The 44,817-nt window shown below is 68.1% G+C and carries 44 protein-coding genes; 23 read left to right on the forward strand and 21 right to left on the reverse strand.

The features are described from left to right. Positions 1–250: 250 nt before the first annotated feature. The 4 genes from rpsO to ASG72_RS08450 all read left to right on the forward strand — a co-directional run bounded on the left by rpsO (position 251) and on the right by ASG72_RS08450 (position 5,175). The gene (rpsO, locus tag ASG72_RS08435) at positions 251–520 is read left to right on the forward strand and encodes a 30S ribosomal protein S15 (RefSeq protein WP_056711102.1); all 270 of its coding nucleotides are present in this window, start codon (positions 251–253) and stop codon (positions 518–520) included. A gap of 259 nt (positions 521–779) precedes the next feature. Continuing rightward, complete coding sequence (gene pnp, locus ASG72_RS08440) at positions 780–2,948, forward strand: polyribonucleotide nucleotidyltransferase (RefSeq protein ID WP_056711104.1); 2,169 nt, start codon at positions 780–782, stop codon at positions 2,946–2,948. 203 nt (positions 2,949–3,151) lie between these two features. Beyond that, positions 3,152–3,892: a SprT family zinc-dependent metalloprotease gene (locus tag ASG72_RS08445; RefSeq protein WP_056711106.1), complete on the forward strand. Its 741-nt coding sequence runs from the start codon at positions 3,152–3,154 to the stop codon at positions 3,890–3,892. Positions 3,893–3,978: 86 nt separating this feature from the next. Further along, positions 3,979–5,175, forward strand: coding sequence for a multidrug effflux MFS transporter (locus ASG72_RS08450; RefSeq protein ID WP_056711107.1), 1,197 nt, complete (start codon positions 3,979–3,981; stop codon positions 5,173–5,175). Positions 5,176–5,181: 6 nt separating this feature from the next. Here the strand turns inward: ASG72_RS08450 and ASG72_RS08455 are convergent, their stop codons facing one another. Next, a complete protein-coding gene (locus ASG72_RS08455; protein ID WP_056711109.1) occupies positions 5,182–7,326 on the reverse strand; it encodes a transglycosylase domain-containing protein in 2,145 nt (714 codons plus the stop codon). 386 nt (positions 7,327–7,712) lie between these two features. On the opposite strand from ASG72_RS08455, the gene ASG72_RS08460 reads away from it, so the two are divergent. Beyond that, positions 7,713–8,306 carry a TetR family transcriptional regulator gene (locus tag ASG72_RS08460; RefSeq protein ID WP_244488747.1) on the forward strand — a complete coding sequence of 198 codons (594 nt, stop codon included), beginning with the start codon at positions 7,713–7,715 and terminating at the stop codon, positions 8,304–8,306. Between the two features lie 56 nt (positions 8,307–8,362). Continuing rightward, the gene (locus ASG72_RS08465) at positions 8,363–10,318 is read left to right on the forward strand and encodes an SDR family NAD(P)-dependent oxidoreductase (protein ID WP_056711113.1); all 1,956 of its coding nucleotides are present in this window, start codon (positions 8,363–8,365) and stop codon (positions 10,316–10,318) included. On the opposite strand, the gene ASG72_RS08470 is transcribed toward ASG72_RS08465, so the two are convergent. Both ASG72_RS08470 and ASG72_RS08475 read right to left on the reverse strand, forming a co-directional pair. Next, entirely contained in the window at positions 10,248–11,171 is a 924-nt protein-coding gene (locus ASG72_RS08470) for an NAD-dependent epimerase/dehydratase family protein (protein WP_056711116.1), read from the reverse strand. The two genes, ASG72_RS08465 and ASG72_RS08470, sit on opposite strands and share 71 nt — an antisense overlap. Then, the gene (locus tag ASG72_RS08475) at positions 11,164–12,174 is read right to left on the reverse strand and encodes a glycosyltransferase family 4 protein (protein WP_156395866.1); all 1,011 of its coding nucleotides are present in this window, start codon (positions 12,172–12,174) and stop codon (positions 11,164–11,166) included. Before ASG72_RS08475 ends, ASG72_RS08470 begins: the two co-directional genes overlap by 8 nt. A 129-nt stretch (positions 12,175–12,303) precedes the next feature. Between ASG72_RS08475 and mmcB the strand changes: the two genes are divergently transcribed. Continuing rightward, positions 12,304–12,771 (forward strand): DNA repair putative endonuclease MmcB, encoded by a 468-nt coding sequence (gene mmcB, locus ASG72_RS08480; protein ID WP_056711172.1) that lies wholly within the window; start codon positions 12,304–12,306, stop codon positions 12,769–12,771. A 21-nt stretch (positions 12,772–12,792) separates the two neighbouring features. On the opposite strand, the gene ASG72_RS08485 is transcribed toward mmcB, so the two are convergent. Further along, complete coding sequence (locus ASG72_RS08485) at positions 12,793–13,359, reverse strand: ActR/PrrA/RegA family redox response regulator transcription factor (protein ID WP_056711118.1); 567 nt, start codon at positions 13,357–13,359, stop codon at positions 12,793–12,795. A gap of 112 nt (positions 13,360–13,471) precedes the next feature. Beyond that, positions 13,472–14,776, reverse strand: a complete 1,305-nt coding sequence (locus ASG72_RS08490) for an ActS/PrrB/RegB family redox-sensitive histidine kinase (RefSeq protein ID WP_056711174.1) — start codon at positions 14,774–14,776, stop codon at positions 13,472–13,474. Between the two features lie 218 nt (positions 14,777–14,994). Between ASG72_RS08490 and phaZ the strand changes: the two genes are divergently transcribed. The 3 genes from phaZ to ASG72_RS08505 all read left to right on the forward strand — a co-directional run bounded on the left by phaZ (position 14,995) and on the right by ASG72_RS08505 (position 17,449). Further along, entirely contained in the window at positions 14,995–16,296 is a 1,302-nt protein-coding gene (phaZ, locus tag ASG72_RS08495) for a polyhydroxyalkanoate depolymerase (RefSeq protein WP_056711176.1), read from the forward strand. A 112-nt stretch (positions 16,297–16,408) separates the two neighbouring features. Further along, the gene (locus ASG72_RS08500; protein ID WP_056711119.1) at positions 16,409–17,041 is read left to right on the forward strand and encodes a pyridoxamine 5'-phosphate oxidase family protein; all 633 of its coding nucleotides are present in this window, start codon (positions 16,409–16,411) and stop codon (positions 17,039–17,041) included. Between the two features lie 75 nt (positions 17,042–17,116). After that, a complete protein-coding gene (locus ASG72_RS08505; RefSeq protein WP_056711121.1) occupies positions 17,117–17,449 on the forward strand; it encodes a hypothetical protein in 333 nt (110 codons plus the stop codon). A gap of 24 nt (positions 17,450–17,473) precedes the next feature. Here the strand turns inward: ASG72_RS08505 and ASG72_RS08510 are convergent, their stop codons facing one another. Genes ASG72_RS08510 through ASG72_RS08530 form a run of 5 tightly spaced genes read right to left on the reverse strand, consistent with a single transcriptional unit; the run spans position 17,474 to position 21,382 of the window. After that, positions 17,474–18,472: an adenosine kinase gene (locus tag ASG72_RS08510; protein WP_056711122.1), complete on the reverse strand. Its 999-nt coding sequence runs from the start codon at positions 18,470–18,472 to the stop codon at positions 17,474–17,476. A gap of 57 nt (positions 18,473–18,529) precedes the next feature. Next, entirely contained in the window at positions 18,530–18,913 is a 384-nt protein-coding gene (locus ASG72_RS08515) for a helix-turn-helix domain-containing protein (RefSeq protein ID WP_056711124.1), read from the reverse strand. Continuing rightward, a complete protein-coding gene (locus ASG72_RS08520) occupies positions 18,910–19,476 on the reverse strand; it encodes a Smr/MutS family protein (RefSeq protein ID WP_056711126.1) in 567 nt (188 codons plus the stop codon). Before ASG72_RS08520 ends, ASG72_RS08515 begins: the two co-directional genes overlap by 4 nt. After that, the gene (locus ASG72_RS08525) at positions 19,476–20,660 is read right to left on the reverse strand and encodes an MltA domain-containing protein (RefSeq protein WP_244488748.1); all 1,185 of its coding nucleotides are present in this window, start codon (positions 20,658–20,660) and stop codon (positions 19,476–19,478) included. The genes ASG72_RS08520 and ASG72_RS08525 overlap by 1 nt, the downstream gene beginning before the upstream one ends. Then, positions 20,657–21,382 (reverse strand): Tim44/TimA family putative adaptor protein, encoded by a 726-nt coding sequence (locus tag ASG72_RS08530; RefSeq protein WP_056711128.1) that lies wholly within the window; start codon positions 21,380–21,382, stop codon positions 20,657–20,659. Before ASG72_RS08530 ends, ASG72_RS08525 begins: the two co-directional genes overlap by 4 nt. 261 nt (positions 21,383–21,643) lie before the next feature. Here ASG72_RS08530 and secB point away from each other — a divergent pair, with 261 nt between their 5' ends. Together secB and ASG72_RS08540 are read left to right on the forward strand one after the other, a co-directional pair. After that, positions 21,644–22,138 (forward strand): protein-export chaperone SecB, encoded by a 495-nt coding sequence (gene secB / locus ASG72_RS08535; RefSeq protein ID WP_056711130.1) that lies wholly within the window; start codon positions 21,644–21,646, stop codon positions 22,136–22,138. A 141-nt stretch (positions 22,139–22,279) separates the two neighbouring features. Beyond that, positions 22,280–23,020 (forward strand): TerC family protein, encoded by a 741-nt coding sequence (locus ASG72_RS08540; RefSeq protein ID WP_056711132.1) that lies wholly within the window; start codon positions 22,280–22,282, stop codon positions 23,018–23,020. An 11-nt stretch (positions 23,021–23,031) separates the two neighbouring features. Here ASG72_RS08540 and dnaQ read toward each other — a convergent pair whose 3' ends face one another. The 5 genes from dnaQ to ASG72_RS08565 are packed head-to-tail and all read right to left on the reverse strand — an operon-like array spanning position 23,032 to position 26,657. Further along, entirely contained in the window at positions 23,032–23,742 is a 711-nt protein-coding gene (dnaQ, locus tag ASG72_RS08545; RefSeq protein WP_056711133.1) for a DNA polymerase III subunit epsilon, read from the reverse strand. Positions 23,743–23,753: 11 nt separating this feature from the next. Next, complete coding sequence (gene coaE / locus ASG72_RS08550) at positions 23,754–24,356, reverse strand: dephospho-CoA kinase (protein ID WP_056711134.1); 603 nt, start codon at positions 24,354–24,356, stop codon at positions 23,754–23,756. After that, positions 24,353–25,189 carry a shikimate dehydrogenase gene (locus ASG72_RS08555; protein WP_056711136.1) on the reverse strand — a complete coding sequence of 279 codons (837 nt, stop codon included), beginning with the start codon at positions 25,187–25,189 and terminating at the stop codon, positions 24,353–24,355. The genes coaE and ASG72_RS08555 overlap by 4 nt, the downstream gene beginning before the upstream one ends. An 11-nt stretch (positions 25,190–25,200) precedes the next feature. Next, a complete protein-coding gene (locus ASG72_RS08560) occupies positions 25,201–25,830 on the reverse strand; it encodes a Maf family protein (protein ID WP_056711138.1) in 630 nt (209 codons plus the stop codon). Then, positions 25,827–26,657 (reverse strand): pyruvate, water dikinase regulatory protein, encoded by an 831-nt coding sequence (locus tag ASG72_RS08565; RefSeq protein ID WP_056711139.1) that lies wholly within the window; start codon positions 26,655–26,657, stop codon positions 25,827–25,829. The genes ASG72_RS08560 and ASG72_RS08565 overlap by 4 nt, the downstream gene beginning before the upstream one ends. 452 nt (positions 26,658–27,109) lie before the next feature. On the opposite strand from ASG72_RS08565, the gene hemE reads away from it, so the two are divergent. From hemE to ASG72_RS08605, 8 genes are all read left to right on the forward strand, one after another. Then, positions 27,110–28,150 (forward strand): uroporphyrinogen decarboxylase, encoded by a 1,041-nt coding sequence (gene hemE, locus ASG72_RS08570; RefSeq protein ID WP_056711140.1) that lies wholly within the window; start codon positions 27,110–27,112, stop codon positions 28,148–28,150. A gap of 11 nt (positions 28,151–28,161) precedes the next feature. Beyond that, positions 28,162–28,584, forward strand: a complete 423-nt coding sequence (gene hemJ, locus ASG72_RS08575; protein WP_056711142.1) for a protoporphyrinogen oxidase HemJ — start codon at positions 28,162–28,164, stop codon at positions 28,582–28,584. A 250-nt stretch (positions 28,585–28,834) separates the two neighbouring features. Beyond that, complete coding sequence (rho, locus tag ASG72_RS08580; RefSeq protein ID WP_056711144.1) at positions 28,835–30,100, forward strand: transcription termination factor Rho; 1,266 nt, start codon at positions 28,835–28,837, stop codon at positions 30,098–30,100. A 198-nt stretch (positions 30,101–30,298) separates the two neighbouring features. Then, positions 30,299–31,621 carry a tRNA uridine-5-carboxymethylaminomethyl(34) synthesis GTPase MnmE gene (mnmE, locus tag ASG72_RS08585; protein WP_244488749.1) on the forward strand — a complete coding sequence of 441 codons (1,323 nt, stop codon included), beginning with the start codon at positions 30,299–30,301 and terminating at the stop codon, positions 31,619–31,621. Between the two features lie 44 nt (positions 31,622–31,665). Continuing rightward, positions 31,666–33,558 (forward strand): tRNA uridine-5-carboxymethylaminomethyl(34) synthesis enzyme MnmG, encoded by a 1,893-nt coding sequence (gene mnmG, locus ASG72_RS08590; RefSeq protein ID WP_056711146.1) that lies wholly within the window; start codon positions 31,666–31,668, stop codon positions 33,556–33,558. Further along, positions 33,548–34,195, forward strand: coding sequence for a 16S rRNA (guanine(527)-N(7))-methyltransferase RsmG (gene rsmG / locus ASG72_RS08595; protein ID WP_056711148.1), 648 nt, complete (start codon positions 33,548–33,550; stop codon positions 34,193–34,195). The genes mnmG and rsmG overlap by 11 nt, the downstream gene beginning before the upstream one ends. Next, positions 34,192–35,022 (forward strand): ParA family protein, encoded by an 831-nt coding sequence (locus tag ASG72_RS08600; protein ID WP_056711150.1) that lies wholly within the window; start codon positions 34,192–34,194, stop codon positions 35,020–35,022. Before rsmG ends, ASG72_RS08600 begins: the two co-directional genes overlap by 4 nt. Positions 35,023–35,051: 29 nt before the next feature. Further along, positions 35,052–35,930: a ParB/RepB/Spo0J family partition protein gene (locus tag ASG72_RS08605; protein WP_082540210.1), complete on the forward strand. Its 879-nt coding sequence runs from the start codon at positions 35,052–35,054 to the stop codon at positions 35,928–35,930. Between the two features lie 9 nt (positions 35,931–35,939). On the opposite strand, the gene holA is transcribed toward ASG72_RS08605, so the two are convergent. Genes holA through leuS form a run of 3 tightly spaced genes read right to left on the reverse strand, consistent with a single transcriptional unit; the run spans position 35,940 to position 40,147 of the window. Next, positions 35,940–36,965: a DNA polymerase III subunit delta gene (gene holA, locus ASG72_RS08610; protein ID WP_056711154.1), complete on the reverse strand. Its 1,026-nt coding sequence runs from the start codon at positions 36,963–36,965 to the stop codon at positions 35,940–35,942. Positions 36,966–36,972: 7 nt separating this feature from the next. After that, a complete protein-coding gene (gene lptE / locus ASG72_RS08615) occupies positions 36,973–37,536 on the reverse strand; it encodes an LPS assembly lipoprotein LptE (RefSeq protein ID WP_056711156.1) in 564 nt (187 codons plus the stop codon). After that, positions 37,523–40,147, reverse strand: coding sequence for a leucine--tRNA ligase (gene leuS, locus ASG72_RS08620; RefSeq protein WP_056711158.1), 2,625 nt, complete (start codon positions 40,145–40,147; stop codon positions 37,523–37,525). Before leuS ends, lptE begins: the two co-directional genes overlap by 14 nt. A gap of 114 nt (positions 40,148–40,261) precedes the next feature. Here leuS and ASG72_RS08625 point away from each other — a divergent pair, with 114 nt between their 5' ends. Further along, positions 40,262–40,927 (forward strand): YggS family pyridoxal phosphate-dependent enzyme, encoded by a 666-nt coding sequence (locus tag ASG72_RS08625; RefSeq protein ID WP_056711160.1) that lies wholly within the window; start codon positions 40,262–40,264, stop codon positions 40,925–40,927. On the opposite strand, the gene ASG72_RS08630 is transcribed toward ASG72_RS08625, so the two are convergent. After that, positions 40,928–41,509: a L,D-transpeptidase family protein gene (locus tag ASG72_RS08630; RefSeq protein WP_082540208.1), complete on the reverse strand. Its 582-nt coding sequence runs from the start codon at positions 41,507–41,509 to the stop codon at positions 40,928–40,930. 81 nt (positions 41,510–41,590) lie between these two features. Here ASG72_RS08630 and ASG72_RS08635 point away from each other — a divergent pair, with 81 nt between their 5' ends. Then, the gene (locus ASG72_RS08635; protein WP_056711162.1) at positions 41,591–42,277 is read left to right on the forward strand and encodes a response regulator transcription factor; all 687 of its coding nucleotides are present in this window, start codon (positions 41,591–41,593) and stop codon (positions 42,275–42,277) included. 6 nt (positions 42,278–42,283) lie between these two features. Then, the gene (locus ASG72_RS08640) at positions 42,284–42,748 is read left to right on the forward strand and encodes a cyclic nucleotide-binding domain-containing protein (protein WP_056711164.1); all 465 of its coding nucleotides are present in this window, start codon (positions 42,284–42,286) and stop codon (positions 42,746–42,748) included. A 2-nt stretch (positions 42,749–42,750) separates the two neighbouring features. On the opposite strand, the gene xth is transcribed toward ASG72_RS08640, so the two are convergent. Then, positions 42,751–43,566 (reverse strand): exodeoxyribonuclease III, encoded by an 816-nt coding sequence (gene xth / locus ASG72_RS08645; RefSeq protein ID WP_056711166.1) that lies wholly within the window; start codon positions 43,564–43,566, stop codon positions 42,751–42,753. Positions 43,567–43,717: 151 nt separating this feature from the next. Next, positions 43,718–44,548 (reverse strand): outer membrane lipoprotein carrier protein LolA, encoded by an 831-nt coding sequence (locus tag ASG72_RS08650; protein WP_082540209.1) that lies wholly within the window; start codon positions 44,546–44,548, stop codon positions 43,718–43,720. Positions 44,549–44,817 lie beyond the last annotated feature (269 nt).

The following is a 44,817-nucleotide window of genomic DNA, read 5'->3' on the forward strand; positions in this document are numbered from 1 at the left end:
AAGCCCGGCGGGGCGGGTGTTATCGCCCTCCCGCCGAACGGCGACAGGGTCCACAGGATCCCGCGGCCCGCCCGATCGCGCTGCGGGATCGCCGCGCTGGCTTTCCCTGGGATTTCGTGTATATCCCCCGCAACCGGCCTTCGTGCCGGCCGCGCATCCTCTCCATGATGAGGGGCCGGCGCCTCCCGGACCTTGCTGGACGACATCCCGGCCTGGCCTGCCAGATCAACCCCATCACGAGGATAACCCGATGTCGATCACTGCCGAGCGCAAGACCGCGCTCATGAGCGAATACGCCACCAAGCCGAACGATACCGGCTCGCCGGAAGTCCAGGTCGCGATCCTGACCGAGCGCATCAACAACCTGACCGGCCACTTCAAGTCCCATGTCAAGGACAACCATTCCCGCCGCGGCCTGCTCAAGATGGTGTCGCAGCGCCGTTCGCTGCTCGACTATCTCAAGAGCAAGAGCGAGCCGCGCTACCGCACGCTGATCGAGAAGCTCGGCATCCGCCGCTGATCGCCGCGCCAGTCCCCGTCCGCCCGGTGCGACCCTCGCTCCGGGCGGATGCCTTTCAGGTCCATGCCGCAATGGGGCGGCACGCCTGACACTCCGAAGGCGGGGGCCGCATGGGGCGGCTACCCGCAGGATCCACCGGCCGTCCCCGACGTCCATGGCAGGATCGCAAAGCGCTCGCCCGACCGGCCGGAGCGCTTCGCCGTCTTGCTCATGGGCCGGAGCCGACCGGTGGGTCGCATCCGATCCGAAAGACAGATCCATGTTCGATGTACAGACCGAAGAACTGATGTGGGGCGGGCGCAAGCTCGTGCTCGAAACCGGCAAGATCGCCCGCCAGGCCGACGGCGCCGTGCTCGCCACCTATGGCGAGACCGTCGTGCTCGCGACCATCGTCTCGGCCAAGGAGCCGAAGCCGGGCTTCGACTTCTTCCCGCTGACCGTGAACTACCAGGAGAAGACCTTCGCGGCCGGCCGGATCCCCGGCGGCTATTTCAAGCGCGAGGGACGCCCTTCCGAGAAGGAGACCCTGGTCTCCCGCCTGATCGACCGGCCGATCCGCCCGCTCTTCGCCGAAGGCTACAAGAACGACACGCAGGTCGTCGTCACCGTCCTGCAGCATGATCTCGAGAACGATCCCGACATCGTCGCCATGGTCGCCGCCTCCGCCGCGCTGACCCTGTCGGGCGTGCCCTTCATGGGCCCGGTCGGCGCCGCCCGCGTCGGCTATTTCGACGGCGCCTACAAGCTCAACCCGCTGGTCGACGAGATCAAGGAATCGCAGCTCGACCTCGTCGTCGCCGGCACCCAGGACGCGGTGCTGATGGTGGAGTCCGAGGCGAAGGAGCTGCCCGAGGACGTGATGCTCGGCGCGGTGATGTTCGGCCACAAGCATTTCCAGCCGGTGATCGACGCGATCATCCGCCTGGCCGAGAAGGCCGCCAAGGAGCCGCGCGACTATGTGCCGGCCGATCATGGCGTCGTGCTCGATGCGGTGCTGAAGCTGGTCGACGCCGATCTGCGCGCCGCCTACAAGATCACCACCAAGGCCGAGCGCTACAAGGCGATCGACGCCGCCAAGGCCAAGGTCCAGGCGCTGGTCTCCGACACGCCGGACGGCAAGACGACCTTCACCAAGGAGCAGGTCTCCGGCCAGTTCAAGGAGGCGCAGGCCAAGGTCGTGCGCTGGACCATCCTGGACGACGGCACCCGCATCGACGGCCGCGACCTGAAGACCGTCCGCAAGATCGTCGCCGAGGCCGGGATCCTGCCCCGCACCCATGGTTCGGCGCTGTTCACCCGCGGCGAGACGCAGGCGCTGGTGGTCACCACGCTCGGCACCGGCGATGACGAGCAGTTCATCGATTCGCTGGAAGGCACCTACAAGGAAACCTTCCTGCTGCACTACAACTTCCCTCCCTATTCCGTCGGCGAGACCGGCCGGATGGGCTCGCCCGGCCGCCGCGAAATCGGCCATGGCAAGCTCGCCTGGCGCGCCATCCGGCCGATGCTGCCGGCCAAGTCGGAATTCCCCTACACGATCCGCGTCGTCTCGGAGATCACCGAGTCGAACGGCTCCTCCTCGATGGCCACCGTCTGCGGCACCTCGCTGGCGCTGATGGATGCCGGCGTGCCGCTGAAGGCGCCGGTCGCGGGCATCGCGATGGGTCTGATCCTGGAGGGCAAGCGCTTCGCCGTGCTGTCCGACATCCTCGGTGACGAGGACCATCTCGGCGACATGGACTTCAAGGTGGCCGGCACCGCGACCGGCATCACCTCGCTGCAGATGGACATCAAGATCGCCGGCATCACCGAGGAGATCATGAAGGTCGCCCTCGACCAGGCCAAGGGCGGGCGCGACCACATCCTCGGCGAGATGAGCAAGGCGCTCGCCACCTCGCGCGGCCAGCTCGGCGAATACGCCCCGCGCATCGAGACGATGAAGATCCCGGTCGACAAGATCCGCGAAGTCATCGGCTCCGGCGGCAAGGTCATCCGCGAAATCGTCGAGAAGACCGGCGCCAAGGTCAATATCGAGGATGACGGCACCATCAAGATCGCCTCCGCCGACGGCAAGTCGATCGAAGCCGCGATCAAGTGGATCAAGTCGATCGTCTCGGAAGCCGAGCCGGGCATGATCTATGACGGCACCGTGGTGAAGATCATGGAGTTCGGCGCCTTCGTGAACTTCTTCGGCGCCAAGGACGGGCTGGTCCATATCTCCGAGCTCGCCGCCAACCGCGTCCAGAAGGTCTCGGACGTCGTCAAGGAAGGCGACAAGGTCAAGGTCAAGTTCCTCGGCCAGGACGAGCGCGGCAAGATCCGCCTCTCGATGAAGGTCGTCGACCAGGAGACCGGCGAGGACCTCACCGAGAAGCTCAAGGCGCAGCGCGAGGCTGAGAAGTCCCGCGAGAAGAGCCAGGCCGAGTGAGGCGTCCGCGCCTCGTTTCGCGCTTCACGTGAAACATCACGCCCCGCAGCGATGCGGGGCGTTTTGCGTTTCCAGGCCGCGGGCCGCCGCCTCTGCGCCCAGATCCCGAGCGGCCGCCCGGCGCGGGCTTCCGATGCCGGAGCGCCGCCCGCGCCGCCCGAAACCCCTTCCGTCGGCGGTGCGAATCCGGCAGACTCCGCGCGATGCGGTTCTCCCTGTTCAAGCGCCAGCCGGATCCCGACCGGATCGACGTGCCCCATGCCGGCCAGAGCTTCGCCGTCAGCGTCAAACGTCGCGGCAGCGCCAAGCGGATGACCTTGCGCGTCTCGCAGGCCACGGGCGAGATCACCCTCACTCTGCCCGAGCGGGCGGATTTCGCCGCGGCGCGGCACTTCGCGGAGACGCATGGCGGCTGGATCGCGGCGCGCATGGCGAAGCGGCCGCAGAGCGTGCGCTTCGAGGCCGGCGCCAGCATCCCCTTGCGCGGCGTGCCGCATCGCATCGTGCATTGGTCGCGCGTGCGCGGGGTCACCCAGGCGACCACCGACGGCAATGGCGAGCCGATCCTGGCGGTGTCCGGCGACGCCGCGCATGTGCCGCGACGCGTGCTAGATTTCCTGCGCAAGGCGGCGCTGCGCGACATCGAGGCGGCGGTGGCGACGCATACGGCGGCGCTCGGCATTCCCGCGCGCAAGATCACCATCCGCGACACCACCAGCCGCTGGGGCTCATGCTCGGCCAAGGGCCATCTGAGCTTTTCCTGGCGGCTGATCCTGGCGCCGCCGCTGGTGCTGGATTATCTCGCGGCGCATGAGGTGGCGCATCTCAAGGAGATGAACCATTCGCACCGCTTCTGGGCGCTGACGCATCGGCTCTGCCCGCGCACCGAGGAGGCCGAAGCCTGGCTGAAGCGCCATGGCGCCGGGCTGCACGGCTATGGCTGACGCCACGGGCTTTCCAAGCCGGTAAGCCTCTGTCACCAAGGCGGCGAGGCTCTCCCGCCGCTCGCTTCGCTCACAGGGTCACGCTCATGAGACTTCGCCCGGATACGCTGGCGATGACCGCCGTGCTGGCGATGCTGACCGCGCTCGGCCCGCTCTCGACCGATTTCTACCTGCCCTCCCTGCCCGATATCGCGCGGGTGATGGGCAGCGACGTCGCCGGGGCGCAGGCGACGCTCTCGGCCTTCCTGTTCGGTTTCGCCGGAGGGCAGATCCTGTGGGGACCGCTCTCCGACCGGCTGGGGCGGCGGCCGATCCTGCTGTTCGGCCTCGTGCTGTTCATCGCCGCCACGCTGGCCTGCGCCTTCGCGCCCTCGATCGGCTGGCTGACCGCCGCGCGCGCTGTGCAGGCGCTCGGCGCCTCGGGCCCGATCGTGCTCGGCCGGGCGATGGTCCGCGATCTCTATGAGGGGCCGCGGGCGGGGCGCGAACTGGCGCGGATGGGCATGATCATGGGGCTGGTGCCGGCGGTGGCGCCGGTGCTGGGCGGGGTGCTGCAGGATCTGTTCGGCTGGCGCTCGACCTTCTTCGCCACGCTGGTCTTCGCGGCGGCGCTGCTGCTGGTGATCCTGCTCGCCATGCCCGAAACCCTGAAGACCCGCGCGAGCCAGCCGCTCTCGCTGCTCTCGATCGTCAGGGGTTATGGTCAGCTGCTGCAGAACCGGGCCTTCCGGGTCTATGTCGCGCTGACCGCCCTGGCCTATGCCGGGCTGTTCGCCTTCATCTCCGGCTCCTCCTTCGTGCTGATCGGGCTCTACGGGCTCACGCCGCTGCGCTACGGCCTGTCCTTCGGCTTCGGCGTGCTGGGCTTCATCCTGGGCACGATCATCGCCCAGAGGCTGGTCGGACGGCGCGGCATGGATGGGGTGATCGGCATCGGCGTCGCCTGCCTGGCGGCGGGCGGGCTCCTGATGCTGCTATGCGTCGCCACCGGCCTCGGCGGCGCGCTGGGCGTGGTGCTGCCGATGGCGCTCTATGCCTGCGGGGTCGGGCTGACCATGCCGCAGGCCCAGGCCTCGGCGATGATGCCCTTCCCCCGCAGCGCGGGGGCGGCCTCGTCTTTCAACGGCCTCTGCCAGATGCTGCTGGCGGCCTGCGTCGGCCTGCTGGTCGGGCAGTCGCTGCGCGGCGCGGCGCTGCCGCTGCCGCTGGTGATGTCGGCGCTGGGCCTCGGCGCCTTCGCCCTCTTCCACGCCAGCGCCGGGTTGCGCGCCGGCCGCAGCTGAGGCGGCTCAGCCGCCGAACAGCTTCTGCAGCAGGTTCTTCTCCTGCGGCGCGGCCGGAGGAACCCAGGCCCGGTCGCTGTCGGCGGTCTGGGTTCGCGCCTGCGGCGCGACGCCGGCGACCGGCGCGCCGTCGTCGAAGATCGATTTCGGCCCGCTGCGCCAGAGCCCGCCGGGCAGCGGCGAGGGCTGCAGCCCATTATGCGCGGTCTGCATGAATTTGCCCCAGATCTGCGCCGGCAGGCCGCTGCCATAGACCCGCTTCATCGGGCTGTTGTCGTCATTGCCGAGCCAGACCGAGGTCACAAGCTTGCCGGTGAAGCCGACGAACCAGGCGTCGCGGAAATCCTGGGTGGTGCCGGATTTGCCGCCGGCCTCCCAGCCCTTGAGATTGACCTTGCTGCCGGTGCCGCTGGCCATCACCTCGTGGAACATCGCGTTCATCATCGCCAGCGTCTGCGGCTGCACCACCGCGCCGAAGCCATTGCCCTTGCGGGCGTAGACGACCTTGCCGGCCGAGGATTTCACCTCGCGGATGACGTAGGGCAGCACCGCCTGGCCACCATTGGCGAAGGTGGCATAGGCGGTGGTCAGCTCGACCGGCGTGACCTCCGAGGTGCCCAGCGCCAAAGAGGGATTGGCCTGGAGCGCGGAGGTGATGCCGAGGCGCTGGGCGGTGCGTACCACCTCGCGCGGGGTGACCTCCTGGTTCAGCCTCACCGCGATGGTGTTGAGCGAATGGGCGAAGGCGGTCTGCAGCGTCACCGGCCCGCGATAGGTGCGGGTGTTGTTCTCGGGCTGCCAGCCCTTGATCGAGACCGGGGCGTCGTCGCGGATCGTATCCGGGGTCAGCCCCTGCTCCAGCGCCGTGAGATAGACGAAGGGCTTGAAGGAGGAGCCGGGCTGGCGCTTGGCGGCGGTGGCGCGGTTGAACTGGCTCTTGGTGTAGTCACGCCCGCCGATCAGCGCCCTGAGCGCGCCATCCGGCGCCATCGCCACCACGGCGCCCTGGCTGACGCCCTGCTTGGCGCCCTGGGCGGCCAGCGCCTCGACCAGCGTCACCTCCGCGGCGGCCTGGAGCTTGGGGTCGATCGTGGTCAGGACCGTGACGTCGCCCTCGATCGCGCCGATGAAATCATCGAGCACATCCATGACGTAATCGGCGGCGTAATTCACCGAGCCCGCGCCGATTCTTTCGGCCGCCTCGGCCGGCGCGACCAGCGCCGTCTTGGCCGCGGTGGCCGAGATCAGCCCCTGATCCGCCATGGCGGCGATGACGAGCTGGGCCCGCTTTTCCGCGGCCTCCGGATTGCGGTTGGGCGCCAGACGCGACGGCGCCTGCACCAGCCCGGCGAGCATCGCCGCTTCGGCGATGGTGACCGAGCGCGCGGATTTGTTGAAATAGCGCTGCGCGGCGGCTTCCACGCCATAGGCGCCCGAGCCGAAATAGACGCGGTTGAGATAGAGCTCGAGGATCTGGTCCTTGGAATAGGTCCGCTCCAGCCAGAGGGCCAGGATCGCCTCCTGGATCTTGCGTGCGGCGGTGCGCTCCTGCGTCAAAAACAGGTTCTTGGCGAGCTGCTGGGTCAGGGTCGAGCCGCCCTGAAGGCCGCCCCGGCCGCGCAGATTGGTGGCGACGGCGCGGGTCAGGCCGATCGGATCGATGCCGAAATGCTCGTAGAAGCGCTTGTCCTCGATCGCGACGAAGGCTTTCGGCAAATAGGGCGGCACTTCGCCGATGGTGATGGTGCGCCCGCCGGTTTCGCCGCGATTGGCCAGCAAGGTGCCGTCCGCCGCCAGGATCGCGATGTTGGGCGGGCGTTTCGGGACAGTCAGCTGGTTGATCGGCGGCAGCTGCGCGGCATGATAGGCGACGAGCCCGCCGAGGCCGATGGCGCACCACAGGCCCAGCACCAGCGTCCAGTAGAACAGCCGGCCGACGATCGAGCCGCCACGCCGGCGGCCACGGGACTTCGCGCGCCTGTCGCGCCGCGGCGGCTCCCGCTCCTGCGTAATGCGCCCGGAGCGGCCGGACGCGCCGCGCGTCGGGCGATCATCGGCGGAGAGGCGGAAATCGCCATCGTCGCCGCGGTCGCCACGACCGTGCCCGAAAGACGGCTCGCGCCGCTCCCCGCGTCTCGTCCGATCGTTCATCCTGTCCCGTTCGGCCTGGCCGGCCCGGCCTCGCGCAGGCTGCGCGACGCTTCCAGCGCCGACCCTCACACAGGAGCTAAACATGGCGGTTTTAAGGGGCGGTTAAGCTTGGCGGCGTCGCCGGACCCTTATCGCGCGGCGCGGAGTGGGTCGCGGGCCGGGGGCGGGACGGCCTCTGCGGGAGGGGCTCCCGGAAGGGTGATTTCGGCAGCCGCAAAAGTCTGCGCTTCAGCCCTGAAGCGATCGTTGACATGCAACAATGCGCCCCGCCGCGCGTTGGCTCCAAAATGGGAAAAGCCAAAGGCTTCATTGAGTTGACGAATGATAAAATCCGTCATACGCCCTGATGCCGCCCGCATTGCCCGATCATCAGCAAGGGTATCCTGTTGAGCCAGCCTGAGCGCGATACGCGACAAAGCATCATCGATACGGCCGAGCGGTTCTTTCGCGATATCGGCTATCAGAAGACGACCGTCGCCGATATCGCGCGGTCGCTGCGGATGAGTCCCGCCAATGTGTATCGCTTCTTCGACTCCAAGAAATCGATCAACGAGGCGGTTCTGGAGCGGTACAAGGGCGAGCAGGAAGAGGCGCTGGCGCAGATCACGGCAGGGCCCGGCACCGCCGGCGAGCGCCTGCGCAAGATGCTGCTGGCGATCCATCGCCTGAACGAGTCGCGCTTCGCCGACCAGCAGCGGATGCAGGAGATGGTCTGCGCCGCGATGGAGGAGAGCTGGGACGCCATTCTCGAGCACATCGCCAGGCTGGACGCGCTGGTGGCGGCGGTGGTGGCGGAAGGGGTCGCGAGCGGCGAATTCCGGCAGGTCGATCCGAAGGCCGCGACACGCTGCATCCAGACCGCGATGGTGCGCTTCCAGCACCCGCTGCTGATCAATCAATGCGCCAGGATCCCCGGGCCCACGGCCGAGGAGCTGATCGAATTCGTGCTCTCCGGCCTGCGCGCGCCGCAACAGGTCTGACGCCGGTCGACGGGCTTCGTTGACAAGCCGTCATGGGAGCGGGATACCGCCCGGGCATGATCCATCCCGCGAAACAGAACGTCAAACGGCTCGCCGTCATCGTCCATGACCTGATCGTCACGGCGCTGGCGATCCTCCTGGTCTTCGTCATCCGTTTCGAGGGCGAGGCGCTGCAGGAGCATCTGCGCCACCTGCCGGCGACGCTGCCCTTCTTCGTCGCCTATGCCGGCGTGGTCTACTGGTTCTTCTCGCTCTACCGGTCGAAATGGCGCTTCGCCTCGCTGCCGGACCTGTCGAACATCGTGCGCGCGGTCACGGTGCTGACCCTGAGCCTGCTGATCGTCGACTACATCCTGGTCTCGCCGACGCTCTACGGCTCCTTCTTCTTCGGCAAGATCACGATCGGCCTGTATTGGCTGGTCCAGAACGCGCTGCTCGGCGGCCCCCGGCTCGCCTATCGTTATTTCAAATATTCCCGCTCACGGCAGCAGGCCGCGCGCGGCGACGCGCTGCCGGCGCTGCTGCTGGGGCGCGGCGTCGAAGTCGAGATGGCGATCCGCTCTATGGAAGCCGGAACGATGCGCAATCTGCGGCCGACGGGGATCCTGACCCCGCGCAGCGACGATCTCGGCCAATCGATCCGCGGCGTGCCCGTGCTCGGCATGCTGAGCCAGATCGAAAGCGTCGCGATGGATGCGGCCGAGCGTGGCGAAGCCTTCCGCCGCATCGTCGTCACCGGCAGCGCGCTGGTTCCCGAAGCCGAGCCCGATCAATGGCTGGCACGGACGCGCAAGCTCGCCTTGCCGATCTCGCGGATCGATACCGGCGACGGGGTCAAGGAGACCGAGCTGGCGCCGCTCGAGATCGAGGATCTGCTGGTGCGGCCGACGGTGGCCATCGACAAGGAGCGGCTCGGCAGCTTCCTGAAGGGCAAGAAGGTGCTGGTGACGGGCGGGGGCGGGTCGATCGGCTCGGAAATCTGCCTGCGCTGCGCGGCCTTCGGCGCCGCCGAGCTGATGATCGTCGAGAGCTCCGAGCCGGCCCTGTTCGGCATCACCGAGCAGCTGGCCGCGATCAGGCACGACACCGCCGTCTCTGGCGCCATCGCCGATGTCCGCGACCGTGGCCGGATCACGCCTCTGTTCAGCGAATTCGCACCGGATATCGTGGTCCACGCCGCCGCCCTGAAACATGTGCCCTATCTCGAGGCGGATTGGAGCGAGGGCATCAAGACCAATATCTTCGGCTCGGTGAACGTCACCGACGCCGCGATCAGCGCCGGCGCCAAGATTCTCGTGCTGATCTCGACCGACAAGGCGATCGAGCCGGTGTCGATGCTGGGCGCGACCAAGCGCTTCGCGGAAATGTATGTGCAGTCGCGCGATGCCGAATTCGTGGCGGCGGCGGCCGGCATGCGGCTGGTCGCCGTGCGCTTCGGCAATGTGCTGGGCTCGGTCGGTTCGGTGGTCCCGAAATTCAAGGCGCAGATCGACCGCGGCGGGCCGGTGACGGTGACCAGCCCGGAGATGATCCGCTATTTCATGACGATCCGCGAAGCCTGCGACCTCGTCCTCACCGCCGCCTCCCATGCCAGGACGGAGGTTCCGGAGGCGGAACGCGCCGCCGTCTACATTCTGAAGATGGGCCAGCCGGTGAAGATCATGGATCTCGCCGAGCGGATGATCCGCCTCGCCGGTTTCGAGCCGAATGTCGATATCGAGATCAGGGTGACGGGGGTGCGGCCGGGCGAGCGGCTGAACGAGATCCTGTTCGCGCAGGACGAGCCGAAGGCCGAGACCGGGCTGGACGGGGTCATGGCCGCCAAGCCCAGCTTCGCCGGGCGCACCAAGATGCAGGGCTGGCTGGCGCGGCTGGAGGCGGGGGTCAAGGCAGGCGACCGGGCGGCCGCGGAAGCGGTGCTGGAAGAGGCGATCCCGGATTTCAGCCGGCGGCCGCACCGAGCCGGCGCAGCGCCTCTCGCGCCGCCAGCGGCGGCCGCCAACCTGTCCTGAGCAGCGCCGCCGGCGGCGCCACCAGCCCGCCGCTCAGTTTTGCGAAACGATCCTGCCGCCCCACCAGCCCTGCCAGGCCCGCGAGCCAGGATGGGGGGATACTCAGCAGCCCCGGGCCGCGGCCGCGACCCTCCCGCAGGGCGGCGATGATCTCGCGGACGCTGACCGGCTCTTCATCCGAGACGATGTAGCAGCGCCGCGCCGGGCAGGCCGGCGACAGGGCGAAGCCGATGGCGTCGCAGAGGTTTTCGACTGCGAGCATCGAGCGCGGCTCCGTCAACCCGCCCAAGGGCAGGGGCAGCGGCAGCCGGGCGAGCCGCATCAGCGCCGCCATATTGGCCTTGACCCCGGTGCCATAGACCAGCACCGGACGCAGGGCGATCCAATCGAGATCGCGCTGCGCGAGGCCCTGCTCGGCCGCGCGTTTCGAGCGGCCATAGGCATCCGTCGGCCGCGGCTCGTCGTCATCCGCGACAGGACCATCGGAGGCGCCGGTGACGGCCTTGATCGAGGAGAGGTAGACGAAGCGCCGGATTCCGGCCCGGATGGCGGCATCCGCCAAGGCCAGCGTCGCGCGGGTGTTGACGCGCTCATAGAGCTGCTCGTCGAGGCCGGGGCCGGCATGGGCGAGGCCGGCGAGATGCACGACATGATCGACCCCCGCCAGCGCCTCGCCCCACTCGGTCGCCGCGTCGAGTTCGCCCGTGACCACCGCCTCGACCCCGTCCGGAACCGGCTGCGGACGGCGCAGAGCGAGGCGCAGATCATGGCCCGAGCGGATCAGCGCCGGCACGAGATGGCGCCCCACGAAGCCGCTGGCGCCGGTGACGAGGATGCGGGGCCGGTCAGACATGGCGCCGTCTCGGGCGCGAGAAGCGGCGCAGCAGCAGCGCGGTGAGGATCATCGCGACGGCCAGGCAGGCCAGCGCCGCATCGAGCCGGGGCGTCAGCGTCGACAGCCAGGCGAGGCCGATCAGGATCAGGTTCAGAGCCGCGATCGCGCCGACGATCTCGATCACCTTATGGCCGTTCACGGTCGCCTGCTGATAGAGATGCGAGCGATGCGCCTCCCAGACGCGCTCGCCCCGCGACAGCCGCCGCAGGAGCGTCAGCGTTGCATCGGTGACGTGGTAGAGCGGCAGGATCAGCGCCGCCGCGAATTCGCCCGTGCCGGCCAGGCGATAGAGCAGATAGGCGGTCAGCAACCCGATCGGCAGCGAGCCGACATCGCCGAGGAAGAGCCTGGCGACCGGCCGGTTGAAAGGCGCGAAGCCTATCAGCCCGCCGCATAGGCCGGCGGCGAGACAGACGCTCCCGGGATCGAGCAGGCCGAAGCCCCCACTGAACGCCAGCGCGCCGAGCAGGGGCACCAGCCCCGCGACCGTGATCCAGTCCAGCCCATCCATGAAATTGACGAGGTTGACGAACCAGACGCCCGCGAGCAGCGCCAGAGCGCGCTCCAGCGCAAGCGGCATCAGCTCCGGGAAGAGCCGCAGATCCGGCGCCGCGACGAGGAGCACCAGCCCCACGCAGACAGCCTGCAACCCGAGCCTGATGCCGGCCGGAAGCGGCCTGATGTCGTCCCAGGCCCCGACCAGAGCGAGGAGGCTGGCGGCGGCCATGACGATCGTAAGCTCCCGCCCGGGCGTGGAGGTGGCGGCGATCGCGGCCCCGACGGCGAGGAAGCAGCCGGCGAGCACGGCGATGCCGCCGCCCTGCGGTGTCGGGACGCTGTGGCTGGAGCGGGCATTGGGCCGCGCCAGCGCATAGCGCAGCAACAGCGGCCGCAACAGAATGCAGAGCAGGGCCGAGAGGAGGGCGGCGGCGGCGGCGATCAGAAGCGGCATCATGTCCATGTCCGGGGCGGCGGCACCATAAGCCAGCGCGCGCGCTTGACCAGAGCCGCGCGGCCGGCCCGGACGGCTCAGCCGGAGTTTTGCGCTTTTTCCTTGCAGGAATCAGCACAAACGCAGAACATGGCCGACATGGCTCCCACTCAGACCCTCCTCGTCGCTGCTCTGGCGCCCGCACGACCCGACATCACCCGCGCCGTCTGCCGGGGCGCCGGCCGGCATCTGCGCGCGCGCGGCTATGCGATCGTCAAGGAGATGACTTTCGCCAATGGCCGGCGCGGCGACATTGTCGCGCTGTCTCCGGCGGGCGAGCTTCTGGTGGTGGAGGTGAAATCGGGGCTGGAGGATTATCGCGTCGACGGGAAATGGCCGGATTACCGCGATTATTGCGACGGCTTTCTCTTTGCCGTCGCGCCGGATTTCCCGCTGGAGCGGCTGCCGGAGGATGTCGGGCTGATCGTCGCCGACGCCTATGGCGGGGAATGGCTGCGCGACCCGCCGCGCCATCCGCTGGCGCCCGCCCGGCGCAAGGCCCTGACCATCGCCTTTGCCAAGCTCGCCGCGGCGCGGCTCGCTCTGGTCGAGGATCCCGGCGTCTAGGGCGCCTTTGCGGGCGGCGCCTCAGCGCGGCGCGCGTTTCGCCAGGATGCGCTGCAGCGTGCGGCGGTGCATGCCGAGGCGACGGGCGGTTTCCGAGACGTTGCGATTGCAGAGCTCATAGACGCGCTGGATATGCTCCCAGCGCACGCGGTCCGCCGACATCGGATTTTCCGGCGGCATCGGCCGGGAATCGCGCGCCGCGGCGAGTGCGGAGTGGATCTCGTCGGCATCGGCCGGCTTGGCCAGGAAATCGAAGGCGCCGAGCTTCACGGCGCTGACGGCGGTGGCGATGTTGCCATAGCCGGTGAGCACGATGCCGCGCGCCTCGGGCCGGCGTTCCTTCAGCCGGGCGATGACGTCGAGCCCATTGCCGTCGCCGAGGCGTAGATCGATCACGGCGAAGGCCGGGGCGTCTTCCTCGACGGCGGCCAGGCCGGCCGAGACGGAATCGGCGGTGCGGACCTGGTAGCCGCGCCCCTCCATCGCCCTGGCGAGCCGAGTGAGAAAGGGCCGGTCGTCATCGACCAGCAGCAGCGACATATCGGCCGGCACGCTCGCCGGGGCAGCCTGAGTCAGAACCTCTTGCATCGCACCCTCCTTCCGGCGGAACCCTTCCGCCGGAATACACAGCCGCTCGCGGCGTTGTACCGAATACGCAGGAGCGTACCCCGCTGGATCAGCCATAACCCTATGTAGTGCTTCAACTTAGCGCTTGGTAGGCCCCCGCCTCCCTGGAATCGGCTTCGAAGACGGCGCGCAGCCAGGAAATCCGGATCACCGCGCCGGTCGCGGGCGAAGGCCGGTTGGAGAACTCCAGCATCGCGCCGCTGCGCTCGAGCAGCGTCTTGGCGATGAACAGGCCGAGCCCGAGCCCGCCGCCGGCGCGGCCTTCGCCGGGACTGTGCGAAAGATAGGGCTCGCCCGCCCGCATCAGCACCTCCGCCGGGAAGCCGGGCCCGTCATCGGCGATGCTGAGGGTGACATGGGCCTCGTCCCAGCTCGCCGCGATGGTGACGGAGGTCCCAGCGAAATCGACGGCGTTGTCGACGATATTGCCGAGGCCATAGATCATGCCCGGGTTGCGGCGGCAGATCGGTTCGGGCTTCTCGCCCTGCATCACGATTTCGAAAGGCACGCCGAAGGGGCGCTGCGGGCCGGCCGCCTCCTCGATCAGCAGGCGCAGCGAGAGCTGGTCGAGCGGGCTGCCATCATCGTCCTGCAGCGAATTGAGCTTGCCCAGAATGCCGCGGCAGCGCTCGACCTGTTCGCGCAGCAAAGCGATGTCTTCCGCCATTTCGCCTTCCGCCGGGGCGAGCCGCGACAATTCCCGGGCGACCAGCGCGATGGTGGCGAGCGGCGTGCCGAGCTCATGGGCCGCCGCCGCGGCGAGCCCGTCCAGCTGCGAGAGATGCTGTTCGCGGGCCAGCACCAGCTCCGTCGCCGTGAGCGCGTCGGAGAGGTCGCGCGCCTCCTTGGCGACGCGCCTGGCATAGGCGCCGGTGAAGGCGAGGCCGAGGACCAGCGCCGTCCAGTTCCCCAGCTGATAGGCCGGTGGCAGCACCGGCCGCGGCTCTCCGGCCCAGGGCAGCGGCAGGTGCAGCGTCGTCAAAGCGGTGGCGAAGCCGACGACCAGCATGCCGAGCAGCAGGGTGCGCTGCGGCGGCAGCGCCGTCGCCGAGATCATCACCGGCGCGAGAAACAGGATGGAAAACGGGTTCTGCAGCCCGCCCGTCAGATAGAGCAGAGCGGCGAGCTGGACGATGTCGAAGGCCAGGAGCGCGGTCGCGGCGCCTTCGCGCAGGCGGTGACTCAACGGGAACCGGATGCGCAGCGCGATGTTGAGCCAGGCAGAGACTGCGATGACCGCGAAGCACCAGCCGAAGGGCAACGTGAAGCCCAGCCCGAAATGCACCCCCGCCACGGCCAGGCTCTGGCCGGAAATGGCGAGCCAGCGCAGGCGGATGAGTGTGTCGAGGCGCAGATGCCGGCTGGCCACGGCGGGCATGCGTGCGACGGGGTCGAGGGCGGTCACGGGGCGCGAGGTCCCGGCCATGGGCGAGGATTGGTTTGGAATAAAGTGTGGCGAACGGGCATCTGAAGAGAATCTTAGCCCTTTGCCTGATTGAATGAAATTGAATTCGACTTAACGTGGGGATTCTGCTGCGCTGCACCCATTGCGCCGCAGCGACAGCAAGGACCGAATTTCAGATGTACAAGGCCACCATGTCCTTCGCCTATCATGCCTATGAGGCGGTCCACATGATGGTGAGCCCGGCCCGGACGATGTCCGACGCGCTGCATCTCACTTTCAAGAACCCGGCCAACCCCTTCACCTATACGCCGCTGGGGCGCACCGTGGCCGCGTCCTGCGAGCTGTTCGAGCGGACGACGCGGCGCTACGGCAAGCCCGGCTTCGACCTGCCGCAGACGACGATCAACGGCGTCAAGGTCGATGTCGAGGAGCGGGTGGTCTGGGAGCGCCCCTTTTGCCGGCTGATCAATTTCGACCGCAAGATCGAAGGGCGGCGCAAGCCGCAGCCGAAGGTGCTGATGGTCGCGCCGATGTCGGGTCATTACGCCACGCTGCTGCGCGGCACGGTCGAGGCCTTCCTGCCCGGCCATGACGTCTACATCACGGATTGGGTCGATGCGCGACTGGTGCCGCTCGCCGCCGGCCGTTTCGATCTCGACGATTACATCGATTACGTCATCGCCATGCTGCAGAAGCTCGGGCCCGAGACGCATGTCATGGCCGTCTGCCAGCCCTCGGTGCCGGTCCTGGCGGCGATCGCCCGGATGGAGGCCGAGAACGACCCGGCCGCGCCGCGGTCGATGACGCTTATGGGCGGCCCGATCGATACGCGCCGCTCCCCGACCCAGGTCAACCAGGTGGCGATGGAGCGCGGCACGGAGTGGTTCCGGCGCAACTGCATCACCAAGGTCCCCTTCCCGCATGCCGGGATGATGCGGGACGTCTATCCCGGCTTCCTGCAGCTCTCGGGCTTCATGGCGATGAATCTCGACCGCCATGTCAACGCGCATTACGACATGTTCAAGCACCTGATCAAAGGCGACGGCGATTCCGCGGAAAAACACCGCGAATTCTACGATGAATACATGGCGGTGATGGATCTGACCGCCGAATATTATCTGCAGACGGTCGAGACGGTGTTCGTTGAACACGCTCTGCCCAAGGGCCAAATGATGCATCGCGACAAGCCGGTGGATCTCACGGCGATCCGCCGGGTCGCGCTGATGACCGTCGAAGGCGAGAAGGACGATATCTCCGGCGTCGGCCAGACGCAGGCCGCCCATGATCTCTGCACCGGCATCCCGCAGGACAAGCGCGTGCATTACCTGCAGATGGGCGTCGGCCATTACGGCGTCTTCAACGGCTCGCGCTTCCGCTCGGAGATCGCGCCGCGGATTTCGGACTTCATGGTCAGCCTCGACATGGAGGCCGCCAAGACCCGTCGCGACGCCAGCGCGACGGAAGCCCGCAAGGGGCTGCGCATCGCCAGCTGAGCCGAAAGCGGCGCAAGGCCGCTCCTCCGACGCGAGAGGGAAGACGCGGCCGCCTCGCCCTCTGGCGCGGCGCGCGCGATCGTCTATAGTCTAGACTTTCGCGGGAGCCGAGATGAATCCTCAGATCGACACGCCGGAGGCCTTGGCGCGCCTCTACCCCAACGCGCCGGCGCCGGCTTCCATCGCCAAGGCGATCGACCATGTCGACGCGAATTACGCCGCGCTGATCGCGGCATCGCCCTTCATGGTGCTCGCCACCTCGGGTCCGGACGGGCTGGATTGCTCGCCGCGCGGGGATAGACCGGGCTTCGTCACGGTCCGGGACGCGAAAACGCTCCTGATTCCCGACCGAAAAGGCAATAACCGGTTGGATTCGCTGAGAAATATCCTGTCCGACCCGCGAATCGGAATGCTCTTCCTGGTGCCGGGCCATGGCGAGACCCTGCGCGTCAACGGAACAGCCACCCTATCTTGCGACCCGGAGTTGTGCGAGCCGCTCGCCATGGCCGGAAAGGCCCCGGCCTGCGTCATCGTCGTCCATGTCGAGCAGGTCTATTTCCAATGCTCGCGAGCCGTGGTGCGCGCCGATCTCTGGAACCCGGCGGCGCAGCCGCCAAGCAGTAGCTTGCCCAGCGCCGGCACGATCCTGCACGACATCACCGCCCGCAACGCCGCGGTGGAGACCTTCGACGGCGCCGCCTATGACGCCGCCCTGCCCGCGCGTGTGAAGGCGACGCTCTACTGAGGGCGTTGCAAAGCGACAGGCGGCCGGCTAGGAGGCTTCCGTTTGGTCACGTTCGGACCAATCGGGGGAAAGCCAATGCGATACCGTCTTCTCGTCTCGCTCGCCGCGCTGCTGACCGCATCCGCGGCAGCGGCCAGCGACTATGCCTTCACGCTGCACAACCGCTCGTCCGGCTGGGTGATCAGCGGCTTCCAGACCTTCCAGGACGGGCGCTGGAGCCGGAACTGGTTGGACAGCCGAATCCGCGCCGGCGAGTCCGTCGCCATGGACTGGCACAGCAACGAAGGCAGCTGCGTCGTGCCGTTCCGGGTGCAATGGGTCGATTACGGCTCGGAGGAGTTCCGGATCGACTGGTGCAAGGGTGTGAGCAACATCTACATGCGCGACAAGGGCTTCAGCTGGGATTGAGCGCCGCCCGCGGCCGGGCTGCTCTCAGAGCAGCCCTTCATTCCCGGCCAGCACTTTCAGGCTGACATCGGGCCGGGCGCCGACATGGCTGATGATCTCGGCCGCGGCCAGCGCGCCGAGCCGCAGGGAATCGCGCACCTCCCGGCCGGATGTCAGGCCGAACAGGAAGCCCGCGGCGAAGAGATCGCCGGCGCCGGTGGTGTCGACGATGCGCTCGACCGGGAAGACCGGCTCGGCCACGATACCGTCGGGCGTGATCGCCAAAGCGCCCTTTTCGGAGCGCGTCACCGCCGCCAGCACCTTTTCCGCCGTCAGCGCGGCCAGCGCCGTCTCGAAATCGGCGGTCTGGTAGAGGCTCTTCAGCTCATGCTCGTTGGCAAAGACGATGTCGACGGTGCGGTTGCGGATCAGGCCCAGAAACTCGTCGCGATAGCGATCGACGCAGAAGGAATCCGAAAGGGTGATGGCGACCCGGCCGCCGGAGCGATGCGCGATTTCCGAGGCCTTGCGGAAGGCTTCCTTGGCCGCCGGCGGATCCCAGAGATAGCCCTCGAGATAGACGATGTCGGCGCTGGCGACGGTGGCTTCGTCGACATCGGCCACGGACAGGCCCTGGCAGGCGCCGAGATAGGTGTTCATCGTGCGCTCGCCATCGGGTGTGACGATGATGAAGGAGCGGGCGGTGGCCGGGCCTTCCTGCGCCGCGGCCGTGCCGAAACCGACGCCGAGCGAGGTCAGGTCATGCCGGTAGATCGCGCCGAGCTCGTCGGCCTTGACCTTGCCGATGAAGCCGCCCTTGCCGCCGAAGGAGGCGAGGCCGGCGATGGTGTTCGCGGCCGAGCCGCCCGAAATGACCTTGCCCGGGCCCATCGCCGCATAGAGCAGCTCGGCCCGCGCCTCGTCGATCAGCGCCATGGAGCCCTTGGCGAGGTCGTGACGGGCCAGGAAATCCTCCTCCGCCGTCGCGATCACATCGACGATGGCGTTGCCGAGGGCGAGAACGTCGAGGCGCGATGCGGTCATGAGGGGGTGTCCGGCTGTCTGAGGGTCGCGCGGCTTTGGCATCCGCGCCCCCTGCGGTCAAGCCTGCGGCGCCGCGGCCCGGCGCTGCTGCGCCTCGTCCAGCAGTGTCGCGAGCCGCTGCAGCTCGGCGCGGTCGAGCAGGGCGATCTCCCTCGCCAGCCGGTTGGCGAAGAGCGTCGCTTCCGGTTCCAGCCCGGCGGTGTCGACGGTCACGCGGGGATGGGAGAGATCGGCGAGGCGGACGAGCTCATCCGCCTCGTCCCAGATCACGCCGAGCACATGGATCACGCCCTGGATCAGCGTGAAGGTGGGGCGGCCGCGCTTGCCATGTTCGAGGGCGGAGAGATAGGCGGGGGTGACGCCGAGCACCTCCGCCATCTCGGCCAAAGTGACGCCCCGGGCGGCCCGGAGTTCGCGCACCCTGCGGCCGAACGGCGTCACGGGCCGGCCTCGCGGCTGCGGCGCAGGCGGATATAGAGCGCGCCGGCGCCGCCATGGCGCTGTTCCGCCTCCTCGAAGCCCAGCACCAGAGGGCGCAGATCGGGCAGGCGCAGCCAATGCGGCACCATGCGGCGCAGCACGCCGCGCTCCTCGCCGAACAGGCTGTCGCCCGCGGCACCCTTGCCGGTGACGACCAGAGCCAGCCTGGTGCCGCGGCCCTGCTCGCGCCGCAGGAAGGAGCGCAAGGCGAGATGCGCCTCGTCCTGGCGCATCCCGTGGAGATCGATCACCGCCTCGACCGATTGCTGGCCGCGGCGCAGCTGCGTCCGCAAACGCCGCTCCAGCGGCGCCAGAGGCGGGGGAGCGGGCCTGGACAGAGCGGGCTGAGGCATCGCCGCCGGCGCCGGCGCAGCCTTGTCCGGCACGGCCTCAGGGCTCGCCGCGGGCTCGGGTTCCGGCTGCAGCGGCGGGCGGCCGGGCAGCGGCTTGACCGACCGCGCCACCTCGCGCCAGAGCGCGATATCGGCCGCGGTCAGGATCTTGCCGCGACGCTGCCGGACCATCACCGCCCCGCCTCGCGCGGCCAGAGCACGGTGAAGGAGACGGGGTGGCGGATCAGCCCGGCCCGGTGGCCGGCCTCCGCTCCCGACCCGACGAAGAGGTCGAGCCGGGCCGGGCCGAGAATGGCCGAGCCGGTATCCTGGGCGATCATCAGCCGCGCCAGCCGCTCCTCGCCGCCAGACCCGTCCGGGATCGTCGCGTCGATCCAGACCGGCAGCCCATAGGGCCAGGCCGAGCGGTCGATGGCGATGCTGCGCAGCGGGGTCAGCGGCAGGCCGGCGCCGCCGATCGGCCCCTGATCCGCCGGGAGATCGTCGCGGCGGGCGAAGAAGACGAAGGAGCGGTTGAGGCGGATGAGATCGCGGGCCCAATCCGCATCGGCCTTGAGCCTGGCGATCAGCCGGTCCATCGTCATCTGCGCCGGCGGGATCGCCTCGCGCTCGCTCAGCACGCGGCCGAGCGAGGTATAGGGATGGCCGTTGCGGCCGGCATAGACCAGCCTGGTCACGCCGCCCTGCGCCAGGCGGATCCGGCCGGAGCCCTGGACCTGCAGCACGAAGCGATCGACGGGATCGCGCATCCACAGGATCTCGAGGCCCTGCTTTGCGAGAGCCCCGGTCTCGATCGCCGTGCGGTCGGGATAGGCTTCCAGCCCCGTGGCGGTGCGTCTGCCCGCGCTCAGGGCGGGGTCGAGCCCGTGCCGTTCGTCACCGGGGTGCAGCGTGACGAGATCGGCCGGGCGGCCATAGAGCGGCGTCGGGAATTCGGCGGACGGGGTCAGCGACCCCTCGAATTCCGGTTCGAAATAGCCGGTCATGAAGCCCTGCGCCGCACCCGCCGGGGTGATGCGCCAGAAGGCGAAGTGCCGCTCGAAGAAGCCCCTCGCCGCCGCCGCGTCCCCGGACGGGACCTGCCTCGCCGCGGCGCAGGCGGCGGCGAGATGGCGCGGCACTGGCACCGCCTGGCGCAAGGGCGGATCGGCCTGGCAGCCGCGGGCGAAGATGGCGAGCGCCTCCTGCTGCCGGTCCCGCGACCAGCCGTCCAGCGCCTGGGGCGAGAGGCGCTCGGCGCGGGCTCCGGGCGGGAGGGGCGGCGCTTGCGCCAGAACATCGCTCGACATGGCTGCGCCCGCCAGAATTCCGATCAGCCAGGCCAGCGCCGGAACGGGGCCGGCGCGGCGCGTCACGCCGCCGCTTCGGTCGCGACCAGCAGCCAGTTGGGATCGCGGCTGCCGAGCTGGCGCGAGAAGGTCCAGATGTCGCTGACCTCCGAGACCGCCTCGGCGCTGCCGTCGACGACCTGGCCCTGGGCGTCGCGCACCACGCTGATCAGCTGGGAGACGAAGTTGAGCGTGACCTGGCCGGTCTTGCCCTTGACCTCGACCCCGACGATCTCGGCCTTGTCGATCGAGACGAAGGAGGTCTCGGCCTTCTGGCCGAGCTTTTCGCGCTCGGTGATGGCCTGTTCGAAGCCCTCATAGACTTCCTTGGCCAGCAGCCCCTTCAGCATCTTGCGGTCGCCGCGGGCGAAGGCGGTGACGATCGTCTCATAGGCCGCCTTGGCGCCGCCAATGAACTCGCGCGGATCGAAGCCGGGCTCCTGGCGGATGATGCCCTCGATGCCGGCGATCACGGGCGAATCCGCAGGCGCGATGCCCTTCCAGCGTTCGGCCGCCGGCACGGTCTCCTGCGCCCCGGAATCATTGGCGGCACCCGGCAGGCGAATGACGTTGTCGCGCTTGCGCTCGGCCTGGTCGGGACGGGCGGGCGGAGCCTCGCGGCGGGTGAAGGGATCGGCCGGGGGCTGCTCGGAGCCGGTCTTCTGGCCGAGGACGGAGCGGAGCTTCCAGGCGACGAAAACGGCCAGAGCGAGGAAGACCAGTGTCGTCATATCGAAGGAGTTTTGCATCGAAGCCTGATCCGGAGCCCCAGTTGTCAGTCGCGTCAGTCCGGAAGCGGCGGCGTCCTGACGGAATTCCGCACGTCCATCGCGATGATATGGTGTCCATGGGTCGTAACATCCACCCCCCTGCTTGTGAAGGCGGCTTCTTGTGCGGGGCGGGCGTCCATGATAGCCGACGCCGGCGCCGCACCCGACCGGTGCGCCCAGTCCCGGACGTCCTTATCCGGCGCGGGATTCCCGACACAGCCTGCAAAAAAGATGGGACCGATGGCCAACGACACTCCCAACGGCAATGGCGCGGCCGCCGCGGAAGCGGCGCCGACGATGAATGCGCTGGTTCAGTACATCAAGGACTTCTCCTTCGAGAACCCGAAGGCGCCGCGGGCGCTCGGCCAGCAGGCCCAGCAGGGTCCGCAGATGTCGCTTCAGGTCAACGTCTCCAGCACCGGGCTCGGCGGCGATGATTACGAGACCGTGCTGCAACTCGAGGGCAAGGCCGAGCTCGCCGGCGAGACGCTGTTCGCCTTCGATCTGAGCTATGGCGGCGTCTTCCGCCTGCTCAACATCCCGGAGGAGCATATCCACCCGGTGCTGGTGATCGACTGCGCCCGTCTGCTCTTCCCCTTCGCCCGCCAGATCATCGCCGAGGCCGTGCAGAATGGCGGTTTCCCGCCCTTCTACGTGCCCTCGATCGATTTCGCCCAGCTGTTCCAGCAGCGCATGGCCGAGCTCCAGGCGCAGGGCGGCGCCGCCAATTCCTGAGAGGCCTCGTTGCCTCGCGCTTGATCAAGGGCCCGTTCGCGGGCCCTTTTTCGTATAAGCCTGCGACAGCATGACCACAGGCCCGGCAGGGAACCATGTCCGGCCCGCCCGGTTCTCGGGCGCAACCCTTTCGGAGCCCCCATGGATTACCTCCTGACCCTCGCCGCCGATCCCGTCGTCTGGGCCGCTCTCGGCGCGCTTATCGCCATGGAAGTCGTCCTCGGGATCGACAACCTGATCTTCATCTCGATCCTCACCAACAAGCTGCCGCCGGACCAGCGCTCGCGCGGGCGCCGGATCGGTATCGCCCTGGCGCTGATCCTGCGCCTCGGCCTGCTCTCGACGGTCGCCTTCATCGTCCAGCTGACGACGCCGGTGGTGACGCTGCTCGGCCAGCCCTTCTCCTGGCGCGACATCATCCTGATCGCCGGCGGGCTGTTCCTGGTGTGGAAGGCGACGAAGGAGATCCACCACAAGGTCGATCCCGACCACGGGCCGGACCTGTTCGACGGGACGCAGGCCGCGACGGTGACCTTCGCCGGGGTGATCTTCCAGATCCTGCTGCTCGACCTGGTCTTCTCGATCGACAGCATCATCACCGCCGTCGGCATGACCGACCATATCCCGGTGATGGTGATCGCCGTCGTGGTGGCGGTGCTGGTGATGCTGCTGGCGGCCGATCCGCTGGCCGCCTTCATCGACCGCAACCCGACAATCGTCATGCTGGCGCTGGGCTTCCTGCTGATGATCGGCGGAACGCTGATCGGCGAGGGCTTCGGCGTGCATGTCAACAAGGGCTATATCTACGCCGCCATGGCCTTCTCCGCCCTGATCGAGGCGCTGAACATGCTGTCACGGCGCGCCGGCCGGAAACGGCGCTGAGCCGTCCCTGATCAGGCCTCGTCGGCGATGCCGAGATAGGTCTTCCAGAGCGGCGCCTTGCCGAGCGTCAGGATGAAGCTCTCATGCGCGGCGATGGCGTCGGGGCCGAGCCTCGGCGCCAGCGGGCGCTGCCGCTGCGGGCGGGCGATGACGATCCCGCCGAGCGCGCCGATCCCAGTGGCGCTGACCGTGCCGAGCCCGAGCGAGGTCTGCTTGCCGCCGATCAGCTCGATATAGACCTCGGCCAGGATCTCGGCGTCGAGCAGCGCGCCGTGCTTGGTGCGGCGGCTATTGTCGATGCCGTAGCGCTGGCAGAGCGCATCGAGGCTGTTGGAGGCGCCGGGATGCTTGCGCCGCGCCATGGAGAGCGTGTCGACCACCCGGATCGGCGCGATCGGCCCGCGGCCGAGGCGCTTCAGCTCCATGTTGAGAAAGCCGATATCGAAGGCGGCGTTGTGGATCACCAGCCTGGCATCGCCGATGAACTCCTCGAACGCGTCTGCGACGCCGGAAAACACCGGCTTATCCGCCAGGAATGCGTCGGACAGGCCGTGGACGGCGAAGGCGCCCTCCGACATCGGCCGCTCCGGATTGATGTAGCAATGGAAGCTGCGCCCGCTCGGGCAATGATTGACCAGCTCGACGCAGCCGATCTCGACGATGCGGTCGCCATTATTGGCTTCGACGCCGGTGGTCTCGGTATCGAGGACGATTTCGCGCATCCGGGCTTCCTCTAGCGGGCTCGGCCCGGGCGGCCGGCCAGCGCCCTCAGGATAGAGCCCAGCTGGCGCTGCGCTTCCACAAGGCCGCGGCTGGTGTCCACAAGGAAGTGGGCGCGGCGGCGCTTCTCCGCATCCGGCATCTGTCGCGCCAGGATCGCCGCGAGCTTCTCCGGCGTCATCTCCGGGCGGCGCAGCACCCGCTCGGCCTGGATCGCGGCGGGAGCGGTCACCACCAGCACGGCGTCGCAGCGCGCCTGCCCGCCGGTCTCGAACAGGAGCGGGATGTCGAGCACGGCGAGGCCCAGCCCGGCGCTGCGGCAGCGCGCGACGAAGGCCTCCTCCGCCTCGCGGACGAGCGGGTGGATGATGGCTTCGAGCCGCTTCAACGCGTCCGGCCGGCCCAGCACCGCGGCGGAGAGGCGCGTGCGGTCGACCGCTCCCGCGGCGACTGTCCCCGGGAATTCCGCCTCGATCAAGGGCACCGCGCGGCCGCGATAGAGCTGGTGGACGCAATGATCGGCATCGTGCACCGGTACGCCGGAGCGGCGGAACATGTCGGCGGTGGTCGACTTCCCCATGCCGATCGAGCCGGTGAGACCGAGGATGAAGCTCATCTTGCGCTGCCGATATCGGCTTCGAGCACGGCGCGCAGGGCCGGCGTGACGATCGGCGTCACCCCGAACCAGCGGGCGAAGCCGGGAACCGCCTGGTGCAGCAACATGCCGAGCCCGTCGACCGTGCGGGCCCCGCGCCGCTCGGCCGCCTCCAGCAGCGCGGTCTTCAGCGGCACATAGACGATGTCGTCGACGATGGTACCGGGCTTCATCGCGGCGAGATCGAGTTCGAGCGGCGGCTGGCCCTTCATCCCGAGCGAGGTGGTGTTGACGATCAGATCGGCCTCGGCGGCCAGCTGATCGCGCTCCTGCCAGGCCGCAGCGGTGACGGGCGGGCCGAGCAGCCGGGCCAAGTCCTGCGCCCGCTCCAGATTGCGGTTGGCCAGGATGATGCGGCCGAGGCCCCGCTGCTTCAGCCCATGGGCGATGGCCCTCGCCGCGCCACCGGCGCCGAGCAGCAGCGCCGTCTGCGCCTGGCGGTCCCAGCCCGGCAGGCTGGCGTCGAGATGGCCGAGAAATCCGGCGGCGTCGGTGTTGTCGCCATGGAGCCGCCCGCCCTCGCGCCAGATGGTGTTGACCGCGCCCATGGCACGGGCGGTCTCGCTGAGCCGATCGAGAAGCGGCAGCACCGCTTCCTTATGCGGCACGGTGACGTTGCCGCCGGCGAAGGCGCCATCGCGCAGCGCGGCGATGAAGCGCTCCAGCGCGTCCGGGGCGACGTCGATCCGCTCATAGCTGCCATCCAGCCCGTGCTCGGCGATCCATGTGCCGTGGATCAGCGGCGAGCGGGAATGGGCGATGGGATGGCCGATGACGAAGCAGCGTGTGGTCAAGACGGCCCCTCTCAGGACAGGAGCAGGCCCTGCTCGCGCAGCGCGGCGAGCAGAGCGAGCAAAGGCAGGCCGAGCACCGTGAAATGATCGCCATCGACCCGCTCGAAGAGCTGGCCGCCCAGCCCCTCGAGCTGGTAGCCGCCGACACTCGACAGGATCGCATCGCCCGCCGTCGCGACATAGGCGGCGATGAAGGCCTCGCTCAGCGGGCGCATGGCGAGGGTGGCGCTCTGCAGCCCCTCGGCGACGATCTCGCCGTCGCGGGCGAGGACGAAGGCCGAGTGCAGCCGATGCTCGCGGCCCGACAGCGCCGCGATCTGCCGGGCGGCGGCGGCGGCATCCGTCGGCTTGTGGTGGGCGACGCCGTCGCATGCCAGCGTCTGGTCGGCGCCGAGCACATAGCGGCCGGGATGGGCGAGCGAGACGGCGAGCGCCTTGGCGCAGCCCAGAGCGGCGGCGATCGCGTCCTCGCTCGCGCCCTCGTCGCGCAAGGGCTGCTCGACCTCGCGCTCGTCGATGCCGGGCCTGGCGGTCTCGACCGGGATGCCGGCGGCCCACAGCATGTCGCGCCGCGTGGTGCTGCCGGAGGCGAGCAGCAACGGCATTTCGGCCAGCCAGAGCGAAGGGGTGCGGTGGCTCATGTCGCGATGAACTTCATGCGGTGGTCGCGCAGCAGATCGAGGATCGCGGCGGCGGTTTCCTCGATCGAGCGCCTTGTCACGTCGATCACCGGCCAGCCGCGGCGCGCGCAGAGCCGCCGCGACTGCAGGATCTCGTCGGCGACGGCCTGGGGATCGACATAGGGCGTCTCCTCATCGGCCTTGAGCGAGAGCAGGCGGTTCTGCCGGATCTGCACGATGCGGTCGGCGCTGGCGACGAGGCCGATGATCAGCGGCTTCTTCACCCGGTCGAGTTCGGCCGGCAGCGGCACCGATGGCACCAGCGGGATATTGGCGGTCTTGATGCCGCGATTGGCGAGATAGATGCTCGTCGGCGTCTTGGATGTGCGGCTGATGCCGACCAGGATCACGTCGGCGCTGTCGAGATCGCCGCCGAGCTGCCCGTCATCATGGAGCAGCGTGTAGTTCATCGCATCGATGCGGCGGAAATAATCGGCATTGAGCACGTGCTGCGCCCCCGGCTTCGGCGCCGACGCCTGGCCGAGATAGGATTGGAACAGCGACAGCACGGGTTGCAGCACCGACAGGCAGGGGCAGCCGAGCTCGCCGCAGAAGGCCTCCAGCCTCGCCTGCCATTCCGGTTCGACCAGCGTGTAGAGCACCACCCCCGGCGAGGCCTCGATCTCCGCGAGCACGCGCGCGAGCTGCGCCTCCGAGCGGACCAGCGGGTAGACATGCTCGATCGCCGAGACGGTCTCGTATTGCGCCGCGGCCGCCCGGCTGACGGCGATCAGGGTTTCGCCGGTCGCGTCGGAGACGAGATGCAGATGGAAATAATTGCGGGGCACGGGGTCTCCGGCGTTGAGGGCTGCTCTGCTTTACGGCAATTCGCGCGGCGCTGGGAATCCCGTTTTGAGCTGCTCTCTCGCGGCCTGGAGCAGTCCCGGCGCGACAGCGGCAACTGGGGAGCGCTGTGGATAAGATCGGCCCCGGACAGGGGCGATATCGCGGCCTGTATAACCCCGGCCGCCCATCAACAGCCTCGCTGCCGCGCCACCCGATCGGAGTGTTTCACGTGAATCATTTTTCGGGCTGTGGAACCGAGGCGGATTCGGATTGGTTAAGAAACTCTTAACCTCCATCCGCCGGATGCGCTCCGGCTGGGCCGGCGGACTCCACCCCTGTGGATTGGTTGTGGACGAGCTTGCGCCGCGCTATCTGCCCCCCTCCAAGAGTCAAAAAAGAAGATTCTCTCTCAAGAATCATATTTAAGAAGATCTGGGACGGGGGAATGGCTGGGATGAGCATGGCGACGCATGATGAACCGATCTTCCTGCGTGTGCTCGCCGGCGAGACGATAACCCCCCCACCGATCTGGATGATGCGGCAGGCCGGGCGCTATCTGCCGGAATATCGCGCCGTCCGCGCCAAGGCCGGCAGCTTCCTCGAACTCTGCTACAACCCTGAACTCGCCGCCGAAGTCACACTCCAGCCGATCCGGCGCTTCGGCTTCGACGCGGCGATCCTGTTCTCCGATATTCTGGTGATTCCGCAGGCGCTGGGCCAGAAACTCTGGTTCGTGGAAGGCGAGGGCCCGCGGCTCGAACCGGTGGCGGATCACGGCCGGCTGGCGGAGATCTCGCGCCAGGCTGATGATGCGACGCTCAGCCCGGTGATCGAGACGGTGCAGCGGGTGAGGCAGGGGCTCGGCCGCGAGACCGCCTTCATCGGCTTCTGCGGCGCGCCCTGGACGGTCGCGACCTATATGGTCGCCGGCCGCGGGACGCCGGGCCAGGAGCCGGCCAAGGAGCTGTTCAACCGCGACCCGGCCTTCTTCCAGCAGCTGATCGATCTGATCGTCGAGGCCTCGGCGCGCTATCTCTGCCGGCAGATCGAGGCCGGGGTCGATGTCGTGCAGATCTTCGACAGCTGGGCAGGCTCGCTCGGGCCGGAGGATTTTCAGCGCTGGTGCATCGCGCCGACGCAGCGCCTCGTCACCCTGGTGCGCGCCCGGCATCCGAAGGCGAGGATCATCGGCTTCGCCCGCGGCGCCGGCCGGCTGATCCCGGCCTATGTCAAGGCGACGGGGGTCGATGCGGCGGGGCTCGAGACGGAGATCGACCGCGGCTTCGCCCGGGACGAGATCCAGTCTCTGGTGCCGATCCAGGGCCATCTCGACCCGCTGGTGCTGCGGGCCGGCGGGCCGGAGCTCGAGGCGGAGGTGGCGGCGATCCGCGAGGCTTTCGGCGGCGGTCCGTTCATCTTCAATCTCGGCCATGGCATTCTGCCGGACACGCCGATCCCCCATGTCGAGCGCCTGCTCGCCGCCGTCCGGCGCTGAGGCGAAGACCGATGTATGAATGGCTGAAGGCCCTGCACGTGCTGGCGGTCATCTCCTGGATGGCCGCCCTGCTCTATCTGCCGCGGCTGATGGTCTATCATGTCGATGCGCCGGCGGGTTCGCAGCAATCCGAGACCTTCAAGGTCATGGAGCGCAAGCTGCTGAACGGCATCATGACGCCGGCGATGATCGTCAGCTGGGTCGTCGGCCTCTACCTCGCCTGGGCCGGCTTCGGCTTCAAGGGCGGCTGGCTCCACGCCAAGATCGCCCTGGTGCTGGGCATGTCCGGGATGCACGGGTTTCTGGTGGGGCGCGTGCGGGATTTCGCGCAGGATCGCAACAGCCGCAGCGGGCGCTTCTACCGGATCATCAACGAGGTGCCGGCCGTGCTGATGGTCGGGATCGTCATCCTGGTGATCGTCAAGCCGTTCTGAACCTGCGAAGCACTTCGCGGAGACCGGCGGCCGCGACGATTCCAGTTGAGCGCGAGGCCGAATCCGGCTATCACCGCTCTGCGCTTCTCCAGCGTCCTTCCTGTTGTCGATGGTTGTTGAGCCCGCTGCGCCCTGCAGAGGCAGCTCATGGTGCGAGCCTCTCGCGCCGCTCCGTATCCCGGTCCGTCGTCTCTTCCCTTTGCGTCCGTCTCTGCGTCCAGCGCCGGGACAATCACGATCCAGGTGCCCCATGCGGGAAATCAAGCTTCAAGACCTCAAGGTCAAAACCCCGACCGAATTGCTGACCTTCGCCGAGGGCGTCGAGGTCGAGAACGCCAGCACGATGCGGAAGCAGGAGCTGATGTTCGCGATCCTCAAGCAGCTCGCCGCCAAGGACACGGAAATCCTGGGCGAGGGCGTCGTCGAGGTGCTGCAGGACGGGTTCGGCTTCCTGCGCTCCTCCGATTCCAATTACCTGCCGGGACCCGACGACATCTATGTCTCCCCCTCGCAGATCCGGAAATTCGGCCTGCGCACCGGCGACACGGTCGAGGGGCCAATCCGCAGCCCCAAGGATGGCGAGCGCTATTTCGCGCTGCTCAAGGTCAATACGATCAACTTCGAGGATCCGGAGAAGATCAAGCACAAGATCCATTTCGACAATCTGACGCCGCTCTACCCCGATGAGCGGCTGCGGATGGAGGTCCAGGATCCGACCCGGAAGGATTTTTCTGCGCGGGTCATCGATATCGTCGCCCCGGTCGGCAAGGGCCAGCGCGCGCTGATCGTGGCGCCGCCGCGCACCGGCAAGACGGTCCTGCTGCAGAACATCGCGCAGTCGATCACCACCAATCATCCGGAATGCTATCTGATCGTCCTGCTGATCGACGAGCGTCCGGAAGAGGTCACCGACATGCAGCGCTCCGTGAAGGGCGAGGTCGTGTCCTCGACCTTCGACGAGCCGGCCTCGCGCCACGTCCAGGTCGCGGAGATGGTGATCGAGAAGGCGAAGCGGCTGGTCGAGCATGGCCGCGACGTGGTGATCCTGCTGGATTCGATCACCCGCCTCGGCCGCGCCTACAACACCGTCGTGCCCTCCTCGGGCAAGGTGCTGACCGGCGGTGTCGACGCCAATGCGCTGCAGCGGCCGAAGCGCTTCTTCGGTGCGGCGCGCAATATCGAGGAAGGCGGCTCGCTGACGATCGTCGCGACGGCGCTGATCGATACCGGCAGCCGCATGGACGAGGTGATCTTCGAAGAGTTCAAGGGCACCGGCAATTGCGAGATCATTCTCGACCGCAAGGTCGCGGATAAGCGCATCTTCCCGGCGATCGACATCCTCAAATCCGGCACCCGCAAGGAAGAGCTCATCACGCCGAAGGACGTGCTGCAGAAGACCTATGTTCTGCGCCGGATCCTTAACCCGATGGGCCCGCAGGACGCGATCGAGTTCCTGATGGACAAGCTCCGGCAGACCAAACAGAACTCGGAATTCTTCGACTCGATGAACACCTGATCCGATTCGGATCCGAGACGTTTGCGTCGGTCGGCGGAGCTTGCCGACCGGTCATCTTCCGAGAGCCCGCGCCGCGCATGTCCGGGCCGACCCGCGGCCCGTTGGCTACGGCGGTAGCACCAGGCGCCTAAAAAGCGGGTCGTTCTACGGGTAGGGCCGCCGATAACCGGCCCTACCCCTCGTAAAATCGGTACTACCTTGGCCATACCCGTCGACAACGGCCTGCACGCCACGATCGTCGCTTTGTCCTCGGCGCCCGGACGGGCGGGGGTGGCGCTGATCCGTGTCTCCGGGCCGCACGTCCGATTCGTCCTCGAAACGATGGCGGGCGGTGTGCCGGTGCCGCGTCAGGCGACGCTGCGCCGCCTGAGCGATGCCGCGGGCGAGACGATCGACCGCGCGCTCATCCTGTACTTTCCCACGCCCCACAGCTTCACCGGCGAGGATGTCGCCGAATTCCATGTCCATGGCGCGCGGGCTGTGGTGGCACGGCTGCTGGAGGCGCTGACCGGCTCCCCGGGCCTGCGGCTGGCGGAGCCGGGCGAATTCACGCGACGCGCTTTCGAGGCCGGCAAGCTCGATCTGGCGGCTGTCGAAGGCCTCGCCGATCTCATCGATTCGGAGACGGAATGGCAGCGGCGCCAGGCCCTGCGCCAGATGGAGGGCGCGCTCGGCCAGGTCACCGAAGGCTGGCGCGGCCGGTTGATCGAGGCGATGGCGCTGCTCGCCGCCGAACTCGATTTTTCCGACGAGGGCGATGTCGACGGCCCGCTGGTCGAGCGGGCGCGGGCGATCGCCCTGGAGGTGCTGGCGGAGCTGCGCCAGGCGCTCGGCAGCTTCGCCCGGGGCGAGCGGATCCGCGACGGGTTCGTGGTGGTGCTGGCCGGCCCGCCCAATGCCGGCAAATCCAGCCTGCTGAACGCTCTGGCGAGGCGGGACGTCGCCATCGTCTCGCCGATCGCCGGGACCACGCGCGACGCGATCGAGGTGCGGCTCGATCTCGACGGCATGCCTGTGACGCTGATCGATACGGCCGGGCTGCGCGAGAGCGAGGATATGATCGAGGCCGAGGGGGTGCGGCGGGCCCTGGCGTTGGCGGCTCGCGCCGATCTGGTCCTGAGGATCCGGAGCGTCGATGCGGCGCAGGACCCGTTTCTCGGCACCGACAATACCCTCGCCGTGGCGAGCAAATCCGATCTCCCCGTTCCGTCCCTGCCCGGCGAGATCGCGGTCTCGGCCGAGACGGGGGCTGGGCTCGCCGAGCTGCTCAGCGCGATCACCACCAGGCTCGCCGACGGGCCGCAGGGGGAACCAGCCTTGCTGACGCGCCAGCGGCATCGCGTCGCCGTTGCCGAGGCGATCGAGGCTCTGGCGCGGGCGGCGCGGCCCGGTCTCCTCGAGGCCGAGTTGATGGCCGAGGATCTGCGCCAGGCCGTGGTGGCGCTGGAGCGCCTGATCGGCCGCATCGGAGTCGAGGACGTGCTCGACCAGCTCTTCGCCGGCTTCTGCATCGGCAAATGATGCCCGGCATTGACCGGCAGGGCCGGCTTCGCTAGCCACACGAGATGTCTGACTTCGCAGCCCAATTCGATGTCATCGTCGTCGGTGGCGGCCATGCCGGTGTCGAAGCCGCCGCCGCCGCGGCGCGGGTCGGTGCGCGCACCGCCCTGCTCACCCAGAACCCCGCGACGGTCGGCGTGATGTCGTGCAACCCCGCGATCGGCGGGCTCGGCAAGGGCCATCTGGTGAGGGAGATCGACGCGCTGGATGGGCTGATGGCCAGGGCCGCGGACCATGCCGGGATCCAGTTCCGCATGCTGAACAGGCGCAAGGGCCCGGCCGTGCGCGGCCCCCGCGCCCAGGCCGACCGCAAACTCTATCGCCAGGCGATCCAGTCCCTGCTCGCCGAACAGGAGGGGCTGACGGTCGTCGCGGGCGAGGCCTTCGATCTGATCGAATCCGCGGGGCAGGTCGCGGGTGTCATGCTCGCCGATGGCCGTCGATTCGGCGCCGGAACGGTCGTGCTCACCACCGGCACCTTCCTGCGCGGGCTGATCCATATCGGCGAGCAGCGGATCCCCGCCGGGCGGGTCGGCGAAGCGCCTTCCCTCGGCCTCTCCGCCACGCTGGAACGCCATGGCTTTCCGCTCGGCCGGCTGAAGACCGGGACGCCGCCGCGCCTGGACGGGCGTAGCATCGCCTGGGACCGGCTCGAGATGCAGCCGGGCGACGAGAGGCCGGAACCTTTTTCCGCGATGACCACGGCGATCAGCACCCCGCAGATCGCCTGCGGCATCACCCGCACGACCCTGGCGACGCATGAGCTGATCCGGGCCAATCTCCACCGCGCTCCGATGTTCTCCGGCCAGATCGAGGGAAGGGGGCCGCGCTATTGCCCCTCGATCGAGGATAAGGTCGGCCGCTTCGGCGATCGCGACGGACATCAGATCTTCCTCGAGCCGGAGGGGCTCGACGACGACACCGTCTATCCCAACGGGATCTCGACCTCGTTGCCGGAGGACGTGCAGCTTGGCCTGCTCGCGACCATCCCGGGACTGGAGCGGGCGCGGATGCTGAAGCCGGGCTATGCGATCGAATATGATTTCGTCGATCCGCGCGCTCTCAACAATACGCTGGAGACGCGGGCGCTGCGGGGGCTGTTCCTCGCCGGGCAGATCAACGGCACCACCGGGTATGAGGAGGCGGCGGCGCAGGGGCTGCTCGCCGGGCTCAATGCCGCGCGTCGCGCCGGCGGGTCGGAGCCGGTCGCCATGGCGCGCACCACCTCCTATCTCGGCGTGCTGGTCGATGATCTCACGAGCCAGGGCGTTACGGAACCGTATCGGATGTTTACCTCCCGGGCCGAGTTCCGGCTGTCACTGCGTGTCGACAATGCCGATGAGCGGCTGACTGGATTCGGGACCGAAATGGGTTTGGTCGGGGCCGCACGATTGGGTCTCTATGCCAAGCGCCAGGATCAGATCGAGCGGCTGCGCGGCGCGCTCGGCGCTCTGTCACTGACCCCCAGCGAGGCTCGCGGCCACGAGCTGCAGCTGAACCAGGACGGCTTGCGCCGCTCGGGCTATCAATTGCTGTCCTATCCCGAAATCGGCTTTGAGCGGCTGGCGGCGATCTGGCCGCAGCTCGCGGAATATCCGGCCGATGTGATCGCCCGCGTCTCGGCCGATGCCGTCTATGCCGTCTATCTCGACCGTCAGGCCGCGGAGATCGACTCCTATCGTCGGGATCAGGCGCTGAAGCTTCCGGCCGATCTCGATCTCGATGCGATGTCGGGCTTGTCGAACGAGCTGCGGCTCAAGCTGGCGAGCCAGCGCCCGGCCGATCTGGCCCAGGCGGCGCGGATCGAGGGGATGACGCCGGCCGCGCTGACCCTGCTCGCGGCGCATTCGCGCAAGGCGCGACGCAATCGTGCGCCGGCGCTCAGCCATGACTGTTGATAACGCCGATCGACGCGCCGCTTTGCGCTTGACGCCTGTTTCACGTGAAACAGAGGAGCGGCTGGCGCTGCTGGTCTCGGAGCTGACGCGCTGGCAGGCAGCCAAGAATCTCGTCTCGACGGCGACGCTCGACGAGGTCTGGACGCGGCATATCGCTGATTCGCTGCAGATCTACGGGGCCGCCCCTCAGGCCAAGCGTTGGCTCGATCTCGGATCGGGCGGTGGATTTCCGGGTCTGGTCATCGGAATTTGCCTGGTCGGGATTCCCGGAGGACATATCGACCTCGTCGAGAGCAATGCGCGGAAATGCGCCTTTCTGCGCCATATCGCCCGCCTGACCGGAGCGCCGGTGACCGTCCATAATGCCAGGATAGAGGATGTTATTGGCGGGTTTACCGGCAAAATCGACGTGGTAACGGCACGGGCGCTGGCCCCTCTTCCGCAGCTGCTGGAGTGGTGCAAAGAGCTGTTGAGAACCGGCAGCCTCGGCCTCTTTCCAAAGGGACAACATCTAGAGAGCGAATTGACCGAGTCGTCTAAATGTTGGAAGATTCAGGCCTCAACTCTTCCTTCGCTGACAGACAGCGCCGCGGGCATCCTGATGGTTCACGCGGCTGAGAAGCGGACCGACTCATGACCGACCTCACCCCGATCATCGTGCCGCAGCGCCCCAGGGTGCTCGCGCTCGCCAACCAGAAGGGCGGCGTCGGTAAGACCACCACCGCGATCAATCTGGGTACGGCTCTGGCGGCGATCGGCGAAAAGGTGCTGATCGTCGATCTCGACCCGCAGGGCAATGCCTCGACCGGCCTCGGGGTCGATCGGCGCAGCCGCAAATCTTCCACCTATGACGTGCTTTGCGGCGATGTCGGGCTCGGACAGGCGCTGCAGGAGACCTCCGTACCCGGTCTTTTTCTGGCGCCGTCGACGCTGGATCTGCTCGGGGTGGAGCTGGAGATCGCCGGTGCCAAGGACCGCGCATTGCGGCTGAAGAAGGCGATCGACGAGCTGGTTTATGACCAGCGCTGTTCGGACCTCACCTATATCCTGATCGACTGCCCGCCCTCCCTCAGCCTCATCACCATCAATGCGATGACGGCGGCGGATGCGGTGCTCGTGCCGCTGCAATGCGAGTTCTTCGCGCTCGAGGGTCTGAGCCAGCTGCTCAAGACCGTCGAGCAGGTGCGTCAGGGGCTCAATCCGCGCCTGGTGATCCAGGGCGTGGTGCTGACCATGTACGACCCGCGGAACAACCTCTCCGGCCAGGTGATGGCGGATGTGCGCAGCTTCCTGGGCGACAAGGTCTATGAGACCGTGATCCCGCGCAATGTCCGCGTGTCGGAAGCCCCCTCCTATGGCAAGCCGGCGTTGCTTTACGATCTGCGATGCTCGGGCTCGCAGGCCTATCTGAAGCTGGCGTCGGAAGTCATCAAGCGCGAGCGCAGCCTGCGCGCCGCCGCGTGACCAAGCATCGCGGGAGCGAAAGAATGTCGATGGCCGAAGAACAAGGGCGGTCCCGTCTGGGCCGCGGCCTGGCCGCTTTGATCGGTGATGTCGGTGACGAGATCGGAGCGCTGGAGCGGGCTCGCGGCCAGCGCCGTGTCCCGGTCGAGTTCCTCCGTCCCAGCGCGCGCAATCCCCGCCGCAATTTCGTCGAGGCCGATCTCGACGATCTCACGGCGTCGGTGCGCGAGCGCGGCATTCTGCAGCCGATCATCGTGCGCTCGATCAGCGGCATGCTCGATGCCTATGAGATCATCGCCGGTGAGCGCCGCTGGCGCGCGGCACAGCGTGCGGGTCTGCATGATGTGCCGGTGATCCTGGTCGAGGCGGATGATCGCCAGGCCCTCGAGATCGCGATCGTCGAGAATGTCCAGCGCAGCGATCTCAATGCGATCGAGGAGGCGGCCGGCTATGAGCGGCTGATCGCCGAATTCGGCTATACCCAGAACGATCTGGCGCAGGTGATCGGCAAGAGCCGCAGCCATGTGGCCAATACGCTGCGGCTTTCGAAGCTGCCGGAATCGGTCCGGCAGATGGTCAGCGACGGGTTGGTATCGGCCGGCCATGCCCGCTCGCTGTTGTCCGTTTCGGATCCGGAACTGATGGCGCGGCGGATCGTCGATCAGGGGCTCAGCGTCCGCGATATCGAGCGGGTGGTGCAGGAAGAAGCCAGGGGCGAAACGAAATCCCTGCCGGTCAAGCCCAAGCCCGAGAAGGACCCGGATACCAGGGCGGTCGAGAAGGCGCTGGAAGAGGCGCTCGGCCTGTCGATCTCGATCAGCCATCGCGCCAATGGCGCCGGCGAGGTCAAGATCGGCTACAAGACGCTCGACCAGCTCGAGGCGCTGTGCCGCCGTCTGAAGGCCTGAGGCGCTCGCTCACCGCCCGCCGGACCGGGCGAGCCGCGCCAGGCTCCACAGGGCGCGCGCGGCCACCGGCTGCGCCAACCCCGCATCCCTGCGCACCGCCAAGGTCGCGGTGCCGAGGATCCCGACGGCGTCGGTGAGCTTCTCGCTCGACCAGGCCGACAAAGCGGCTTCCGTCGTCGCGATCCGCGGCCAGGGCAGCCGCATCCCCGCCACCACCTCCTTGACGCCGCGGCCGGCATCCACTGCCTGGCGGGCCTTGAGCAGCGACAGTGCCTGACGCAGCACGGCGCCGAGCATCACGCCGGCGTCGAGCCCTTCCCGCGCCAGCCTGGCCTGGGTGATGTCGATCGTGGCGATCTTGCCCGCGAAGACTGCGTCGACCAGCGCCGCCTGCTCGCGCTGGGCGGTATCGCCGACGATGATGTCGATATCCGCCTCGCCGACACTCGCTGCGTCGCCGACATAGAGCAGCAGCTTTTCCACCTCGCGCCGCGAGGTCTGGCGGTCGCCGCCGAGCAGCCCGGCGAGCCTGTCTCGGCTGGCGCGATCAATGGTTTTTCCGGCCTCACGCACCATCTCGTCGATGATCGTGCCGAGGTCGCGCGCCGCATCGCCATAGCAGGGCACCGCCAGCGCGGTCCGCGCCCGCTCGCAGGCGACGCGCAGCGGGTTGCTCTTCTGCAGGTCGCCAGCCTCGATGATGACGATCGCATCCTGCGAGGGCGTGGCCAGCAAGGGTTCGACGGCGGGAAGCAGCATCTTGCCCGTGGGCGAGACCCGGATGGCACGGCGGCCGCCGAACAGCCCGATGGTATTGGCCTCGTCGACGAGTTTCAGAGGGTCGGCGGCGATGTCGTCGCCACTCATCCGGACGAGCTGGAACGCATCGGTGGGATCATCCACCGCGCCCTTCGCCAGCGTGCCGGCGCGCTCGGAGACCAGGCCGGCATCGGGGCCATAGAACAGGAACAGGCGATGGGCCGGGTCGGGCCGCGCCAGCGCCCGCTCCGCCTCATGCGCCTTGACCATGGCCATGCCGGGATCAGCCGGTCACGAGATCGGCGGCCATCTGACCCCTGATGATCGTCGCCAGGCTCTTGGCGGCGCGCAGCTGCGCATCCCGCGCCGCCCTGACGGTGGCGAAGCGCTGCGAGGAGCGCTCATAGGGGATGCGGATCGTGTTGACGCCGGAGCTGACGGTCTTGGAGGAGATCTTGTCCTTGAGGCTCCAGGTCGCGGTCACCACCAGCACGGCGGAATCGGCCCGCGCATTCAAATAGTCGACGGTCACCACATCGATGGACTCGGCGATCGAGGCGTCGAAGCGCAGGCGCTTCTCGGCATCCGCGGCACCGCCGCCATCGAGCTCGAAGACCAGCTCATTGCGCAGGTAATGGCCGATCAGCCCCTTGATCTCGGGGATTTCGACGCTGCGCAGCGCGCTGCGAACGCTCCCGCCGGTCTGCGGGCTCAGCGTCGCCTCGGAATAGAGCGGCTGGAAGCATCCGCCGGCGAAAGCGGAGGCGATCAGCGCGGCCGCCAGCATGGCGCGGCGCGGCGAGACCCGCGCGGAACGGAGCGTCTGTGCGAATTCAGGCGACGACATTCACGATTCTCCCCGGCACCACGATGATCTTGCGGATGTCGCGGCCATCCAGCGCCCGTATCACGGCCTCGTTCCCACGAACCACGGCCTCGACCGCCACCGTATCCGCATCGGCCGGCACCGTCACGTCCGCCCGCTTCTTGCCATTGATCTGCACGGGCAGCGAGATGCTGTCATCCCTGAGCAGCGCCTCCTCGGCGACCGGCCAGGCGGCCTCGCCGACCAGCCCGGGCTGCCCCAGCACCGACCAGCAGGATTCCGCGAGATGCGGCATCATCGGCGCGATCAGCTGCGTCAGGATCAGCGCGGCCTCATGCAGCGCGAAGCCGAGATCCGCGGCGAGATCGGCCTGTTCCGCCGCCCCGTCCAGCGCCTTACCGACCGCATTGGTGAGGGTGTAGATATGGGCGACGCAGCGGTTGAAGCCGAGCCGCTCGATATCGGCGCCGACGGCCTGCAGCGCCCGGTGGGTGGCCTTGCGCAGGGTGGTGGCGGCCTCGCCCAGGGCCGCCGGAGCCTGCACCCCCGAGCCCGTCCGCTCCGCGATCTCGCCGACCAGGCGCCAGACCCGCTGCACGAAGCGCGCCGCGCCCTGCACGCCCTCATCCGTCCAGATCACGTCGCGGTCCGGCGGCGAATCCGACAGCATGAACCAGCGCGCCGTATCGGCACCGTAGGAGGCGATGATATCGTCGGGGTCGACGACGTTCTTCTTCGACTTCGACATCTTCTCGATGGCGCCGATCTCGATCGGCGCGCCGGTATCGACATGGTAGCCGGCGCGCTCCGCGCCATTGACCTCGATGCGCACGTCGCCCGGCTCGACCCAGCCGCCATCGGCGGCGCGATAGGTCTCGTGCACGACCATGCCCTGGGTGAACAACCCGGCGAAGGGCTCGTCCAGCCCGGCATGTCCGGTCGCCTTCATGGCGCGGGTGAAGAAGCGGGAATAGAGCAGGTGCAGGATCGCGTGCTCGACCCCGCCGATATACTGATCGACCGGCAGGAAGCGGTCGACCACCGGCCGGCTGGTCGGGCTCTCCTCGCGCCAGGGATCGGTGAAGCGGGCGAAATACCAGGAGGAATCGACGAAGGTGTCCATCGTGTCGGTTTCGCGCCGGGCCGGCTTGCCGCATTGCGGGCAGGCGACGTGTTTCCAGCTCGGATGATGATCGAGCGGGTTGCCCGGCTTCTCGAAGGAGACGTCCTCGGGCAGCGTCACCGGCAGATCGGCATCGGGCACGGGCAGGGTGCCGCAGGCCTCGCAATGGATGATCGGGATCGGGCAACCCCAATAGCGCTGCCGCGAAATGCCCCAGTCGCGGAGGCGGAAATTGACTTTCCGGGCCGCGACCGGGCGGTTGCCCCGCTGTTCGGCCTCGAGTTTTCGGGCCACGGCCTCCTTCGCCTCCGGGATGCTCATCCCGTCGAGGAAGCGCGAATTGATCATCCGCCCATCATCGACATAGGCGGTATCGGTGATCACGAAGCCGGCGGGATCGGTGCCCTCCGGGCAGACCACCGGGAGGTTGCCGAGGCCGTATTTATTGACGAAATCCAGATCGCGCTGGTCATGCGCCGGGCAGCCGAAGATCGCGCCGGTGCCGTATTCCATCAGGATGAAGTTAGCGACATAGACCGGCAGCGTCCAATCGGGATCGAGCGGGTGGACGGCGCGAATGCCCGTATCGAAGCCGAGCTTCTCCGCCTTGTCGATGTTCTCCTGGGCGGTGCCTGTCCGCTTGCATTCCTCGATGAAGGCCTGCAGGGCCGGGTCGGCCTGCGCCGCGGCCTTGGCGAGCGGGTGATCGGGCGCGATCGCCATGAATTTCGCGCCGAACAAGGTGTCCGGGCGGGTCGTATAGATTTCCAGCTCGTCCTGCCCGAACGGGTTCGATTCGAGCGCGAAACGAATCATCAGCCCTTCCGACCGGCCGATCCAGTTCTTCTGCATCAGCCGGACCTTGTCCGGCCAGCGATCGAGCCCGTCCAGCGCGTCGTTCAGCTCCTGGCCGAATTGGGTGATCTTGAAGAACCATTGCGTCAATTCGCGGATCTCGACCGGCGCCCCCGAGCGCCAGCCCTTGCCGTCGATCACCTGCTCATTGGCCAGCACCGTCTCGTCGACCGGATCCCAATTCACCTTCGCGGTCTTGCGGTCGACCAGCCCGGCCTTGAGGAAGTCCAGGAACAGCTTCTGCTGGTGGCGGTAATAGGAGGGGTCGCAGGTCGCGAGTTCGCGGCTCCAGTCCAGCGACAGGCCCATCGACTGCAGCTGCGCGCGCATCGTCGCGATATTGGCGTAGGTCCAGTCCCGCGGATGGACCTTGTTGGCCTTGGCGGCGTTCTCGGCCGGCAGGCCGAAGGCGTCCCAGCCCATCGGATGCAGCACGGCGAAGCCCTTGGCGCGCTTGTAGCGGGCCACGACGTCGCCCATCGCGTAATTGCGGACATGGCCCATATGGATGCGCCCCGAGGGATAGGGGAACATCTCGAGCACGTAGTAGGTTGGGCGCGGATCGTCGTTGCGGGTCTCGAAGAGCTTGCGCTCATCCCAGACGCGCCGCCATTTCGGCTCGGATTCCTTGGGATTGTAACGTTCTACGGCCATGTCAGCATGTGATTGTTGCGTGAGCGAAGTGTGCGGGACTAGGACACGATTGCGCGCGCCGGGTCAACGCCGGGCAAGGGCCGAGCGCCGTCAAGAAAAAGGATCTGTGACCTGATGAGCGATATCGTGCAGCGATTGAAGGCCGCCCAGGATGCGGTGGCGCGTGCCGCCGTGGATATGGGACGGCAGGCGCGGGACGTGACCCTGATCGCGGTCTCGAAGACCATGCCCGAGGAGGCGATCCTGCAGGCGCTGGAGGCCGGGCATCGCGTCTTCGGCGAGAATTACGTGCAGGAGGCCAAGGCGAAATGGCCGGCGCTGAAGGAGCGCTTTCCGGATGCTGAGGTGCACATGATCGGCCCGCTGCAATCCAACAAGGTGCGCGAGGCGGTGGCGCTGTTCGACGCGATCCATTCGCTCGACCGGGATAGCCTCGCCAAGGAGCTGGCGCGCGAGATCGCCCGCGCGGCACGGGCACCGACACTCTTCGTCCAGGTCAATACCGGGGAGGAGCCGCAGAAGGGCGGGGTGATGCCGGGCGAGGTCGACGGCTTCCTGGAGACCTGCCGGATCCATCACGGGCTGGCGATCGAGGGGCTGATGTGCATTCCCCCCGCCGAGGAGCCGCCCTCGCCTCATTTCGCGCTGCTGGCGAAGATCGCGGCGCGGCACAAGCTGCGCGGCCTGTCGATGGGGATGAGCGCCGATTACGAGGCGGCGATCCAGCTCGGCGCGACCCATGTCCGCATCGGCAGCGCGATCTTCGGGCCGCGCGGCTGATCAGCGCCCGGCATCGGCGATGCGGATCGCGCAGCGCCGCGCCAGCCGTGGCAGAACCTTCGCGAAGACATGGCGATCCACCGCGACGCAGCCGGCCGTCGGGGTGAAACCCGGGCGCGCGAGATGCCAGAAGATGGCGCTGCCGCGGCCGCGAATCACGGGCGCGTCGTTCCAGCCGAGCTCGACGATGATGTCGTAGAGCGGGTCCTCGCGGGTCAGCCGCTCCTCGGCGACGCCGGGAGGGCGGTCGATCAGCCGGTTGTAGCGGCGGTCGGCGGCGTCGTCGCACCAGGCGTCGCGCAGGGCGATGCGGCGGATCGGCAGCAGGCTGCGCGGCCGCTGCAGCCGGTCGCCGCGGTAGAACAGGCGCCGGAGCGGCAAAGTGGCCCGGGGCGTACCGCCATCGCCCTCGCGCTTGGCCGTGATGATCCCGCCACGCCCCAGCGCGCAGGGGAAGAGCGCCTGGCCGGCGCGCAGGAACCCCTTGCTGCGGTCATGGACGGAGGGGACGACCTGAAGGCGGGTCAGGCGGCGGGGGCCGGGCTTTGCGCCGCGAACCCCTGGTTTTTCACTGCTTCTCACGGGAATTCCAGATTGCGTGACTTGCGGTCATGATTCAGCGGGCTCATGGTGCGCTGGGTTCCACCGCAGAGATGAGGGTTCATGTCCGCCGTCCATCATATCCTTCTCTGCGACGACGACCAGACGCTGCGCGATGCGCTCGCCGAGCAGCTCGGGCTCCATGACGAGTTCAGGATCTCGACGGCCGGCACGGCGACGGCGGCGGTCAAGGCGGTGCAGGCCGAGCGTTTCGATCTCGCGGTGATGGATGTCGGCCTGCCGGACATGGATGGGCGCGAAGCCGTCAAGATGATGCGCAAGAACGGTTTCAAGAGCCCGGTGATCATGCTGACGGGCCAGGGTTCCGACGCCGATACGGTGCTCGGGCTCGAGGCCGGCGCCAATGATTACGTGGTCAAGCCGTTCAAATTCGCGGTGCTGCTGGCGCGGATCCGCGCGCATCTGCGGCAATACGAGGCGAGCGAGGACGCGATCTTCCAGGTCGGCCCCTATACCTTCCATCCCGGCTCGAAGCTGCTGGTCAGCGACAAGGGCTCGAAGACCAAGCTGACCGAGAAGGAAACCGCGATCCTGCGCTTCCTCTACCGGGCCGGCCGCAAGCCGATCGCGCGCGAGATCCTGCTGCAGGAAGTCTGGGGCTATAATTCCCAGGTGACGACCCACACGCTGGAAACCCATATCTACCGCCTGCGCCAGAAGATCGAGCCCGATCCCGCCCATGCCCGTCTCCTGGTGACGGATGCGGGCGGCTATCGCCTCAACCCCTGAGCCGCAATGGCGCTCGACGACGATATCGCGGTGCTGTCGCGGCAGCCGCTGCTCGGTCTCATGGAGCGGGATGCGCTGCGGCTCCTCGCCTTCGCGGCGGAGACGCGCACGCTGCGGGCCGGTGACGTCCTGTTCCGCTCGGGGGATGTCGGCGACGGTGCGCTGCTCGTGCTGTCGGGCGCCATCGCCCTGACGACCGGCGAGGATGGCCAGCCGGCCCGGGAGATCGCCGGGCCCGGCGCGCTGGTCGGCGAGCTCGCGCTGTTCACCAGCCTGCGGCGTCCGGTGACCGCCATCGTGCGCGAACCGACGCAGGTGATGAAGCTGTCGCGGGCGGTGATGCGACGGGTGCTGGCGGAATTCCCGGCCTCGGCCGAGCGCCTCGCCGAAGCGGTGGCGAGCCGGCTGCGCGCCTTCACCGAGGAGCTGACCGACGTGCAGGCGACCCTGGAAGCGATCGACCGGCGCTGACGCTAGAGCGACAGGGTCACGGTGACCGGAACATGGTCGGAGGGGCGCTGCCAGCCCCGCGCCTCGCGCAGGAAGGTCAGATCCTGCAAGGTCGGCTTCAGCCCCTCGGAGAGCCAGATATGGTCGAGCCGCCGGCCGCGGTCGGAGGCCTGCCAATCGGCGGCGCGGTAGCTCCACCAGCTATAAAGCTTTTCCGGCTCCGGGCGCAGGCTGCGCGCCGCATCCGTCCAGCCGAGATCGGCGCGCAAGGCCTCCAGCGCGGTGGTCTCGACCGGCGTGTGGCTGACCACGTCGAGTAGCTGCTTATGGCTCCAGACATCATGCTCATAGGGCGCGATATTGAGGTCGCCGAGCAGGATCGCCGGCCGGTCGCTCGGCCGCTTGGTCATGCCCCAGACGCCGAGCTCGTCGAGGAAGGCGAGCTTATGCGCGAATTTCGGGTTGAGCTCGGGATCGGGAATGTCGCCGCCCGCCGGCACGTAGAAATTATGGATGGCGATGCCGGAGGCCGCCCCGGCGCCGGGGCCGAGCACCGCGCTCATATGGCGGGCATCGGGCCGGCCGCACATCGTCATCGCTTCATGGTCGCTGAACGGCAGCTTGGAGACGATGGCGACGCCGTTATAGCCCTTCTGCCCGATGAAGCGGAGATGGCCATAGCCGATCTGCTGGAAGGCCTTGGCCGGAAACTGCTCGTCCGGCGTCTTGGTCTCCTGCAGGCACAGGATGTCGGGGGCGTGGGTGGTCAGGAAGTCGCAGACCAGGCCGATGCGTAGCCTGACGGAATTGATGTTCCAGCTGGTGACTTTGAGTTGCAAGGCGGGGCGTCCGGCGCGAGATGGGCCCCGGAAACTGGTCGCAACGCGCCGGAAAAGCAAGCAGCCGCGAGCGCCGGGATCGGAGCTCGCGCCGCGACCGCTCGCGTCGCCCCGGCCCGCTCACGGAGCGGGACGCCGGGCTATCGATCGATCAGAGCATGCGCTCGTAATTGATCACGAATTTGCCGGGATCGGCGCGGCGCTGGGTGTCGAGATTATAGAGCGAGACCGAGGTCTCGTAGCCCTGGGGATCGACCACCACCCATTGCTTCAGCTCATTCGCCTGCAGATCGTAGTTCAGCGTGATCTTGGAGGTGCCGCCGAGCGTCGAGCGATCCTCGATCTTCACCGAGAGCACGTCGCCCTTGGTGCTGACCCCGGTGACCACCGAATCGCGGGCGAGGTCCATGCGCTCCTTGACCAGGAATTTCAGCGGCGTCTGGCCGATCGAATAGAGATCCTGCGTCGCGAGCTTCTTGTCGCGGATCGCGACGGAGGTGCCGTCGGCGATGACCTCGGTCGTGGCCGGCGCATCATATTCGAAACGCATCTTGCCCGGGCGCTGAATGTAGAGCCTTCCCTCGAGGCGGCGGCCATTCGCCGCGAACTGGATGAAATCCCCCTGGAGATGGGTGAAGCCGTTGAAATAGGCGTTGAGCTTCTCCACCGCCTCCTGCGGGCTCAGCGGGCCGGAGGTGCGCTGGGCAGCCTTGGCCGGAATCGCCCGGACCGGGGTCGCGGAAGCGGTCTGCACCGGCTCGGCCGCGGCGATCGCGGCCGGGGCGGCGGCTGCGGCTGCGTTGCGCGGCAGGCCGAGCCCTTCCGGGCGGATCGGCGGCAGACGCAGCGGGGCCGCCTTCGGCGCGGCGGCCGGCTTGGCCGGGTGCAGCTGCAGCGGCTGGGCGGTGGCGGGAAGAGTCGCGCCGGCGAGACCAAGCACGGTCAGCGCGCTCAAGGTCCGCAGTGTCGGAAACATCGTCATGAGCCAGCAAGCTCCGGGTTGTGTCGGTCACTGGGACCGGGATCATCACGCCTGGTCAGACGCTCTGCAAGATCGCAGACCAGCATTTGGGGGCCGGCCGGATCGGTTCAAGCCATGCAACGCCCTGTAGCCCCGGAATGTTGCACGGCCGTCATGGCAATTTCAGGACGTAGCGTGAGCTTCAATCCTCGTCTTCCCGCGCGCGGCCGGTTTCGACGAGGATTTCGCGTTTTCCGGCGTGGTTGGCGGGGCCGACGATGCCTTCGGTC

The organism is Allobosea sp. Leaf344, assembly GCF_001426225.1.
Lineage (GTDB): Bacteria > Pseudomonadota > Alphaproteobacteria > Rhizobiales > Beijerinckiaceae > Allobosea.

Coding starts and splice junctions, on each gene's coding strand:
- dnaQ (WP_056711133.1), bottom strand. CDS start 23,742: ATGCGCGAAATCGTCCTCGATACCGAGACCACCGGCGTCGAAGCCAAT.
- ASG72_RS08490 (WP_056711174.1), bottom strand. CDS start 14,776: ATGCCCGCCGTGGCCAGCCGGCATCTGCGCCTCGACACACTCATCCGC.
- mnmG (WP_056711146.1), top strand. CDS start 31,666: ATGTCTGACTTCGCAGCCCAATTCGATGTCATCGTCGTCGGTGGCGGC.
- ASG72_RS08475 (WP_156395866.1), bottom strand. CDS start 12,174: ATGGACATGATGCCGCTTCTGATCGCCGCCGCCGCCGCCCTCCTCTCG.
- ASG72_RS08450 (WP_056711107.1), top strand. CDS start 3,979: ATGAGACTTCGCCCGGATACGCTGGCGATGACCGCCGTGCTGGCGATG.
- ASG72_RS08640 (WP_056711164.1), top strand. CDS start 42,284: ATGGCGCTCGACGACGATATCGCGGTGCTGTCGCGGCAGCCGCTGCTC.
- ASG72_RS08455 (WP_056711109.1), bottom strand. CDS start 7,326: ATGAACGATCGGACGAGACGCGGGGAGCGGCGCGAGCCGTCTTTCGGG.
- ASG72_RS08470 (WP_056711116.1), bottom strand. CDS start 11,171: ATGTCTGACCGGCCCCGCATCCTCGTCACCGGCGCCAGCGGCTTCGTG.
- pnp (WP_056711104.1), top strand. CDS start 780: ATGTTCGATGTACAGACCGAAGAACTGATGTGGGGCGGGCGCAAGCTC.
- ASG72_RS08560 (WP_056711138.1), bottom strand. CDS start 25,830: ATGAGCCACCGCACCCCTTCGCTCTGGCTGGCCGAAATGCCGTTGCTG.
- ASG72_RS08520 (WP_056711126.1), bottom strand. CDS start 19,476: ATGGTCCGGCAGCGTCGCGGCAAGATCCTGACCGCGGCCGATATCGCG.
- phaZ (WP_056711176.1), top strand. CDS start 14,995: ATGTCCTTCGCCTATCATGCCTATGAGGCGGTCCACATGATGGTGAGC.
- leuS (WP_056711158.1), bottom strand. CDS start 40,147: ATGGCCGTAGAACGTTACAATCCCAAGGAATCCGAGCCGAAATGGCGG.
- ASG72_RS08510 (WP_056711122.1), bottom strand. CDS start 18,472: ATGACCGCATCGCGCCTCGACGTTCTCGCCCTCGGCAACGCCATCGTC.
- ASG72_RS08625 (WP_056711160.1), top strand. CDS start 40,262: ATGAGCGATATCGTGCAGCGATTGAAGGCCGCCCAGGATGCGGTGGCG.
- ASG72_RS08600 (WP_056711150.1), top strand. CDS start 34,192: ATGACCGACCTCACCCCGATCATCGTGCCGCAGCGCCCCAGGGTGCTC.
- ASG72_RS08530 (WP_056711128.1), bottom strand. CDS start 21,382: ATGCAAAACTCCTTCGATATGACGACACTGGTCTTCCTCGCTCTGGCC.
- coaE (WP_056711134.1), bottom strand. CDS start 24,356: ATGAGCTTCATCCTCGGTCTCACCGGCTCGATCGGCATGGGGAAGTCG.
- ASG72_RS08505 (WP_056711121.1), top strand. CDS start 17,117: ATGCGATACCGTCTTCTCGTCTCGCTCGCCGCGCTGCTGACCGCATCC.
- hemJ (WP_056711142.1), top strand. CDS start 28,162: ATGTATGAATGGCTGAAGGCCCTGCACGTGCTGGCGGTCATCTCCTGG.
- ASG72_RS08500 (WP_056711119.1), top strand. CDS start 16,409: ATGAATCCTCAGATCGACACGCCGGAGGCCTTGGCGCGCCTCTACCCC.
- holA (WP_056711154.1), bottom strand. CDS start 36,965: ATGGCCATGGTCAAGGCGCATGAGGCGGAGCGGGCGCTGGCGCGGCCC.
- ASG72_RS08445 (WP_056711106.1), top strand. CDS start 3,152: ATGCGGTTCTCCCTGTTCAAGCGCCAGCCGGATCCCGACCGGATCGAC.
- lptE (WP_056711156.1), bottom strand. CDS start 37,536: ATGTCGTCGCCTGAATTCGCACAGACGCTCCGTTCCGCGCGGGTCTCG.
- ASG72_RS08605 (WP_082540210.1), top strand. CDS start 35,052: ATGGCCGAAGAACAAGGGCGGTCCCGTCTGGGCCGCGGCCTGGCCGCT.
- secB (WP_056711130.1), top strand. CDS start 21,644: ATGGCCAACGACACTCCCAACGGCAATGGCGCGGCCGCCGCGGAAGCG.
- ASG72_RS08540 (WP_056711132.1), top strand. CDS start 22,280: ATGGATTACCTCCTGACCCTCGCCGCCGATCCCGTCGTCTGGGCCGCT.
- ASG72_RS08635 (WP_056711162.1), top strand. CDS start 41,591: ATGTCCGCCGTCCATCATATCCTTCTCTGCGACGACGACCAGACGCTG.
- rsmG (WP_056711148.1), top strand. CDS start 33,548: ATGACTGTTGATAACGCCGATCGACGCGCCGCTTTGCGCTTGACGCCT.
- rho (WP_056711144.1), top strand. CDS start 28,835: ATGCGGGAAATCAAGCTTCAAGACCTCAAGGTCAAAACCCCGACCGAA.
- hemE (WP_056711140.1), top strand. CDS start 27,110: ATGAGCATGGCGACGCATGATGAACCGATCTTCCTGCGTGTGCTCGCC.
- ASG72_RS08465 (WP_056711113.1), top strand. CDS start 8,363: ATGATCCATCCCGCGAAACAGAACGTCAAACGGCTCGCCGTCATCGTC.
- mmcB (WP_056711172.1), top strand. CDS start 12,304: ATGGCTCCCACTCAGACCCTCCTCGTCGCTGCTCTGGCGCCCGCACGA.
- ASG72_RS08650 (WP_082540209.1), bottom strand. CDS start 44,548: ATGACGATGTTTCCGACACTGCGGACCTTGAGCGCGCTGACCGTGCTT.
- rpsO (WP_056711102.1), top strand. CDS start 251: ATGTCGATCACTGCCGAGCGCAAGACCGCGCTCATGAGCGAATACGCC.
- ASG72_RS08485 (WP_056711118.1), bottom strand. CDS start 13,359: ATGCAAGAGGTTCTGACTCAGGCTGCCCCGGCGAGCGTGCCGGCCGAT.